This window comes from Oceanobacillus alkalisoli, from assembly GCF_021556485.1.
Lineage (GTDB): Bacteria > Bacillota > Bacilli > Bacillales > Amphibacillaceae > Oceanobacillus > Oceanobacillus alkalisoli.
Window position 1 is genome coordinate 57,672 of the sequence record NZ_JAKGBW010000008.1, and the last position, 57,671, is coordinate 115,342.

Below are 57,671 nucleotides of genomic sequence, written 5' to 3' on the forward strand. Positions count from 1 at the left end.
CGATGACCTTGAACTCGTATTTATCCAGGAAATGGACTTCGAAAAGGCGGATGATTTAGCAAAGAGGTATATCGAGGAACTGCTTCCGGAGAACGTAAAAGGATCTCGCAACCCTCAGATTTTTCGGAGACTTTTCGGTACGAATACAATGGACGGTGTTGTAAATGAAGTACCCAATCTGACTGCTCATTTGGATAGGGTTTATCATATCAAAGGCCGAGCGGGCACAGGGAAATCGACTTTCATGAAAAGAATCGTAAAGGCATGCGAGGCGCGAGGTTTAGACCTTGAGATTTATTATTGCAGTTTCGATCCTAACAGTATCGATATGGTTTTAATACCGGAACTGAATATTTGCTTATTTGATAGTACAGACCCACACGCTTTTGAACCAGAAGATGAAACAAAAGAAAAAGTGATTGATTTATACAAAGAAACCGTTACACCCGGTACAGATGAAAAGTATGCGGACGAAATTAGCAATCTGACAAAGCAATATAAAAGCTATATGAAAAAAGGATTAGCCGCTCTACAAAGGGAAGGTGCAGAAATCATTGCACAAGATGCGAAGAAACCGTTCAATCAAACCGAAATAAATGAAAGTGTCGACAACCTTCAAATGAAACTCGATTAAAATCTCCAGCCAGTGGGTAAACTAAGCAAAACAGACAGGTTGGAGGACAAAGTATATGACGGGCCATACTATTCCACAATTTCCAGAATCTTATTGGTTAACAAGCAATGACACACTCTCTGAATTCCCACCACTGGAAGAGGATATTAAAGCAGATGTTACGATTGTCGGCGCAGGAATTACCGGACTCACAGCAGCTTATCTTTTAGCAAACGAAGGACTACGCATCGCTATAGTGGATGCAGGACGATTGATGAGCGGTACAACAGGACATACGACGGCGAAGATTACAACACAGCATGGACTAATTTATGATGAATTGATATCCAATGTGGGAGCAGAAAAAGCTAAATTATATTATGAATCAAATGAAGCAGCGAAACAATATCTGAAACAGATGATCAATCAGTTGGATATCTCCTGTGATTATAAAGAACAAGATGCAATCCTTTATGCAACGACAAAGGAATATGAGGCGAAAATCGAACGGGAAGCGAAAGCCTATGAACGGCTCGGTATTCCCGGTACACTTACAACGGATATTCCACTTGATATACCTATTAAGAATGCATTGATTATGAAGGAGCAAGCACAATTTCATCCTGTGAAATTTTTACAGTATATCGTTCAAGAACTGAAGAAAAAGGATGTAAAGATTTACGAACAGACGACAGCAGTGAAAGTTGAAAAAGGTGATAATCAAAAAGTTGTCATGAGGAATGGGGCGCAAGTTTTAAGTAAACATATACTTGTTGCGAGCCACTTTCCATTTCATGAAGGGTTCGGTCTATATGCAGCCCGCATGGATGTGGAACGTTCTTATATCATCGCTGCTAAAATGAAAAAGACTTATCCAGGGGGAATGTACCTTCAAGCAGATCCCCCCGTACATTCGCTCCGAAGTGTAACGATTGATGGAGAAGAAATGGTTCTCATCGGCGGAATGACCCACAAGACAGGTAAGGAAACGGAAACACACAAGTTGTATGAGTCGCTGCGGGCTTTTGGTGATGAATTATTTGAAATAGAAGATATTCCATACCATTGGTCGGCACAGGATTTAATTACCTTGGATAAAGTGCCTTATATTGGAGAATTGACTCCGAATCATCCATATGTAACGGTTGCGACTGGATTCAGGAAATGGGGGATGACAAATAGTGTTGTTGCAGCTAAGCTTTTTTATGACCGAGTACTTAGGCAGAAAAATAAATACGAAGAGCTGTACACCCCGTCTCGTTTCCATGCGAAAGCAAGCATTCCTTCACTTGTCGAGGTTAATAAAAAGGTCGTTACGAGCCTTGTAAAAGGAAAACTTGAAAGACCGGACCGATCTCCGGAATCCCTGGCAAACGATGAAGGTGCAATCGTTACGCTGAATGGTCAAAGAAAAGGTGCTTATAAAGATGAACAAGGACAGCTTCATATCGTTGACACGACTTGCACGCATGCTGGGTGTGAGGTGAATTGGAATGACGGAGAGCGGACATGGGACTGTCCTTGTCATGGTTCACGATTCGATTATACGGGTGAAGTAATCGAAGGACCTGCAGAAAAGCCATTAAAAAAATAAAGTATAGACCCGAATGGAGAGCGGGTCTGTACTTTATTTTTTTATGAATAAACCAAGAATACCCCCGACTTCAGTCATAAGAAGTTCAAACAAAAGGAGTATTTTGATTATTTTAGTAAATCACCCTTGTGTTTTTTGTTGAAATCGGTTACAATTAATTAACTGAAAATTAGGATAGGACATTAAAAAAGGGTGGTGAAGTTATGGTAACGTTGAAAATGTTGAAACCTTACTACATTAAGAATGAAAAGAACTTTGTCCGAATCATTTTAGCGTATCAATATTTTTCCGTCATTATTAAAAACAAAGTCTATCAGTTCATCCCTGTAGAATCCAATGAAATTCGCGTTAACCGCCGCACGGAGAAAATTGAGAACATCGATGCGGTCTTTGCTTTTCAGAATGGCAAAGAAATTGTTAATGTCCCAATGGTGAAGCTCATTACCTTACCTGAGTTTTTGGAACAGATTCATGATATTGCAAGACCATATTACTTCAGTGCCCAAAAACAGGTAGAAACAGAAACGCGCGAAGATTATACAGCGGTTATTACCGAACTGGAACGCCAAAACGTATTACGACTTATCGATAAAGCACTAGACGAACGAGATGAAGATACATTTAAAGCATTGGCAACAATCTTAGTGGATATGGAGCAGGAGCAGCAATGAAAAAAGAAAAAGCTGGCAGAGAAATTTCTCTGCCAGCTTTTTAATCATCCTGACTTTCTTGTTCGCCTGGATAAATTTGATTCATCACGTCAACGAATTGTCCGACTGTATAGCCATTCGGTTTATCTTCCGTTTTTTCCATCATCATTGCAATTAAAATATCTCGCGATTCATGCGGATAACCGACAAACCAACTATTAATGGATCCGCCTGTTTCGGCAGTCAATTTTAATTCTACTGTTCCTGTTTTACCAGCGAGCGGGACATTCGCATCTTCCGCTTGCTGTGCTGTACCATCTGTAACAACAGCCCGAAGAATGTCATCTATTCGTTGGGCTTCTTCTTTTGCAACGAGACCTTCTTTCCAGATTTGTCCTGTTTCTTCATCAAGAAGCAGGGTAGGCTGCAACATATTTCCCTCGTTTAAAAATGTCGTATACGAAGTGGCTAAATGTAGTGCAGTCATTTCAAGTTCTCCTTGACCGTAACTAGAGTTCGCGAGCAAGACCTCATCAGCTAACCCACCGTTGTTTGAAATCGTTGACGTTGCGATTGGATATTCGTAAGGGAATTCTTCTTCAAATCCGAACCGTTTAAATTCCTCAATAAACGCATCACTGCCCATGTCTACTGCTTGCATGGCGAAGTAAATATTGTCGGAGCGGAGGAGGGCGTCTTTTAAATCGACGGGACCATTCGATAAAGAAACTCGTGTCACTTTGTAGTCGCCCCATTCTTCACCCTTACTCCATTGTAATCCATCAATCTCAAACGTTTCCTCTGGATCAAGTGTACCTGCATGGATACCAGCAGCTGCTGTGACAGGCTTGATGACGGACCCAGGTGCAAAACTTGCTGCGAACCGATTGACGAGAGGTTGTTTCGGATCCTTCTCTAAATCGTCCCATACGTTATTGGTGCCATAAAGAATTTCATTCGGATCAAATGATGGGGCACTCACAAGTGCAAGCGTCTCTCCTGTTTGTGGGTCAATTGCTGCAGCAGTACCGGCATCGTCTTTATAAACGTTAAAAATTTTCTCTTGAGTATTTATATCAATTGTAAGTTGGATCGTTTTGCCATTTTCAACCGGCTTTTCTGCAATGGTAACTTCACTGCCGTCTTCTTTACGAATGAACACGGTGACTCCTCGTTTACCTTTCAGTTGCTCTTCATATAGTTGTTCCAAACCACGCCGGCCAACTTTGTCATTCGGCCCGTATTCATCGCTGTCTGTACTTTCCAGGAATTCTGCTGTAATGTCACCGATATAACCGACTAAATGAGCAGTTGCCTCACCGCCGGGATAGATGCGGCCTGTCATATCCTTTTTTTGCACACCGGATATTGCCATTAATTGATCATAGATATCTTTGTCCGTCGGGAGGATTGTCGTAATCGGAACAAATAGATGATCCTCCACCCAATCAGCATCCAGTGCTTCATTAATTTTTTCTTCATTCATATTTAAAATGCCGGCCATTTCCGCGATTGATTGTTCCTTGTTCTCTAACTCTCCAGGCTTAATGCCGATTTGGTAAACATAATCATTTATTGCTAGCGGCATCTGATTCCGGTCGAGAATCTCACCACGCACTGGCTGTACAGGTTGAATGCCGATTTCTCCGCCATTCTGAAGTTCCGGATGAATAAAACCAGCATCCCAATTAACAAACCAGCTTAATTCGGCATCATCTTCCTCACTGACTGGTTCTTGAACAAGTGTTGCTTCATAATTAAAAACAATTGGTCCGGCAAAGGATTCCAGCTCAACAGAGAAGGGAAGGGTGACGCTCGGATTCTCTTCCTCAGCTAATGCTTTTACTTCTTCCTCAGAAAGTTCATCAAAGGTAATCTCGATATTTTCCACATCTAAATCTTCATAGATTTTTGCGTATCGTTCGACTGATTGTTCGGGTGTTATGTTCGATTTTGTCTCCTTGCTGAACATATCATAGACCTCTTCAAATTCCTGCTCACTCCAATGAGAAGTAAAAGTGGAAAATCGTTCATTTGGTGAAACTTGTTCTTCCTTGGAGCATGCTACTAATGCTAAAGCAACAAATATCAATAGAAAAGCACGTTTCATTTTATTTATTCCGCCCCCTGATTCGTCATATATACCTAGTATATCATCATGTAAGTATTGTTTATAGGAAAAATCTGTGAAAAATGTTTCAATTATAACTGGGTAAAATGAATGTGATTAGAGAAAAACGCCGAGGGACAATAACTCCCTTGGCGTTTTTCTTTAACCTTCCATATGACTTCTAATTTCAGAATTAATTCTGTTGAATTCTGAGTCCGGCACCACATAGTACCAAATACCATTAATGGTTGAACCAGAACCTTCAATCTCAAGCGTTTCAATATTATGTCTTGTTCCAAGATATCCAGTGAAAAGGGTTTGGATCTTTTGCATATCCAAGTCGGTCTGAACGTTGCCGCCAAGGATATCAAGAATCTCACCGAATTTCGTAATATTGGAGAAACTTGCACCTTTGTTCATTGCAGCAGTAATAACCGCCCGTTGTCTATCATTCCGTCCCATATCACCACGTGGATCTTGTTTTCGCATCCGGATGTAATCAAGTGCTTGTTCTCCATTTAAGTGAATCGCCCCTTCAGCAAAATTAGAACCACCTTGGGAGAAGTTTTGCGTATTATTCACGGTTACTCCGCCAATTGCATCAATTCCCTGTTTAAATCCTTCCATATTTACGCGTGAATACACATGAACCGGGATATCGAATGCCTCTTCAACCGTTTGGACGGCTAATTCCACTCCGCCGAAAGCGTAGGCGTGGTTAATTTTATCCATTCCACGCGTCGGAATATTAACATATGTATCCCGTGGAATGCTTAACATAATCATCGAGTCTGTCCTCGGATTCAAAGACATTAGAATCATCGTATCAGATCTTCCTTGATCCCCGGGCCGTTCGTCGACTCCAAGCAATAACATATTTACAGAAGCTTTTTCATCAAATATTTCTTTGATTACCTTTTGCCGCTCCGGGTCTTCATCTCTTGCAAGCGGAGTGTGCATTGTATCTACAGCACTGCCAAGTTGACTATATACGTAAAAAGCAAGTCCTCCAATTGTAATAATGAACAGTAATAAAATTCCACCAACCCAATATGGCCATTTACGTCTCTTTTTTCCACTACTTCTTTGCATTCTCGCTACCACTTGTAAATTCTCCTCTTATGTATAATGTTCCCCATGAACAGGGAAAGCGTTTTTTTAAAAAAACAGGCCCTATAGACCTTAAACAATTGTCAGTTACTTTTACTGTATAAAATTATAGCCGAATTAGTTCATTTCGTCTATAAGAACTTGCATGAATTTGGTAAAATATGTGGAAGTATGTCGCTTATCAAGGAAAAATAAAAGCCCGAGATGACTTTATTCATCTTGAGCTTTTACAGGGAAAGCGTACATGATATATCGGTCTGGCGCATAGCCGACAAAATTGAAGGGATAGCACGTAGTAAGGGTAAGTACTTCCTCACCGTGCGGAACAATTATCGTTCTGTCATCTGCATCGACGATTTTCGTTTCTTTGATTTCATAAATGAAATCACCGTAATCCATCTTAAGAACCAACTGATCTCCTATTTCAAGTTCGCCCATACGACGAAAGACCGTGTCCCGGTGCCCCGAAAGAACAATTTGCTCATTTTGCAGAGGGTAAGCCGTTCCCCGGTAATGACCAACACCACGAGCGAGCTCGTCTTCATGAGTTCCTTCAATAATTGGTAAATCAGCTTCAAGCGCAGGAATATGCAGGATCCCAGCGGTTTCACCTATATCTGGATCATACCCTTCTGCGACCTCCTGTGCATTAAAATCTTCTGCCTTGTTGGCAGTATCCCGTTCTTTGAGCATTGCCTGGGCTTCTGCTGTTGCTTCATTTTGTGCTGTCGTAGTTGCATACCACTGATAACCACTAAAAGCTAATACAACAATACCCGCAATCATAAGCAAGTAAGAGAGAAGTTTCATCTGTTCCACCTCATTATAAGCGTTAACTTTAGTATAGCGTGATGAATCAAAATTTAAAAGCTCCTTGTACGGACTATCCATTATTAGAAAAATAATTCCAACTATAGTATATATCAAGTTTCAGGCGGGAAGGACAGAAATAGAAAAAACTATTTAAAACAAAGTAAATGGAAGGTATTTCAAGTAAAGTGTTCTTTATATAGTACGAAAGGCTGTTTTTAAGGTTTTCTTATTTTGAGAAAACAAATTATACTCTAGTTGTGTTGTTCTTTAAAAAGAACAAATTATAATTATTAAGAACGACATTACATAGAGCAAAAGGAGGGTCATGTGGAAAAAAGCGGACGGTCAATAAAGGAAGGTAAACAGTATAAGGGGATGTAGAAATCTACAAAACAAAAAACAGGAGGAACAAAACATGAACTTAAAGAAAAAATTAACATCAGGTATTGCAACAGCATTGTTAGGGATGGCGCTAATTGGTGGGGGGACTTTTGCTTATTTCAGTGATACTACAGAGCAAACGAATACATTTGCTTCGGGTACACTCTCACTAGAATCTGTTCCGGAAGTTGTTGTAAATTTAGACAATCTAAAACCCGGGGATACTATACAAGAAGAATTTGGACTACTTAATGACGGAAGCTTAGATATTGGGAGTGTGACCTTAAAAACAGATTATACTGTAAAAAACGCATCAAATAATATGCCGGTAGATGCAAGTGTAGCTGAGGCATATGGTGATGCTATGATGGTTCAATTTTTAAGAAATACTGGTGGCGATAAGCCTTATGAGGTGATTTTCGAACTTACCGTCAATCAGCTTGTGAATATGACTGAAGATGATATTGAAGAGTTGTTAACAGAAATCGATATTGAAACAATTAGACAATGGATTCCCCTATTACCTTGGCCTTTCGATTGGATAGGATATTGGGAGAAAAATGACATTCCAACCGAAAATATAAAAACTTTAGAGCCGGGAGAAACTGCTCCATTTGATGTAAGGTTTGAGTTCGTTGACTCAGGAGAATCACAAAATGAGCTTCAAAATCTTAAGTTGGATTTAAAGTGGACATTTGAAGGATTCCAAACAGAAGGTGAAGAAAGATAAGTTTTCATATAAGAAGAGAAGAGGCCCCACCCTCTTCTCTTTCTACATAATGAACACTTCAATGTCAAGATTTTACATCACTCAATTTAGGGGGGATTTCTTGGATATAAAGAAGAATCTCATCATAGGGATCATGACCGGTTTAATTGGAATGGCACTGATAAGCGGGGGAACCATCGCATATTTCAGTGATGCAACCGATACGGAAAATCAAATACTATCCGGCTATATGGATTTGGACATTGGCAACGTAAATAATGAGGGTGTTTTATTTGAATTTAAGAATAAAAAACCGGGAGATACATTCAGTCACAGTTTCAGCATGAAAAATAACGGGACACTTGATATGAGGGATATTAGCCTTCACTCCAAACATACAACCTACAATCGTGAAGGAAATAAGAAAAATAATGGCTTTGCTAACCAAATCATCTTGAAAAAAATTGAAGTGGACAATAAAAATATTCTTAAGAAACCAATGTCTTTAGAAAAATTAAGTAAAACCCCAGTAATCTTAAAGGAAAATATAGCTGTCAATTCCTCGACAGTCCAAGTTTATGTTGAATTCGAATTTAAAAAAACAAAGGAAAAGCAGAATGAATTCCAAGGTAATAAAATAGATCTGCTTTGGACTTTTGAAGCGATCCAGACTGATGATTAAAGAAATCCAATAAAAGGTGGAGAAGGAAGTGAGATTGACCCGCTTAAGAAAATTCAGAGATACCTATCGCCTATTTTTCTTTATTAGTAAGCTCATTCTAATCTCATATTTACTGTTATTCACTTTAACTTATATGAATGCGCCAACCGGTGCTGTTTTCACAGAGAATCATAAAGTCATCAGTAGCATCCATGCAGAAAACGAAGAAATCGATGCGGAAGCCGATGAAGAAAAAAATATGGAAGAAGAGCAGCAAACTGAGAAAGTAACAGAGGAACCTCCAAATGAAGAGACAGATAACCCAATAGAAGAAACGGAGTCTGATGAGGGAGAGAAAGAGGAGGAACAAGAAGAAACAATAGAAGATAAAGAGCAACATTCTGAAGAAGAAGTGAAAAACGAAGAGTCCGTTACCCCAGAAGAAACTGAAGAAGAGGAGGAAGGAGCAAGTGAAAATGAAGACAGTATTTAAATGGTTAAATCACGTCGTTTCCACGATACTCATCGTATTATTAGTATCCGTAGCTGGATTAGTCATGATGACGAAAATGCAGGGCGGTGCGCCAGAGGTTGCCGGATACCAGCTGAAAACAGTGCTATCTGGTTCCATGGAGCCGGAAATTCAAACTGGTTCTGTTATTGTTGTTAAGACACTTCGAGACCAAGAGAAAAACAATCTTAAGGTCGGTGATGTTATTACTTTTTTGGAAACGAACGATAAACGTATTACGCACCGCATCATCGACGTGAAGCAATCTGCAGATGGCGCGCTGTATATAACAAAAGGAGATAATAATAACGGTCAGGACCGAGACCCGGTTCTTGCTGCCAATGTTATCGCAAGCTACGAAGGGTTCACCATTCCCTATATTGGCTATATCGCTTCCTTTGCCCAGTCTCCAAATGGTGCGCTAGCATTTTTAATTCTTCCTGGCATCTTAATGGTTGGGTATTCATTTATTACGATTACACTGGTAATCCGGAGATTAGATATGAAGAAAGAGAATGAACAAGCGGAAGTAAAATAAACGGCAAATGTTTCGGAAGGTAGGAAGAAGTTTATGAAGCGACGACTTTTTATTCATGTTCCTGTCGTTTTCCTGCTGACTTTATGTTTTTGGATCTTTGAGGTAAATCCGGTTAGTGGGAATACGGCTACGAAAGAAGTATCCATTGAACGATACCCAGATGAAGTATTGTTTCAACTGGAAAATATGAAACCAGGGGATGCCGCTTACCGAACACTTGCCATCAAAAATATTCATAACCAAGACATCACCTATACGATGGAACTGCATAATGCTGGTGATCCAACTTTATATGATGCATTATTATTGCGAGTAATGTATTTGGATGAAGTTATCTTTTATGGGAAACTAAAAGATTACGAAGGAATAGTCGAGCGGCCGTTGAAATCCCATACAGAAGAAACCATTGAATTCGGTTTAGAGTTTCCCCAAGAGCTTGGAAACGAATATCAAGGTTTGAACGCAGCATTCCATCTGGAGTTTACTGCAAAGGCGATTATAGAGGAAAGTGTGGGTGCTGCTACCCTGAAAGGGGAAGGTAAGCCACAATTCAGTAATGGTAAAGGAGTCGGATTCCCTTTACCACGAACCGCAACTCACTTATTTACCTACCTGTTAATTGGTTTATTTCTGCTTTTTATTGGAGGCATTATTGGTTACTCGAACAAAAGAAAAAAACGGTTGCAACGATGAAACAAGTTGCAACATTTTTCCACTGCCTTTCCGTATCACAAATAAGGAAAGTCGACAAAGGAAGTCAATTTATTCAATCAATGTTGTAGTATAATAGACTTAGTAAATGGTCAAGCGTTTACAGTTCATCTGTCCTAGTTACCGGGTAAGCGATGGAGCATTTAAAAAAGGGATGGATTTATACAGGGGGCGGCAAAGTGGAAAAAACGGAAAGAGCGGTAGAGGTGGATATGGAGTGGGTCTTATTAATTTTACAGGCAAAAGGAATAGGGTTGAAGACGGAAGAGGTGCGTTTTTTCCTTGAAGAGCAAAAGAAATTATTAAAACAATAAACAAAGGATAGAAGCCTCACCTATTATATGATATAATTCGATTGAAAGTAGGTGAGTGGGTTTGCTTGGTGAACGTATTAAAACATTCAGAACAGAACAAAAGATGTCTATATCAGAATTAGCAGAAAAAGCAGGGGTAGCCAAATCATATTTGAGCTCGATTGAGCGAAACAAGCAAACAAACCCATCCATTCAATTTATTGAGAAAGTTAGTGAAGCTTTAGGTGTTTCGATAAATGAACTTCTCTATGATGGTGATGAAGTTGATATTGAGGATCTGGACAGGGAATGGCTTGAGATTGTGTTAGAAGCAATGGAGTCAGGAGTATCCAAAAAACAATTTAAGGAATATCTTGAATTTAATAAATGGAGAAAAGAACAAGAGTTGGATTAGAGATTTTATCTTGTTCTACGTTCTTAATGGACAACCTGCAAACCATGGTATCAACTTATACTATGGTTTTTTTACTGCATATGAAAATATAAACGAATAATGAAGGGATCGGAGCGTTTCCAGATTGGATAAAAAATATTTGTATTGGTTGTTTCCCATTTTATGGATGGGGATTATTTTCTATTCTTCTGCTACACCGTACGAACAGCAAGACATGAAGCCATTTCTAGGCGAATCTGTTAACTTGGAGTTTTTGGAGCCTTTGGCAGATGAGGTGCGCTTTACATATAACGAATCCATTGTAAGTATCGAAACCCACGGTGTGGAAGGGATTGTTGAGTTCTTTATTCGAAAAGGTGCGCATGTATTCGTCTTTTTCATCCTTACACTTCTGTTCAAGCTCGCTTTCGACAAGACAACAGAGATGCGCTTTCAAAACCAAGTATTACTTTCCTTTTTGCTGACAGCTGCATATGCTATTATGGATGAAATTCATCAAGGCTTTACCCCAAATCGTACCGCATACATGGGGGATGTTTTCCTTGATAGTATGGGTAGTTTAATTGCTGTAGTTCTCTTGATTATTATTCGTAAAATCAACTGGTCCAAATAGTATTATATAAGAGGTTGTTCAAAAAGTTCGGTAAAAATGACACTTCGTGAATGGGAGGTTCTACTAAGTCCGTCCACGTCCTGTGGACAACGTAGAACTCACCACTTCCTGTGGAAGCTCGTTGGCTCGCTTTTCCGCTTCTCATGTACCTACTAACGTACATTCCGGTGCCGTGAGCTTCGCCGCCTCGAATTTCGACGCACAGGATGTGCTAGTGTCGGCGTTGCAACAGGACGTTGCTTATTTAGCCGACCTCGGTCCTTTTTATCCTCCTTTTTGAACACACACTATAAGCTTTCCCTAAAAATCCTTAAAAATTTTCGCGAAAAAAGATGAAACTCTATGAATTTAGTTGTATAATGTCCTATATGAAAAGATAGAAAAAATATGAAGTTCGTAACGTAAGCTATAACATTGATTCACTGACCTCTAGAGAAAGCTTACACTGACAATGCATCACGAGGCTGAACTTCAAAAATACTAGAATCAATTGCAATGAAAAGGCGGGAATAGAGTTATGGGTGAGCAAGAACGATACAAGAACATGTTAAGAAAAGTGATCGATGCAACTGAAAATGAAAAAATTCAAACGTCCGAAGAATTAATCCGCACATTAATAAATGAACTCACAACGAATATTGGTGTGAAATCACAACACACTTTAGTCAAGTAAAAAAGCTGCATTCTAATGAAGAATGCAGCTTTTTTTGTGAATATTTAATCGGTCGTGTTTTCTACTTCGATTTCTAGATATTTTTGATCGGTAAGGTGGATAGCAGCCTGGTCGCTCGTTAAATCAACCATCCAATCTATGAAATTATCTTTTTCCCCAACTTCAACATAAACGATAAATTCTACATTTTCCAGATAATTAATCGTCTCCAGTATATGGTCAGATTGTCTTAGAACGTTTTCCAGTTTACCAAGCATGCCATACTCGACTGTGACGGAAACACCTTGCATCAGAACACGTTTTACAATCCCGGTCGTTTTAATCGCCTGGCTTGTCGTATTTCCGTACGCACGAATCAGACCTCCTGCACCTAACTTAATCCCGCCAAAGTAACGGGTCACTACTACTGCAGTATCCTTCAGATTTTGCTTTTTCAATACTTCCAGCATGGGTACTCCGGCAGTCCCACTCGGCTCGCCATCATCATTTGCTTTCTGAATTTCATTATTTTCGCCAATCATATAACATGAACAGTTATGGGTGGCATCATAATGTTTCTTCTTTATTTCCTGTATGAAGCTTTGGGCTGCTTCTTCTGATTCGACACGCCGGACGTAACCGATAAAACGGGATTTCTGTATGATTATTTCGTCCTGTCCTTCTTGTTTTACGGTATAATAATGTGATAGCATTGAATCACTCCTTACAATCATACTTGGGTCACGAGTATCCCTGTATGGTGTACTACATAACGGTAGATAATAATAGGTAAAAGGTTCCGAAAACAGGGAACTAGGGAATAGACCCCATGAAAATAGAAATGCATCGCGTATATTATAACACATAGGGTGGTGGTAACGATGTCGATCAATATCGGTGAAAAAGCAATTGATCAGGTCATCGATGAAATGATTCGTGTAGTTAAGAGTAGCAAGAATGAAATTTTCAACATAAGTGAACAAGCTCGTCACGAATATGATACCCTAAAAACAGAACTGGAGGAAACAAAAAGACTTGTAATAACGTACATAGAAGAGGGGGACCGCTTGGAATTAAACGTGCGGGCCTCGCGTAGACGATTAGCGGAGGTAAGTAAAGATTTCGTACGTTTTACAGAAGAAGATATCCATCAAGCATATGAAGAAACCCACTGGTTACAAGCTCAGATGACGCTGTACAGGGACAAAGAAGCAGATCTAAGAAAAAAACGCGACGATATCGAGCGCAGACTCCTTAATCTATATGATACAATTAATAAAGCAGAAGGAATTACAAGCAAAATCTCAGTTGTTGAACAGTATCTTGAACAAGATCTCTACCAGGTTAATGAGATGATTGAAACGGCCAAGGAAAAGCAGGCATTTGGTCTGAAAATCATTGAAGCCCAGGAAGAAGAACGTAGAAGATTATCACGTGAGATACATGACGGACCAGCTCAGATGCTTGCAAATATCCTCCTCCGTTCTGAGATTATTGAGCGGGTATTGAATGAAGGTTCCGCTCAAGCAGCGGTAAATGAGCTTCAAAGTGTACGAAAAATGATCCGTTCATCACTCTATGAAGTAAGAAAAATAATTTATGATCTACGGCCGATGGCACTTGATGATTTAGGACTAATTCCAACAATCCGGAAATATATTGCAAATCTCATTGATTTTCATCAAATCGATATTGACTTTGTCTTGATTGGGGAAGAAAAGCGGTTAAATGATAAATATGAGGTGGCTTTATTCCGGTTAATGCAAGAATCGGTTCAAAATGCAATTAAACATGCCAAGCCGACACTTATTCAAGTGAAATTACAAATTCAGAAAAAAAGTATCATCATGATTATTAAAGATAATGGAAAAGGATTCGATATAAATATAAAAAAAGAGAATTCTTTTGGTCTTATCGGCATGAAGGAAAGAGTGGAGATGTTGAGCGGTGAAATTGACATCAGTTCAGAACCAAATGCAGGCACGACGGTCATCATTCGCGTTCCTGATGCAGCTGAATAAGACAACCGAACTTTACACAAATAGAAACAAATCGATAATTAAATGATTTTTGGGAGGAAGTCCAGATGACAAATGACAAAGTAATTAAAATTGTACTAATCGATGACCATAAGTTATTTCGCGAAGGTGTGAAGCGGATTCTAGATTTTGAATCATCCTTTGAAGTCGTTGCCGAGGGCGATGACGGGACTGAAGCAGCAAAGCTTGTTAAGGAAAATAATCCAGATGTTGTCTTGATGGACATCAACATGCCCAATATTAATGGAATTGAAGCTACAGGCGATTTAGTTCGCTACTTCCCGGAAACGAAAGTCATCATCTTATCGATCCATGATAATGAAGCTTATGTTACCCATGCTTTAAAAACTGGTGCCGCGGGGTATCTTTTAAAGGAAATGGATTCCGATTCTTTAATCGAAGCAATCCGTGTCGTCAGTGAAGGCGGATCTTACCTCCACCCTAAAGTTACCCATAATCTAGTGAAAGAGTACCGCCGTCTTGCTACGGAAAGCGTTGCATCAGATGCAGGTGAAAGGGTCGTTGAGTATCATAAACCACTCCATTTGCTTACGAAGCGTGAATGTCAGGTGCTCCAGCTGCTTGCAGACGGTAAAAGCAACCGCGCAGTAGCAGAAACCTTGTATATAAGTGAGAAGACAGTAAAGAACCATGTGAGTAATATTTTACAAAAAATGAATGTTAACGACCGAACCCAAGCCGTCGTAACCGCGATTAAAAAAGGTTGGGTAGAAGTATTGTAAGCTTAAAGAGCCCCAGGTAAAACGGGGGCTCTTTGTTTGGTTAAACAATAGTTGATGAATAATGAATTTTTTCCGGTTTTCATGTAGAATATAGGTCATACATACGGGAATATAGTAAATAAGCTTTTTTTAAAATGAACAGAATCTGTAATTGCTTTCGGTTATTTTTTAGATGGAGTTATAGAAGAGGGAATAGCCACCCGCTTCAGATTGCAGAAATTGAATAATAAATGGAATAAGGAGAAGGTTACGATGAAAATTGCTGTCATGACGGATAGTACAGCTTATATACCGGAAAAAATCCGTGAAGAGCTAAACATTCATATGGTGCCATTAAGCGTCGTGTTTGATGATACATCATACCGTGAGGAAATTGATATTACAACCGAAGAATTTTATGAGAAATTGAAGAATTATAAAGAACTGCCAACTACATCCCAGCCATCTATTGGGTACGCCACAGAGAAACTAGAGCAACTTGCCGAAGATTTCGATGCAGTAATTTCCGTCCATTTATCCAGTGGGATCAGTGGGACATTTCAAACTGTTTTAAGTGCAGGTGAGATGGTGGAAGGTATAGATGTATATGCTTATGATTCAGAAGCGAGTTGCTTTGTCCAAGCCTTCTATGTCTATGAAGCTGTGAAGCTTAGTAAGGAAAATAAAACACCCGAAGAAATTATTGCACGCCTGGATGAGATGAAGCAATCGATGCGTGCATATTTTATGGTGGATGATTTAACGAATTTAACTCGGGGTGGAAGACTATCAAACGCCCAGGCAATCATTGGAAGCTTACTGCAAGTAAAACCGGTGCTCCATTTTGTCGATAAACTAATCGTTCCATTTGAAAAAATCCGCACACGGAAAAAAGCAATTAACCGCATTATTGGAATGCTTGAAAGTGAAGCAGAAAAAGGGAAGGATTTGAAGGTTTGCTTCATCCATGCGAATGACGAAGAATCTGCACGAGCCCTGGAAAGAGATTTCAATCAAAAGTTTCCAAATATCGAAACTTCCATCTCCTATTTCGGACCGGTTATCGGCACCCACCTCGGCGAAAAAGCCGTTGGAGTTGGCTGGTACGAGAAATAAGCAACTTGTCATGAAACAGTCTATTATCTTTAGGGATTAGGCTGTTTTTTGTTGTTTTTTAAAAAGAGATATTATATACTGAAATTTAATATTATTTAGAAAGGAAGATTCTTTTGATTCAAGAAAAATTAAAACGTGATCTCGCCGAATTAGCCTCTACTTTAGATGGTAAACTGCTCCGACTTGAAGAACTCCCTATTGATCGCAAGCTGACTCGCTTCCTCCTCTCTCGAAATCTTCTAAAAACAAAGCCCGCTCTTACCAAATCATTTCTTCGTACCCGGTGTATGCGTTGTGGCAATGAGACTCCCCGGAAATTCGCTGAGATTCCCTGTCAAAAATGTAATAAAGCCCATTTTTATTGCAGAAACTGTATGGATATGGGAAGGCTGATGGAATGTGATGTCTTATATTATTGGAATGGCCCGTCAGCAGTTTGGTCAAAACAAAAAAATCCTTGCTCGTGGGAAGGAACACTAACCCGAGCCCAGGAAAAAGCAGCGCTAAGAATAAAAGAAGCAATTACAAATAGAGAGAAAGAAATCCTGACTTGGGCAGTTTGCGGAGCAGGAAAAACAGAAATGCTTTTCCCTGGAATCTCCAAAGCTCTTGAAGAGGGAATGCGCATTTGTTTGGCTACTCCCAGGGCAGACGTGGTGCGGGAACTAAAGCCCCGGCTGGAAAAAGCGTTCCGGCATATTCCAATCCAAGCATTGTACGGCGGCAGTAAAGATAAGCATAAACAAGCACAGCTTATCATCGCGACAACACATCAACTTCTCCGATATGAAAAAGCTTTTGACGTCATGATAATCGATGAAGTCGATGCTTTTCCTTTTCATGCTGATCCAGCATTGCCCTTTGCCCAGAAACGATCTGCCAAACGAAATTGTACAACAATTTACCTAACTGCGACTCCTAGAGAAGACTTGAAAGCTGAGATCCGCCGTGGTAAATTAACACATGTTTTTGTACCTGTTCGCTATCACGGTCATCCCCTGCCCGTTCCTAAATTAAAAATGTGGCATTCCCTAAACAAAGAACTCCCGAAATTGCAATCTTCTAATCCGCTCCTTTACTGGCTTCTTAACCGACAAAATCCCAAAAGGCAGCTCCTAGTCTTCGTTCCGACAGTAGAACGGGCTGGTCAATTAAAAACTCCATTAACGAATTTAATGCTCAAGCACAAGCTGATTCATCATCCTAATCAACTCGGTTCCGTCCATGCCTCAGACCCTGACAGGGAAAGGAAAGTCGTGTCTTTTCGCGAAAAAACATTAAAAGTTATCTTAACGACGACAATCCTTGAACGGGGAGTAACTTTTCCGTCTGTTGATGTTGCAATCCTCGATGCTGGACATGATGTGTTTGATGAAGCAGCTCTCGTTCAAATTGCTGGCCGGGCAGGAAGAAATTCGAATGATCCGACAGGGGAAGTCCTATTTTTTCATGACGGAAAAACAGAGGCGATGCTTGCTGCAATTTATGCAATCAAGCAAATGAATAAGCGGGGAGGCTTTTAATATGAATTGTTTATGGTGTGAGGAGGAACGTAGCAGACATATCGGTTGGAAAAATTTCTTAAACTTAATGAACCCTTATGAACTATGTGATTCCTGTGTTTCCAATCTGATTTTTCTTTATGAAACCCCAAGCCGTTGTACAAAATGCAGCAGAGAGTCAGAAGAGAAGATTTGTTTTGATTGCATCCGCTGGGAGAAACAGATGCAAGATGATCCGTTACTATTTAATTATTCTATCTTTCCATACAACCTATTCATGCAGGAAATCATTGCAAAATGGAAGTATCGTGGTGATTACGTTTTGGGGGAATTATTCCGCCCGTATATACGGGCAGCTTTCAGTAAGAAGTTCGGAAAGAAAAAGAAGGAATTAATTGCCGTTCCGATTCCTTTAAGTGAAAAGAGAATGGATGAGCGGGGATTTAATCAAGCGGAAATGCTTGCTCATTTTTTGCCGCTCGAAACAAAGACAGCTTTTATCCGAATAGACAGTGAAAAGCAGTCGAAGAGAAACCGAAGAGAACGAATCACGGCAAAAAATCCATTTTCTCTTATCGAAAAGATTAACACTCCCGTTCTATTAGTCGATGATATATATACAACCGGAACAACATTACGGCATGCTGCTGGGCGATTAAAGGAACATGGCTGCCCAAGTGTTTATGCCTTAACACTAATTCGCGGGTAGAAATTTTGTTATAATAAAAGAAGAATAAAGGAAGAGGAGAATTTTCCATGGGAGAATTAGCAAACTGTTCCCACTGTGGTACAGTATATGTAAAAACGATTCGTGATATTTGTCAGGATTGTTTTAAAAAAGAGGAAGAAGCATTCCAAACAGTTTCTCAATTTCTTCGTGAAAAGAAGAATAGGGAAGCAACGATTCTAGAAATTGTGGAAGAAACGGGCGTAGAAGAAGAATTGATTATTAAATTTGTGAAAGAAAGACGGTTGCAGCCAACAGATTTCCCCAACCTTGCTTATCCTTGTGAGAGGTGTGGTAATGGTATAACGGCTGGTAAGCTTTGTGAGAATTGCCAAAAGGAGTTGAAGAATGATTTGGCTGTACTGGAAGAAGAGGAACGAATGAAACAGGAAAGAGAAGAAAGAGAACGAGAGAACATTTATTTTTCCTTTAATCAAGATTAGAAAACTTGGTTGTCACCAAGCTTGTGGGTGACAACCTTAGTTGCACTTATGCAGTAAGAAAGGAATTATACTTTGTGACTGCTAAAAAGTAAATAATCCTTCATAATTTTAATGATATGCCGATATTAAGTATAGGATTAGTTAAAAACGACTGTTCGTTATAGATAGATGAATAGATGGGAGGAGGCATAGGAATGAAAATCAATCGATTCAATCAACTGAATTTCAATCCTTATAAACAGCAGCTCCAAAAACAGACAGAAATGAAAAAGGCTGCAAAGCGTTCGGATGAACTGCAAATTTCCAAAGAAGCTCTAAAACTTCAAGAAAAAGATCAGCCGAACAATAAGCGCGCGGAGAAGGTTCAGGAGATTAAGAAACAGATAGAAAATGGAGAATACAAAATGAATCATGAAGTTACCGCACAAAAAATGCTCGATTTTTGGACGAAGTAAGTTTAACTGGGAGTAACCCCATTCAAAGGAGGACCATGTAGTCCATGAATGAATTGAGACTAGCATTAACGGAATTAACAAATTTGCATCGGGAGCTTTTAGATATATCCGTAGAAAAAACGGAATGGATTAAAGCTGGAAATATCGATAACCTGCAACAAACCCTAGTCAATGAACGACAGCTTGTACGAAAGATTGAAAAGGTGGAGAAAATCCGTACTCGACTTGTAAATAACTGGGTTGAAGCAGAAGGGATGACCGAACCAAACCCGACAATTACGTTCATATTGGAACAAATGATAAATGAAACGGACAAACGTGAGCTGGAAGAAGTAGCGATTGGACTAACGAAAGTTATTACGGAACTGAAAGCCCAAGAAAAACTGAATCTCGCGCTAATTAATCAATCCATGCAATTTGTGCATATGTCGCTTGATTTAATGAGTCCGTCCCTTAAAAATATGAATTACTCGAATACGGATAAGCCAAGTACGGAACAGCCAAATCGATCCATATTCGACTCAAAGGCATAATTTAAATTAAAGGAGTAACAGCAAATGAGTACATTTCACGGATTGGAAATGGCAAAACAAGCATTATTTGCCCAGCAATCTGCTTTATATACAACTGGTCATAATATTGCAAACGCAAATACAGAAGGTTATTCGAGGCAACGAGTGAATTTTGAAGCTGACCAGGCAATGCCGAGCGCTTCAAGAAATAGATCTGGCATGCCCGGTCAAATTGGAACAGGTGTGAAAGCTGGTTCGATTCAGCGGATACGTGACCACTTTATTGATCATCAGTTCCGCGGTGAGAATAGTTTAGCAGGCTATTGGGAAAAACGCGCAGAAGCACTTGGCCGCATGGAGAATGTGCTGAATGACTTGGATGATACAGGATTGTCTGAAGCGATGGACCAGTTTTGGAGTGGGCTCCAAGATCTCGCGGTAAATCCGACGAATGGGGGCGCCCGTTCTGTTGTTGTCCATCGTGGAATTGCGCTTAGCGACACGTTTAATTATCTTAACCAGTCCTTAACACAGATTCGGAATGATTTAAAAACGGAAATGAATCATTCTGTCGAAAATGTAAATCGTATTTCAGAGCAGGTTAATGAATTGAATACAGAGATTAAAGCACTTGAAATAGCGGGCTATATTCCAAACGATTTATATGATCAACGCGACTTGCTTATTGACGAGTTATCACGGATCATCCCGATTGATGTAAGCTATGAGAAGTCAGGTGACCATGTTGGTGACGCTGCACAAGGGTTAGCTGTAATTGAAGTGAAGACAGAAGAATATACCGATGCAGACGGAAATACAAAGAACGGTTACAAGCTTGTTGACGGAGAGAATTTAACGTATCAGTCAATTTCACTTGCCGAATCAGTTCGTGAAGGGTTTTCTTATATTAGTGGAATCCAGCTTGATCTTGACGGATCCCCGCTTAGCTTGGAGACTGGCAGAGAAGGAACATTAAAATCCCTTATCGATGCTTACGGTAGTGGGGAAAATAAAGGGGATTTCCTGAAAGGTCTTAAAGACTTAACAGATTTGCGAAATAATTTCATTGAAGCTTTTAATGTGGTTCATCATGAAGGAGTTCCCCTTGACGAAACAGTGGAGCCGGTTGATTTCTTTGTCATCGATGATAACGGGAATATGGTGGTGAATCAGGAGATAATTGATAACCCGGAATGGATTACTGCCGCGCTTGAAGGTGAAGGCGACGGGAAGAATGCTTTGGAGCTTGCGAAAGTTTTTGATGAGGCGGGAATTAAAGAAGCATACGCGCAATTAACTGGATCTTTAGCCGTTCAAGTCGAGGATGCTGAAAGAATGCAGCGTAATACAACTGTGTTACTTAGCCAGTTGGAAGGCAGTCGTCAATCCATCCGTTCTGTTTCGCTGGATGAGGAAATGACGAATATGATCAAGTTCCAGCATGCGTACAATGCAGCCGCAAGGTCGATGACTGCGACAGACGAATTATTGGACCGCATTATTAATAATATGGGGCTTGTAGGAAGGTAGGTCATATACATGCGCGTCACACAAAGTATGATTTCAAATAATCTATTGACAAATTTAAATAAAAGTTATGCTGAGGTGGATAAGTATTTCAACCAATTGAATACAGGCAAGAAGTTCAGCCGTCCATCGGAAGACCCGGTAGCAGCAATGAAAGGAATCGGCTACCGTACGGAATTGCACCGAATCGAACAATACCAGCGGAATACCGGCGAGGTGCAGAACTGGTATGACAATACAGATGCCGCCTTGGATCAGACAAATAGCGGTCTGCAGCGTCTGCGTTATCTTGCTGTCCAGGCAAGCAATGGCACATATGGTGAAGCAGAGCTGAAAAATATCGCAGAAGAAGCCGAACAAATTAAACTTGACCTAATAGATGTAGCGAATACAAAAGTAAATGACAAATATATTTTCAATGGTACGCGAACAAATGAAGCTCCTGTTGAGATGGTAGACGGTGAAGTGATATCCGACTTTAATGAGAGCTCAGTCGAAATTGAAGTCGCAGCAGGTGTGACTTTAGCTGCAAATGTCGACGGGAATAAGGCATTTACAGACGGAGAAACAGATATGTTTGCGGTAATCGACTCGTTCATTACAAGCTTGAATACAGGGAATGCGGACGGGGAAATCGACCAAAGCATTGCTGCTATCGACGGAATTATTGATAATGTAATCAATGCTAGGGCTGATCTTGGTGCGCGAGTGAACCGGTTAGATTTGGTAGAGAACCGCTTGGAACAGCAAGAAATCATCGCAACTGGATCTTTATCTGCTAATGAAGATGTGAACTATGCGGAGGCAATTACCAATTTGATGACGCAAGAGAGCATCCACCGTGCAGCACTCTCCAGTGGTTCGCGAATGATTCAACCAAGCCTGCTCGATTTTCTTAGATAAGTGAAATTTACCTTAGCGGGAGGTCTTTTATCTTCGACTGAAGGTTAGTTGAACGAATCGGGTCGTTATCGGCTGTTGGATCTCCCGCTCAGAAATAAGAAGTATCTTTTATTTCTTGAAGTGGGAGTCGCGCGTCCGGTTACACTGCGATATAAAAACAGAGAGCCCTTAGCCCTTTTAAAGGACTTAGGGTTTTTTTCGTAAAATAAATCCTGTAAATTTATTAGTCAATAAAAACTGTAAAAAGAGAGGTATTATGACGATGAAACTTCATACTAAATATTTAGGCAATGTGGAAATCGACGAAAAGAAGCTGATTCGATTTCCAAATGGTCTGCCTGGTTTTCCTGAAGAAACAGAATTCATCATCTTGGAATTGCCGAATAATACAGCATTTCAATTGTTACAATCAACAAAAACTAGCAGTCTCGCTTTCGTAATCACCAATCCATATTTATTTTACCAAGCCTATGAACTGAAGCTGGAACAAGATTTTCTCGAGGTATTACAAATTACGGATAAAGAAGATGTCGCGGTTTATTCAATTGTGACGTTAAATAAACCATTCACCCAAAGCACGATGAATCTGCGTGCCCCTGTAATTATCAATACGAAGCGATTAATCGGTAAACAGTATATTTTGAACGAACACAAGTATACTTCCCGCGCGCCGATTGCCCCAGACGAAAAGAGGGACGCGTCATGTTAGTGTTAACGAGGAAGAAAAATGAAGCCATCCAAATTGGAGACGATATTGAAATCAAAGTGCTTGGGGTGGAAGGAGATCAAGTGAAGTTGGGGATAGCAGCTCCGAAATCCGTGGATATTCACCGTAAAGAAATTTATTTGGATATTAAAGAACAAAATAATGCGGCAGCTAATCTATCACTCGATTTACTTGATTTGATGAACGATAATACATTAGATAAGTAATTTGATAATTTCCCTTCAAACTATCCGGAATATGCCGATACTATTAGTAGGTAACGATGAGGGGGATGAGTGGGGATGACGATAAAAGTGGTCGGATCTCAGACAATCATTCAGAGCAATATGCAACTTCAACAAGATATAAAAGTTGATCGATCCGCTACAAAAGAACACCAACAAAAAAACACTACAAATGTAAAAATTGAAAAATACGGGAAAGCACAGCGTGAAGCGGTAGAAGAAGCGGTTGATAATCTGAATCAGTTTCTTGAGCCTTCTCGCCGCAATTTGAAATTCGAATTACATGATAAGCTCGATAAATATTATGTGAGTGTTATTGACCAAGCGACAGATGAGGTAATCAAGGAAATCCCACCAAAGAAAATTCTTGATATGTATGCCGCAATGGCAGAATTCATGGGATTACTAGTCGATGAAAAAATATAAGGAAGTGAAAATATGCGTATAGGTGGCTTGGCCAGTGGAATAGATACAGATTCCATGATAAGAGACTTAATGAACGCAGAACGGATTCCATTGGATAAACTCGAACAGCAACGGACGAAAATGGAATGGCAGCGTGATGCTTTCCGTGATATTAATAAACAGATATCAGAGCTGGAGCGACTGATCACAGATATGCGGTTAAACAGTAATACGATTAATCCGAAGAAGGTTACATCCTCTATGGAAGGCGCAGTGACAGCGACTGGATCTGCCGCAGCGGGAAATGGTACTTTTAAGATTGCTGTGGAGAAGCTTGCTACTAATGCGATTAATACGGGCAAGGCCTCAAAAGAAAAAATTGAGAATTTCATTTCCAATAATAATGGTGAAACAGTAAGTTTTTACACCTATGGAGAAGCTGATCCTGATAAAGGGTTGGAAGCAGGGATGCAAAAACGTTCATTTGAAATTGAACAGGGCGATACAATCGATTCAGTTATAAAAAAGATCCAAGCTGCAGATAAAAACATTCGTGCTTTTTATGATGAAGCTGAGGGGCAGTTTGTCATGGAGACGAAACGTACTGGTGAATATAACACGACCGGTGAATTTGACGGAGCCGAAATAGGATTCAAAAGTGGTGAAAGCAGTTTTTTTACTGAGACTTTTGGTATGAAACATAATCAAGAACAAGGCGGAGAAAATGCAATATTTCATTATAATGATGCTGTTCAATTAGAGTCAAAAGACAACCGCTACACCTTAAACGGGATGACATTCACGTTCCACGATGTTACTGGAAAAGATGAAAGTGGCGGGCTAATCAACGCAACACTTACAGTTACGAATGATGTTGATAAAGCAGTGGAAAATATCACCGAATTCGTCGATAAATATAATGAACTGATTATGACATTAAACGGTACCCAGCAAGAACCGATTTATCGTGACTTCCCACCGTTAACAGAACAACAAATGGAAGAAATGTCTGATAAACAAATTGAACTTTGGGAAGAAAAAGCGAGAAGTGGACTATTGCGCAGAGAATCCATTATCCCTTCTGCATTAACGAGTCTTCGTTCGACCTGGTCAACCACGGTTGATAATGACGGGGCATTTCGGTTGATGGCCGAGATTGGAATTACGACTACGGAAGATTATTTGGATGGCGGAATGCTCGAAATCGATGAAGTTCAATTACGTGAGAAGCTGGAGGAAGATGTAAGTTCTGTCCAAAATTTGCTATTCAATAGTTCGGAAGGTTCAGACCGTGGGCTATTAAATCGATTGGAAGATTCGCTTGAGACGACAATTGGCCGAATTGAGCAACGAGCAGGAAAAGGTTCCTTCACGAATCAGATGTATACAATGGGACGCGAACTAGAAGCGATGGAAAAACGAATTAAAGCATTTGAAGATCGCTTAGTGCAAGTAGAGGATAGATACTGGCGCCAGTTCACAGCAATGGAGCGGGCAATTTCCATGATGAACAACCAATCAGCCATGTTAATGAATTTCGGCGGTAATATGCCTCAATAAGGAGTATGAAACATGAATAAAGCCTATCAAACTTATCAAAATAATTCAGTGAACACCGCATCTGGCGGCGAATTGACACTTATGCTTTATAATGGCTGCATCAAATTTGTAAAGCAGGCAATGAAAGATGTGGATGCAAAGGACTTTGAAGCAAAGAATAAAAATATCCAAAAAGCACAGAATATCGTCCGTGAATTATTAATTACGTTAGACTCGAAAGTGGAGATTTCTAAGCAATTTCAGCCACTTTATGAATTTATGCTTACGGAACTAACAGCTGCAAATATTGATAATAGTCGTGAAAAGTTGGAAGGTGTCCTTGAACTTGTAACTGAATTCAGGGATACTTGGAAACAAGTCCTTCTTCAGCACCGGAAACGGCAGTATTCAGAGAGACCAACTGTCTAATGGAGGCACTGGAAAAAGTCTATGAACTGACTAAAAAATTGATAATGTTACTTGAACAACCGGTAACATCAAAGAATCGGGATGACGTTATCCAACAGCTAAATGGACTGATTGAAGAACGGGGGAAATGCATGGAACAACTATCTCCACCATATTCAGAGGATGAAATGAAACTTGGTAATGAGATTGCTCAATTGAACCCGAAAATCCAAATGAAAATGGAAATGCTCTTTACAGATTTGAAAACAGAAATGAAGCAAATGAAGCAGCAAAAAAAATCACAGCAATCTTACACAAATCCGTATAAAAATTTTTCCACCTCGGACGGTACTTTTTTAGACCGTAAAAATTAAGGAATAGAAAGTGCCATAACTTCAACCTGTATTCGGAAAAGTTATGGCACTTTTTGTCGTTATCCAATATTGTTGTAAATTGACTGAATTTCATAATTACCAAAGTCGGCTTTTCCATCACCATATGTAGTTGGGAACGAACCAACTCAACTACATATGGTGATGGTGAAGCATTAAATACGTATTATGAAATTCATTAAATTATTAACTAAAAGCAGAATCTAGCAAAATATGAATTTAAAGTGAAGAAATTGTAAAAATTAATAAAAAAATGTTGCTAGCTTAAACGCTGCTGCATCAACCTTTATTGGCGCACTCCGCTGAAAGCCTTTACAGAAGATTAACGTTTGAGAGGAAATATAGCGGGAAACATAGTATACTATATATATAAAGAATTAAAGGAGGACACTTTTATGAAATTTAACATTCGTGGGGAAAATATTGAGGTTACAGATGCTATCAGAGAATATGTGGAAAAGAAAATCAGCAAGCTCGAGCGCTATTTCGATTCTACTCCAACAAGTGATGTTCATGTAAATTTAAGTGTCTATAATGATGAGCAGCGCATCGAAGTAACAATTCCAATGACCAACCTCCTATTGCGTGGGGAAGTACGACATGATGATTTATACGCAGCGACCGATTTAGTAGTAGACAAACTAGAGAGACAGGTTCGCAAATATAAAACAAAAATTAATCGTAAATCCCGTCAAAATGGTTCACCTAAACATGTATTTGCGGAAATGGAAAAAGAAATTGCGAATAATCAAGAAGATACATCTGATGATTTTGAAATCGTGCGTACAAAGCGATTTGACTTGAAACCGATGGATTCTGAGGAAGCTATTCTTCAGATGGACATGCTTGGCCACACCTTCTTTGTATTTAACAATGTGGAGTCAGGTGAGACAAGCGTGGTGTATCGCCGAAAAGACGGTAAATACGGTCTAATTGAACCAACTATTTAAGAAATAGGATATTAGCAAGGACGATTCTTCCCAGAAGAATCGTCCTTTTAATTTGCCAATCCTTTTAGTGTCTTTACTAGGTTGTTTCGCCTTTGTTTGTTGTCAGGCTTTGACATATAGTGTTATGATTATAGTGATATGGTATTGATTATATTGAGGAGCGTATAATATATGGCAGGATTGTTGACAAAGATTTTTGGCGATGGAAACAAGCGCCAAGTTAAACGAATTGAAAAGAGAACAGATGAAATAGATGCTTTAGAACCAGAGATGGAAAAACTTTCAGACAATGAACTAAAAAATAAAACAGAAGAATTCAAAGGACGATTGGAAAACGGTGAAATATTAGACGATCTATTGGAGGAAGCTTATGCGGTAGTTCGGGAAGCATCGAGACGAGTGCTCGGCATGCGCCCATTCAGGTCTCAGATTATGGGAGCAATCGCCCTGCATGGCGGAAATATTGCAGAGATGAAAACAGGTGAAGGGAAAACATTAGCTTCCACCATGCCGGCATATTTAAATGCGCTGACAGGAAACGGCATTCATATTATTACCGTTAACGAGTATTTAGCGGAACGTGATGCGAAGGAAATGGGAGAGCTGTATGATTTCCTTGGTCTTACAGTCGGGCTTAACTTAAACAGTCTGACGAAAGAACAAAAGCGTGAAGCTTACCAATGTGATATTACGTATGGAACGAACAACGAGTTCGGTTTCGATTACTTACGGGATAATATGGTGCTTTATAAAAATCAGATGGTACAGAGACCACTTAACTACGCTATTATTGATGAGGTCGACTCGATATTGATTGATGAAGCAAGAACCCCATTAATTATCTCAGGAGCAGCTAAAAAGTCTGCATCACTTTACACACAGGCGAACAGTTTTGTAACGACCTTGAATAGAGAAACAGACTATACTTATGATGAAAAAACGAAGGGTGTCCAGCTTACAGAAGAAGGAATTAATAAAGCAGAACGATTTTTCAATATCGAAAACTTGTTTGACTTGGACAATGTTTCTTTAACTCATCATATTAACCAAGCAATGAAAGCTCATGTAGCAATGCATCGTGATGATGATTATATGGTTGAAGAAGGACAGGTCGTCATCATCGACCAATTTACCGGTCGTAAAATGAAAGGCCGTCGCTATAGTGATGGACTGCATCAAGCGATTGAAGCGAAAGAAGGTTTGCAAATTCAAAATGAAAGTATGACCCTTGCATCCATCACCTTCCAAAACTATTTCCGGATGTACAACAAGCTATCCGGGATGACAGGTACTGCAAAGACGGAAGAGGAAGAGTTCCGTAATATTTATAATATGGATGTCATCGTTATACCGACGAATAAGCCGATTATTCGGGATGATCGCTCCGATTTGATTTATAAATCAATGGAAGCAAAATTCCGTGCGGTCGTTGAAGAAATCAAAGAACGAAATCAAGCAGGTCAGCCTGTCCTTGTTGGTACAGTAGCTGTTGAAACATCAGAATTAATTTCAAAAATGCTTAAAAAAGCAGGAGTTCGTCATGAAGTACTAAACGCGAAGAACCACTACCGGGAAGCGGAAATTATTGAAACCGCAGGAGAAAAAGGATCTGTCACGATTGCAACGAACATGGCAGGGCGTGGTACAGATATCAAGCTTGGAGAAGGTGTTCTTGAGCTTGGTGGTCTAGCTGTTATTGGGACAGAGCGTCATGAATCCAGACGGATCGACAACCAGCTTCGAGGGCGTTCTGGACGTCAGGGTGACCCAGGTGTAACGCAATTTTATCTTTCCATGGAAGATGAGCTAATGCGCCGTTTCGGTTCAGACAATCTCCGTGCGATGATGGACCGATTTGGAATGGATGAGGATCAGCCGCTTGAAAGTAAAATGGTATCTCGTGCGGTAGAATCTGCACAGAAAAGGGTAGAAGGAAATAACTTCGACGCACGTAAAACAATTCTTTCCTATGATGACGTTCTTCGTGAACAACGAGAAATCATTTATAAACAGCGCTTTGAAGTAATTGACGCGGAAGACGGCTTAACGGAAATCATCATGAACATGATCCGCTCTTCGGTCGATAGGGTCATCGACTCTCACACTCAAGATGAAGATGAGGATTTATGGAATATCGATGCGATCATTGAGCATCTCCATGCGAATGTATTAAGTCCTGATGCGATTAAGGCAGATGACTTAAAAGGTAAAGAACCGGAAGAAATGAAAGAACTCATCTTAGAAAAAATTGAGCAAGCTTATGATGCGAAACGGGAAGAATTGGAACCGGACCAGTTCCAAGAGTTTGAGAAAGTCATTGTGCTTCGTGCGGTTGATTCGAAATGGATGGATCACATTGACCAAATGGATCAGCTCCGTCAAGGAATTCACCTGCGTGCATACGGGCAGACAGATCCGCTCCGGGAATACCAAATGGAAGGATTCCAGATGTTTGAGCAGATGGTTCAGTCCATTGAAGATGAAGTAGCAAGATTCATTATGAAAGCACAAATCCGTGAGAATTTACAACGGGAAGAAGTTGTGAAAAATACGACCGCAGCCAGAGGCGGACAAGACGGCAAGAAAAAGGTTCGTAAGCCAATTGTTAAAGAAAACCGTGTCGGCAGGAACGACCCATGTCCATGCGGAAGCGGCAAGAAATATAAAAACTGTCACGGTAAAAACTAAACGAATTCAGACGAGGTAGGGAACAGGGTGATTCCGACCTCGTTCTTTTCCTTTTTTATTGCATAGGAAACTGTAAAATAAAATATATTTATTATGAGGTGATGTATCATGGATTTAGCAGAAATCAGAAATGAATTGGATAAAATAACTTCACGTGTTGAAGCTTTCAGGGGGTCTCTTTGACTTAGATGACAAGCGTGCACGTATTACCGAATTAGAGCAGCAAATGACAGATCCAACATTTTGGGATGATCAAAAAGCCGCACAAAAAGTGATTGACGAAACGAATGGCTTAAAATACCGAGTGGAATCATTTGAAAAAATGGAATCGACACTGGAGGATCTCGAAGTTTCCTATGAACTGGTGAAAGAGGAAGCGGACGAGGAGTTATTTCAAGATCTGAATGAACAGTTGGAAACATATATGGAGAAGATTAATGACTTTGAACTGGAAATGTTATTAAGTGAACCATATGACTCGAAAAATGCAATCCTTGAACTGCATCCTGGTGCAGGAGGAACCGAGTCTCAAGACTGGGCGAGCTTGCTATTAAGGCTGTACCAACGCTGGGCTGAAAATAAAGGTTTTACAGTCGAAACCCTCGATTATCTCCCGGGAGATGAAGCAGGTGTGAAAAGCGTCACGTTGCTCATAAAAGGGCATAATGCCTACGGGTATTTGAAAACGGAAAAAGGAGTTCACCGCTTAGTGCGGATCTCACCTTTCGATTCTTCTGGTCGGCGCCATACATCCTTTGTTTCCTGCGACGTGACGCCGGAAATGGATGATGATGTCGAGATTGAAGTGCGGGATGAGGATATCAAAGTTGACACGTACCGGGCAAGTGGTGCAGGTGGGCAGCACGTTAATAAAACGGACTCAGCTGTTCGTCTTACCCACCTACCAACAAATATTGTTGTAACTTGTCAAAATCAGCGTTCTCAGATTAAAAACAGGGAGTCAGCGATGAAAATGTTGAAATCCAAGTTATACCAGCTTGAGGTAGAGAAGCAAGAGCAAGAACTTGCTGCACTTCGCGGTGAACAGAAAGAAATCGGTTGGGGAAGTCAGATCCGCTCTTATGTTTTCCATCCTTATTCGATGGTAAAAGACCACCGGACAAATGTGGAGGTAGGAAATACACAAGCAGTAATGGATGGAGAAATTGATTTGTTTATCGATGCGTATTTACGTTCTCAAATACAATGAACGGAAAATTATTCTAAAATAAGCGAAACTGCCTCCAAATGGTGGTAAGACTAGGAAAATGTTGGCTTTTGTTCACAGACTCTCTTCTAAATAGGTTTTAAAAAATAATCAATAGGATATAATAGTATTGATGTACTTATTACACAATTCGAATGGGGGATTTATGCATGAAGAAATGGTTACTAGCGGTTCTATTTGGAGCAGTCTTAGTTCTTGGAGCTTGTGGCGGCGGAGATGATACAAGTACAGAAGAGCCAGCAGACAACGGCGACACAGACACAGAAGAACCAGCTGACAATGGAGATGCTGTTGACACTGCGAGTGGTGAAGAGATTTACCAAAACAACTGTGCAATGTGTCACGGGGCAGATCTCTCCGGTGGAGCAGGCCCTGCATTAACAGACGTAGGAAGTAAATTCTCCAGCGATGAAATTGCAGATATTGTTCAGAATGGGACAGGTTCTATGCCTCCACAAGATGTTTCTGGTGACGACCTTGACGCATTAGTGACTTGGTTGGAAGAACAATAATAACGAACGAAATGAAAAAAGTTCGACTTGCATTTTGTGAGTCGAACTTTTATTTTGTCTAATCCTATTATTACGCCTCCGTAACATCACTCAATCTCAGGTGGCATGCCGCTTGTTCGACAAAACATCCTAAATATCCCTCTAACATTACATGAACGGTATTCTTGAAACATAAATGTAATAATTTTATGTCTAAAAAGTGCGCTTAATGATGTTATAATAGCTAAGGAATCTAGTAAATGGTTAAGTCTGATAAATAAACAAAAATAATTTGAAATAAATAAAAGGTGATACATATATGATTTTAATGGAAGATGTGCATAAAACGTATCCGAATGGAGTCACAGCTCTAAACGGAATTAATGTTGATATTAAACAAGGTGAATTTGTATATATTGTAGGCCACAGTGGAGCTGGGAAATCCACTTTTATTAAACTTATATACCGGGAAGAGAAGCCGACAAAAGGGAATATTGTTATCAATGATATCGAGTTAAGCAAGATGAAAGAAAGAAAAGTCCCATATTTAAGAAGAGAAATTGGCGTTGTTTTCCAAGACTTCAAGCTTTTGCCAAGATTAACAGTCTATGAAAATGTTGCATATGCGCTTGAAGTAATTGAAGAAACACCAAAAGGGATACGAACGAGAGTTATGGAAGTATTAGAAGAAGTCGGTTTAAAGAATAAAGCCCGTTTTCTTCCTGCAGAGCTTTCCGGCGGAGAGCAGCAACGTGTGTCAATTGCACGCGCCATAGTCAACCGCCCGCGTATTGTCATTGCGGATGAACCAACTGGAAATCTGGACCCTGAGACGTCTTGGGGGATAATGAAGACATTTGAAGAAATTAATGATAAAGGAACTACTATAATTATGGCTACCCACAGTAAGGAAATTGTAAACACGATTAAAAACCGAGTCATCGCGATTGAAGACGGGGTAATTGTGAGAGATGAACAACGAGGTGAATACGGCTATGAAGTTTAGAACATTTACACGCCATCTGAGAGAGGGAACGAAGAACATTTTCCGGAATGGTTGGATGACTATTGCTTCCATAGGAGCCGTAACGACAACATTGATCCTCGTCGGTGTATTCCTCGCAATCGTCCTTAACCTTAATGAATTTGCGAAAAATATTGAATCAGATGTTGAAATTAAAGTGCTTGTTGATTTAACAACAGAAGAAGATGATGTTATTGCCTTGGGAGACCAACTTAGACAGATAGAAGGTGTCGAAAACGTCTACTTTTCTTCTAATGACGAAGAACTAGAAAGTTTGACTAATAGTTTAGGAGAAGAAGGAAGGGCTTGGGAGTTATTTGAACAAGATAATCCGTTAAACCATGCTTACGTCGTCAAAGCGGAAACCCCGCAGGAGACAGAAAGAATTGCCGAAGAAATAATGGAATTTGATCATATCTATAACGTAACGTTTGGTCAGGATATTGTAGATAAATTGTTTGAGTTTAATAACTACGCAAGAATCATCGGGCTTGTGTTGATTGCCGCATTGGTACTCACCGCAGTATTCCTCATTTCCAATACGATTAAAATCACCATCATAGCGAGAAGCACGGAAATCTCCATTCAAAAGCTTGTTGGTGCTACCAATGGGTTCATTCGTTGGCCATTTTTTGTGGAAGGATTATTGCTTGGTGTACTAGGTTCGATTATTCCAATTGCAGTTGTGTTATTCGGATATCATTACATAGCCGAAAACCTTGCAAGTCAAATTAATATTAGTTTCGTAGAGATATTGGAATTTAATCCATTTGCTTGGTACTTATCGCTAGGTATTCTGCTAATTGGAGCAGCGATCGGTGTTTGGGGAAGTGTCATGAGCGTACGTAAGTTCCTGAAAGTTTAAGAGACAACTAGAAGATAAGAACGCATTATGATGAAGGGAGAATACGAATTGAAGAAATCGATCCTATCGAGTATAGCCGCTACACTCTTACTAGCAACTGCAGTTCCAGCAGGAACTCCGGTTTCTGCAGAGTCAATCGATGACTTGAAAGAACAGATCAACCAACATGAAGAAGAAAAATCTAAAATATCCGAGGATAAGAATAACCTGAGTAAGGATAAACAGGACACAGAATCGAAAATCAATGAAAATTTAAGTGAACAGGAAACAGTAGAAAATGAGATTTTGGGTATAGAAGATGAACTTGCGACAACACAGAATGAAATTGCTACTAAAGAGAACGAGATAAAAACTACGAATGATGAGATCGATGATTTAACCGAGCAGATTGGAACACTTACGAACGAGATTGAGGTTTTAGAAGATAAGATTGAAAAACGTGACGAATTATTAAAAGAACGTCTTCGTGCTATTCAACAGAACGGTGGACAAATCAAGCTGATTCAGGTCATCTTCGGTTCTAAAAACTTTGTAGATCTTATTAGCCGCACGTCAGCGGTAAATACAATCATGGATCAAGATAAGCAGATTATGGAAGAACAAGCTGCTGATAAACAACTGCTTGCAGAGCACAAACAAGAAGTGGAAGAAAAGAAAGAAACAGTCGTAGCGAAGAAAGAAGAACTGGAAAGTCAAAAGACAGAACTTCTCGCTTTAAAAGATCAACTGGATAATCAAAAAGCCGAAAGAGAAACGCTTATGGCTAAGCTTGAAGAAGAACATGAACATTTGGAAGAGATTAAGTTAACGATTGAAGAAGAACAGACGATTCTTGCTGCTGAGGAAAAAGCAAAATCTCAAGCAATTGCTCTTGCTGAGCAGAAGGTAGGAGAATTAGAGCAATTGGCAAGAGAAGAGGCGGAAAGAAAACGCCAAGAAGCTGAGCGTCGTAAAATGGAACAGGAAAGACAAGAGCGGGAATCAAACAATAATAACAACAATAATAACAACAATAATAATGATAACCGAGATAAAGTCGCTTCTGCACCAGAGACGAAAATTGATTCCGGAAATACCGGAGGGGGAATTTTCATCCACCCTGCAAATGGACGTCTCACTTCAGGGTTCGGTATGAGAAACCATCCTATCTTTAATATTCCTCGCTTGCATGCTGGAGTTGACTTTGGAGTTGGAACTGGGACATCACTTCTTGCTCCAGCGGACGGAGTAGTAAGTACGGCAGGTGCCATGGGCGGTTTTGGAAATGTCATCATGATTTCTCACTACATAAATGGTAAAAACTATACAACCGTCATGGCGCACTTAAGCAGAATGGATGTTTCAGCTGGACAGGCTGTAAGTCAGGGGCAAGTGATTGGAGCAACAGGTAACACAGGTAATTCGACTGGTCCACACCTCCATTTCGAAGTTCACCTTGGCGGATACGGTAACCCAGTAGACCCAATGCCATATTTAAGATAATATAAAGAAGAAAAAGGTATCGTGATTTTTTACGATACCTTTTTCCATAGTGATAATCATAACTTAATTTTTACCCAATAAATCATCGCTTTCATTCAGCGTAAGTGTGCCAAACTCGGAAACTTTCTACTGGAGGTCCGCAGTCCAGACACCTCTCGCACCTGCTGAGCGGCTGATGAGCCTCCTCAGGCTGAGCATTAAGGGGTCTCATCAAGCCTATCCTCCCGCAGGAGTCTCGAGGTGTCTGGACTGCTACCAGGAAATGCCATATTGGGATCACTGTTTATTATTCCAAAGATATAATTTAATCGTGACATGGCACTGAAATAAATGCTATTAATAATCGTCCCAACCAGTTCAGTTGCCCGGTGGACGGTGACTCCTGCGGGAACAGCACGAGCCTGGAGACCCCGCAGGGCGGCAGCCCGAGGAGCTCTAGCAGTGCCTAAGGATGCGCATCCGTCCACCGGGCAACTGAACGGTGATTAAAGCTTTGAATATGTTAATGAGCCAAAACACTTACGCTGAATGAAAGCAATTAGTAGTTTATGTTAAAATTTGCTTTATGTAAAGGTGAGAAAGGTAGGGCATTATATTTCAGAATGACCTTGTAAAGAATTTCATCAATGTTAGGTCTTGTGCATAGTCATGAAAGAAATATAATGGTATGCTTTTCTATAATGGACGGAAGAAATTTGAGGTGGAATGATGAAATTAAACAGATTACAAATAGTTTTTTTATTAGCTGCTGCATTAGTACTCGGTTTTCTTGGAGCGTATGCAGGCATTTCATTAGCCGGAGATAATGATAGTGGACAGCAAACAGCAAGCCGGGAAAACCTGAAAGAAAAGTTACCCGGTGATGAGCCGGAAACACTCACAGGTGATTTGCAAAAGATTGAGGAAGCTTATGCTCTCATTCAAGAAAATTATGTTGAAGAAGTCGAAGGTAATGAATTGGTCGAAGGTGCAATTGAGGGTATGCTTGCCACACTGGAAGATCCGCATTCATCCTATTTGAACCTTGAATCGATGGATGAATTTAATCAGCAGATTGAATCTTCCTTTGAGGGAATCGGAGCAGAAGTTAGTATGGTGAACGGCGTTGTAACGATTGTTTCGCCAATCAAGGATTCGCCTGCAGAGAAAGCTGGTTTACGGCCGAATGATCAAGTTCTTACGGTTGATGGCGAAGATCTTGAAGGACTGAATTTAAATGAAGCTGTCGCTAAAATTCGTGGAGAAAAAGGAACAGAAGTAACACTTGAAATTATTCGGGCAGCAAGTGATCCTTTTGATGTAGTCATAGTCCGGGATACCATTCCGGTAGAAACTGTTTATAGTGAAACAGAAACAATAGATGGAAATACAACTGGTATTATTGAAATTACGAACTTCTCCGAGAATACAGCAACAGAGTTCATGGAACATTTAAATGAGCTGGAGGAAAGCGGATTGGACGGATTAGTCATTGATGTTCGCGGAAATCCAGGTGGATTACTGAATGTCGTTGAAGATATGCTGGCATTATTTGTACCCGAGGATCTTCCATTCATTCAAATAGAAGATGCGGAGGGAAATGTTGAAGCAATTCATTCTGACCTGAAGGAAACTAAAGAATATCCAATCAGTGTGTTGATTGATGAAGGTAGTGCATCTGCATCTGAAATTCTTGCCGTAGCATTAAAAGAGCTCGATAATGATATAGTCGGTCAGACAAGTTACGGAAAAGGCACTGTTCAGACTGCTGTTCCATTAGGTGACGGAAGTTCGATTAAATTAACGACATTCAAATGGCTATCCCCTAGTGGCGAGTGGATTAATGAAGTAGGGGTTGAGCCGACCATTCCTGTAGATCAGCCGGATTATTATTATGCTAACCCGATTACGATTGAAGAGCCGTTTGGTTTGGATGATACGGACGAAGGTATTGCCAATATTCAGCTCATGCTGGATGGAATCGGTTATGATCCTGGACGAATGGATGGCTACTTTAGTGAAGAGACGGAAGAAGCTGTAAAACAATTCCAGGAAGATAATGATCTATCGGCAACTGGTGAAGTCGATGAAGAAACAGCCGGATTAATTGATACGAGAGTGATCGAGCAGATTCGTTCTGGTGAAGATGATGTCCAATTGGAAAAAGCATTGGAAGAACTATATAAGTAAGACAGGAGAGGCTGGGGAAACCCAGTCTTTTTTTGGCAGAAAGATAAGTATCAATCCTTTCTTACTGCATAAGTGCGGGCTTGGTTGTCACCGTAAGGAATGATGACAACCAAAATTTCTAATTTTTTGGGACAAATGCTCTGACCCCATGTCCCACTTTTCGTGGTATACTGTATAGAAGAATCCATACGTAAAGGGTGGTTTGCTTGGTTGAATTATGGCTTCAAGAATTGGGGATAGGGATATTAAAATTATTTCTTAATCCATTATTTTATTGGATATTTCTATTAATCTTTTTAGTTGGTTACCGGCGGATTAAGATGGAAAGGGAACAGTTCGGAGTGAAAGTCTTTGACTTATTCAGTGAATGGAGACGGACATTGCTTCCTGCTGTTATCACTGGAATACTTGTATCGCTCATTTTGATCGGAGGAGGGGTTGTATTTTCATATGGTTCGTTAATCACCCTGAGCTTCGTGATGATTCTCTTATCCTTGAATTTACGTTTTACATTGCTATCAGCAAGTTATACGATTGGACTTACATATATCGTATTACTTTTGTTGCCAACGCTGCTGGAGAATCAGGATGTTATTCCTACTGCATATTTTGCAGAGAATAATTTCGTCGGTTTAACATTTTTACTTGGTATCATGTTAGTTGCAGAAGCAATTTATGTTCGTCGGGTAAAACGCAATGAGACATTCCCGCGCTTAGTAAAGAGTGAGCGTGGTATCTGGGTCGGTGAACATCATTTGCGAAAAATGTCGATGATTCCATTGTTTTTCCTTGTACCAGGGGGGGTGCTCGAGAGTTTTGCTCCTTATTGGCCATTAATTTCACTTGGCGAGGAATCATATGGTATCGTACTATTTCCTTTTCTACTCGGATTTTCCCACCGGATAAGGGCGAGTATTGCACCTGTTAGAGGCAAGCAGTTAAGTAAACAAATCTTTTGGTTGGGGATGTTCGTCATCGCTATTTCTGTCACTGGCTATTTTTTCGAAGGATTGTCTCCAATTGCTTTGATACTTGCTATTTTCGGCAGGGAATTCATTACGTATCGATTACGTACACAGGAGAAGAAGCAAAATGCCTTTTTCAAACCGGAACAACAGGGTCTACGTGTTCTGGGAATTATTCCTGGCACACCTGCTGAACGGTTGGATATTCAAGCGGGTGAAGTAATTACGAAAATAAATGATCGAAGAGTTAACAACTCAGATGAATTTTATAAGGGACTTCAGGCTGCAGGTGCTTATTTTAAGTTAGAAATACTGGATGACCAAGAGGAAATGCGCTTCGTGCAAAGTGCATTTTATGAAAGTGATCATTACAGATTGGGACTACTTTTTATTGAAGCACCACACCATCATCAAGATGTTCTTGAAGAAGGTTCGTAAATAGATTATTGTTTCGTATTCAGTAGAAGGGAGGCATTCGTAGTTAAAACATGCGAATGCCTCTTCTAATAGGGAAAATTAGAACGGGAGGAAACGAGATGAAGTTTTTTCATACTGCAGATTGGCATCTGGGCAAACTTGTCCAAGGTGTCTATATGACGGAAGACCAAGAATTTATACTAGAGCAATTCGTTCAGGCTGTTGAAGAGGAAAAGCCGGATGCAGTGATTATAGCGGGAGATCTTTATGACCGAGCTGTTCCGCCGACTGATGCGGTACAGCTGCTGGATGACGTTCTGCACAAAATTGTTCTTGATTTGCATGTGCCGGTTATTGCAATTGCAGGGAACCATGATAGCCCAAGCAGATTGGACTTCGGGAGTCGGTTCATGCAGCAGAATGGGTTTCATGTGATCGGCAGATTGCAGAAGGATTATCAACCTGTTGTATTAAATGATGAATTTGGTGAAGTTTATTTCCATCCAATCCCTTACGCTGATCCGAGTATGATTCGTAATCTGTATGAAGATGATTCGATACGCAATCATAATATGGCACAGCGAAAGATTGTTGAGAAAATACAAGCATCCATTTTGCCGAATACGCGAAATGTTGCGATTGCTCACGCTTTTGTCACACCATTTGGGGAGGAGGCAGAGAACACGAGTGAATCCGAACGGCCGTTATCTATCGGCGGGTCTGAATATGTGGATGCCACAATTTATGATGCATTTGATTATACGGCACTTGGGCACCTGCACCAGGCTCATTATGTTGCAAACGAAACGATTCGCTATGCTGGTTCGCCATTGAAATATTCGATTTCAGAAGAACATCATAACAAAGGATATTATGTTGTAACGATGGACGAAGAAGGCAAAGTCGAATTGGAAAAACGATTGTTCACTCCTAGGCGAGACATGTACACAGTAGAAGGGTTTATGGAAGATATTTTAGAGGAAGCGGTATGTGAAGATTATGTATTTGTCCAGTTGTTGGATGAAACTCCTGTACTTTCTCCAATGGAAAAAATCCGCTCGGTTTACCCGAATGCGATGCATGTTGAACGCAAAATTTACTCAGCCCTCCATCTAACTGATGATTCAGAAGCAATCAAAGAACGAAGAAAAATGACAGAACTGGAACTGTTTCGTGCCTTTTATGAAGAAGTAAAAGGAGAAGCGCCAGGAAATGCGGCAGAGGATATTTTTAAAGAAGCGCTTGAAGCGATTATGAATGAAGATAAATAACGGAAATAAAGGGGGAAATAGAATTGCGGCCATTAAAATTAACGATGACAGCATTTGGACCTTATAAAAACACGGAAATTGTTGATTTCTCCGAACTGAGAGATAACGATATATTTGTCATCTCTGGAAATACGGGAGCTGGTAAAACGACGATATTTGACGGAATTTGTTTTGCCCTTTATGGTACGGCGAGTGGACAAGACCGTGGGGAGTCAAGAATGCTCCGCAGTGATTTTGCTGATGATGATGTCCATACTGCGGTTGAATTAGAGTTTGAACTAAAAGGAAAGCACTATCGCATCCGGAGGCAGCTCGGTCATGTGAAACATGGAAATAAGTCAAAAACGGGTGATGATATTTTCTTTTTCATCCAGAGAGACGGGGAAGAAGTACCGTGTGTCGACAGGCAGATCGTTTCGGAAGTGAATGAACGCGTCGAGCAATTAATCGGGTTAACCCAAGACCAATTTAAACAAATTGTCATGCTACCGCAAGGAGAGTTCCGCAAACTTCTCACTTCAGATACGGAAAATAAAGAAGCAATTTTACGCAGACTCTTCAAAACGGAAAACTATCAATCAATTAATTCCGTCTTAAAAGAGAAACGCGACCAAGCCAAAATAGATTATGATCGGCAATTGCAAATTAGAAATGATTATATTCATGGAATCTCTTCTTATCTTCCGTTACGGGCGGACACGGCAATGAGTGAGTTGCTCGAGGCAGAATACCCCAATATTAATCAAGTTGCTGCTGCGCTAGAGGAAGAAACAGACTTTTATGAGGAACAAATCAGTTCTAGCGAAGAGAAGTATAAGCAAGCTTATGAGTTAAGAAATAAACGACAAAAACAATTTCACGAAGCCGAGCATCTGAATGAACGTTTCCGTGAGTTAGCAGTTAAAGAGCAACAGTTAAAAGAATGGACGGAAAGGGAGGCTGAATTCGCTGCGAAAGAAGCAAGTTTAGAAGCTGCAGAAAGAGCGAATGGTTTACTGCTTTATGAAAGCCAACAGGAACAAGCGATGGAGGATGAACAAACGACTCGTGGAAATCTTAAACAAGCGAAAATTCAATTAGAGCAAGCGAAAAAGGAATTGCAGGAAGCTGAAACGACTTTTGAGGCAGAAAAAAATAGGAAAACAGAAAGAGATGAAGTCGCGAATCAATTGAATGAGCTCGAGAAGTTTTTACCTATCGTACAAGGCATTGAGGAAACGAAACAAAAGATAAACGAAATGAAGAGCCGTGGTTTAAAGACGAAACAAAAGCTTGAAGAAACGGAAAAACAGCTTGAGTCAACAGAAAAAACGTACGAGGCGTACCGGCGTGAAATCACTCTCCTTGATGATCGAATCGAGAAGTTGAGTGATAAGCCGGCAGAGTACTTGAAGCTAAAGGATCAGGTGCGAATTTTTGAGCAGTATAGGAATATTACTGCAGAGATTAGTGAAATCGAAAAAAAGGTAACTTCGATTACAGCATCCTACACGAAAGCAAAGGAAAGCTATCAAGAAAAAGAAAATTCCTGGCTCAGCAATCAAGCGCTTGTACTAGCCGGTCATCTTCACGAAGGAGAAGCTTGTCCGGTCTGTGGGAGCTTCGAGCATCCCGAGGTTGCAACAAGCTCTGATAGAAGCGTGACTAGGGAAGAACTTCAGCTTGCAAAAGCCAGCTTGGAAGAGATGGAAAATGCGTATCGGCAAATAAGCATTCAACTTGAGGCAAAGCGTACCCAGCAGAAAGAGATTGTAGAAGAGGTAACTGTGATAACGGCAGGAGAAGAAATCAAACCTTTCTATGAACAGCTTGTTGTCACTGGCAAAAAGGTTCGTGCCGAGGTAGAGGAATATGATGCTGCTAGAAAAAAACGAAAAACAAAAAAGGTAGAAGAAGAGAAATATGCAGGCATCAAGCGAAAGTTAGAACCACACTTTAATCAACTGAAAGACCAGTATTATACATTGCGCGAAGAATATAAGATGGAAACAGCACTCCTTGAAGAAAGATTGCGGGTTATCCCTCAGTCATTAAGGGATTTAAAGGAATTAAAAATCCAGATTAAATGGACGCAAGATAAAAAAGAACAACTTGAAAAAGCATGGGAATCGGCTGAAAAGCTGCTTGAGGCGAAAAAAGAAGCATACACAAAGAGTGAAGCACATACATTGCATACAGAAAAACAACTAAAAGAGATTACATTAAAAGTAGAAGGTGCAAAAAAAGATTTCCGCGATAAATTAATGGAAGCGAATTTTGATACGGAAGAAGCATATTTAAAAGCAAAGCTACAAATTGATGAACAGAAACGATTAAAACAGGAATTGACGGAATTCAAGCAACAGCTTGCGATACTAACCAAGCAAACGAAAGAGCTGGCGGCAAGCTTAACAGGAAAAGAACCAAAAGATTTAGTTGCACTAAAACAGGAATTGGATGAGCTTGAAATCCAATATGAAGAAACATTCAAGCAGCTTAATGAAGCACGTGACTTCCGGAAACGTGCAATGAAGCGGAAGGAAGAGATTCTGGAAGCGGAAGAGGAATTAGGGAAGAAAGAACAGCTTGTTTCCGCAGTTTCCGATGTACATGACATGCTGCGCGGACAAAACAGTAAGAAAATATCGTTTGAGCGTTTTTTACAGATGGAGTATTTGGAGCAAATTATTCAATCAGCTAATAGCAGGCTACAGAAGCTCTCGAATAACCAGTATTATTTAACGAGAAGCGACAGACAAGAATCCCATGGTAAACAAAGTGGACTCGCGCTTGATGTGTACGATAACCACACTGGATTAACGAGAGATGTAAAAACATTGTCCGGCGGGGAGAAATTCAATGCGGCACTATCTCTCGCTTTAGGAATGTCTGATGTGATTCAGAGTTTCCAGGGCAGTATAGCGATCGATACGATGTTTATCGATGAAGGATTCGGCTCCCTTGATGAAGATGCCCTGGCTAAAGCTGTTGACACTCTTGTCGATCTCATGGAATCAGGGCGCATGATCGGCGTGATCTCCCACGTCAAAGAGCTGAAAGAAATCTTCCCAGCCATCCTGGAGGTCAAAAAAACCCGACAGGGGCACAGTGAAACAGCATTTGTACTAAAATGATATCCCACCGTCCTTACCAACCCTAAGAGCAACCAATCACTTTCAGCCAGCGTAAGTGTTCTGCACGTTCTCATGGTTCGCTCTCTAATCGCCGTTCAGTTGCCCGGAGGACGGATGCGCATCCACGGGCACAGCCTCAGCCTCGCCCCAAAGGACGTGCCAATGCAGACGTTGCCACAGGACGTGGCGTTCTTAGTCTGCCTCGGAAGAAGGGCACTTCCTGCTCAGGTCTGGGCACGTGCTTTTCCCGTAGGAGTCACCGTCCTCCGGGCAACTGAACTGGTAGGGATGATTAATATTAAAAGCATTATTCCAGTGCCATATCTCGATAAAAATAATATTTTTGGAATAATAAACAGTGATCTAAATTCGGCCTTTGCTTAGGAGCAGTCCAGACACCTCGAGACTCCTGCGGGAGGATAGGCCTGGCGAGGAGACTTGCCGGCCGCTCAGCAGGTGCGAGAGGTTCTGGACTGCGGACCTCCAGGATGAGAGTTTGGAACACTTACGCTGGATGAAGGTGACTGTGATTAGTAAGCTTTGTCTAGGTACCTGAAAAGCAAGTTTCTTTTACGGTTGAGTAGTAAATGTAGTTGCGGAAGTGGTGGGAAGAATTTATAATAAGATGGTATATGTTGATGCAATTATAATTGCAATAAATATAGAGGTGTAGAAATGGATTTTAATATAGGTCCGAGGATGTTGAAGACAGGAATCGCAGTGATATTAACCCTTGTCATTACAAACACATTGCAAATGGAACTCGAATTAGTGGCCGCTATAGCCGCCGTCTTAGCAATGCAGCCATCGATCATGCGATCCTTTACTTATTTTAAAGAAGTCGTGATAGGGAACTCAGTGGCCGTTGTTTTTTCCTTAATCGGGATTTTTCTACTTGGTAACCATCCGCTATCCGTTGGTGCGGTAGTAATCATATCGATTGCGATTAACGTTCGCCTCGGCTTAAGTAAAACCGTCAATTTAACCGTATTAACGATTATCGCAATCATGCTCCAAAGTGCTGATGGGATCAATGTACCTTTTATCATTAATCGGGTTTCCCTTGTAGTGATTGGAGTCGTATCGGCATTTATTGTAAATGCATTTGTCTTCCCGCCGAATCATCAGAAGATGCTCTTTAACCAGATTGAGGATGCGATTAATCAGACACTCTTTTTACTGCGTGTTATTCCAAATAAGACGATGAGTGTGCCTACACTTAAAACGGAAGATCGAGAGATTGAAAAAAAAATAACAAAAATCAAGGATTACTTCGATATTATTGTTGAAGAACGCAGCCGATTATTTATCCGGAATAAGATTCACTTTCTTCGTAGTATCGTCATCTATAAACATATGATTCGCGTGCTTGAGAAACAATATACACTTATTACCCAATTGGAAAAAAATATAGAAGAAATAGAAGCACTCGGCAGCGGTAAAAGTCATGTCATAAAAAAGTTAATTAATGAGATGGCAAATTACAGTGAAAACGTATTTTTACTTTATCAAAATAAAATCGTTCTAGACCGTGATCTGCAGCGAGAAACAAAAAATGCAATGCGGCTGACCATTAATAATCTAATTGAAGAACTGCAAGGTTCAGGCTATGATAAGTGGACATATGTATTCCCAGTAGCGAACAGTCTCATCGAATTATTTGCGGAACTCGATAAACTAGAGAAATTTGTGCGCAAAAAAGAAAATCAACCAATGAGAGCCTAGCTTATAGACTAATTCATACCTGGTCTGTAGGCTAGGTTTTTTCTCACGGATTAACGGTCTGTAATACCTCATCTCTAAACATGTCAAGATGGGGAGATAAAGAACCACCCACTGAATGAAGTCTCATTTTATATTCAAAAAGTGAAACATTTCGTTCTTCTTTTTCGTATAGTTAGGAAGACAGAATGAACATAGCAAGAGATGTAAAGAGCGTCTTAGCTCACTTTCTGTTATGATTAATAGTGATATAGATAAAAAAGAAAGGGAGGGTCACATTGAATAAACAACCACCTACATTAACGCCAGAGCAACTGGCAAAATTGAGGAAAATGGGAAAGATTTTCGGCTGGATATTTGGAATTTTGTTAGTGGTAGGACTTTTATTTTTACTTACATTTAATTGGATAACCGATTATATATGGCTGGATAACTTAGGGTTCGGCAGCGTATTCACAACGATTCTTGGAAGTAAAATGACATTGATCGGAGTAGGGTTCGTCCTTTTCTTTGTTGCGTCATTCATAACTTTACAGTGGATCCGCAGTTCATATTTAAATCACTTTCATGAAAGTCAGTTACCGCCATTTCTTGCGGAGAAAAAACTGAGTCGCTTAATTATCGTTGGTACATCTTTCTTCGTAGGGATTTTAGGAAGTTCGATTGTCCAAGGGCTTGGCTGGGAACCGCTGCTCAAGTTCTTGCAGCATGAAAAGTTCGGAGTAGCCGATCCACATTTTAATATGGATATTTCATTCTATATGTTTGTTTTACCATTCTTGGAGTTTATCGTCTATTTAATCTTAACATTGGCGATTTTAGCTCTGCTTGTTGTAATCGGGGCTTATTCCGTCTTTCATATGTATCGCTTAAGTAAGCGGGCACAGCTTCACATTGGAATTACAATCGGACTTGTTGGACTAATGGTGGCAGCGATTCATTTTCTGCAGCCCTATCACACCTTGCTATCAAACCAGGTGAATATCTTCCAGACGAGTGTCGTTTATGGATTAAGTTATACGGATGAGCTCATCAATATACCGAAAGCTTACATCCTAGCGGGAGTTGCAATTATCGCAGCTGTTTGGACGATTATTGTACTATACCGCGGCAGAATCAATTCGGCAATAATTCCAATTGCTGTGTATGTTGTTGTATTGATTGCCGGACAAGGTGCATCGATGATTGTGCAAAACTTCGTCGTTTCTCCAAATGAGTTTCAAAGAGAATCTCCATACTTGGAGCGTAACCTGGAGTTTACACGAGCAGCCTATGACTTGGATGGGATTACAGAAGAGGAACACCCTGGAAACCATTCACTTGATCAAGAAATGATAGAGAGGAACTCCCTCACCATTGACAACATTCGGATTAATGATTCACGGCCATTATTAGATATCTATAACCAAATTCAAACGTTCCGTACGTATTACCGTTTTAATGATATCGATATTGATCGGTACGAAATTGATGGGGATTATCAGCAAGTGTTTATCGGAGCTCGTGAATTAAGTACAGAAGACTTACCGGACCAAGCTCAGACATGGGTAAACAGAAATCTTCGTTATACACATGGATACGGGATTGCGATGAGTCATGTAAATGAAATTACTGCTCAAGGGCAACCACAATATTTACAGCGTAACATTCCTGTTGAAGGAACGATTGATATTGACCGTCCACAGATTTATTTTGGTGAAGAAGATTATAATGATGTTATTGTGAATACAAAGGTGGACGAATTTGATTATCCATCAGGGGACGAGAACGTCTCTACCCGGTATGAAGAAGAAGCAGGGATTCAGCTGAACGGTCTTAATCGTTTATTATTTGCAATCGACCAAGGGTCTTTCCGTTTCCTCGTATCTGATCAACTCGATTCGGAAAGTAGATTATTAAAGACCCGTAATATTATGGACCGGGTTCAAAAAATTGCACCGTTCTTTGAATATGACTCTGATCCATACATTTTTATTAGAGATGATGGAAGCTTAGCATGGATGATGGATGGCTATTTAATCGCTGAGAATTACCCTTATTCGGAACAGTTCAGTGACGACAGCAATTATATGCGTAACTCGGTTAAAGTTGTTGTTGATGCATATACTGGAGAGGTCGATTTTTATATCGTGGAACCGGATGAACCACTCGTCAAGACATATCAGACGATTTTCCCGGATTTATTCACGGAGGAGATTCCAGAAGATGTAGAGCGTCATTTCCGTTACCCGGAGACATTGTTTAAAGTGCAAGCGGAAATGTATGGTACGTATCATATGTCTAACCTAGAAGTATTTTATAACCGGGAAGACTTCTGGCAATTTGCAACGGAGAACTATTTCGATTCCGATGTTGTAATTGAACCGTATTATATAACGATGAAGTTACCGGAGTATGAGGAAGAAGAGTTTATTCTTATGGTTCCATATACCCCGCGGAATAGGCAGAATATGATTGCCTGGATGGGTGTACGAAATGACGGAGAGAATTATGGTGAATTATTCGTCTACACCTTCCCGAAACAACGGAATATTTATGGACCACAGCAAATCGAGAACCGAATTAACCAAGACAGTACGATTTCTCAACAGCTGAACTTATGGTCTCAAGGTGGTTCAGAAGTTATTCGCGGAAACTTGATTGCGATACCGATCGAGGACACGATTATGTATGTTGAACCGATTTACATCGAATCTGCTAATGAAACTTCTTTACCTGAAGTAAAACAGATTATTGTCGCGTATGAAGATCATATTGTGATGGAGACGACTTTTGACCGCGCAATGGACTCACTCTTTGATTTAATGGATCCAGAGAGGGAATCACCTCCAGCCACTGACGACGAACAAGAAGAGCAACCAGAAGATGAAGAATCGATGCCATCTATCCCGCTTGAGGGAGCAGATATGATTCTTGAACAATTCTCAACTTTATTTGATGATTACCAAGAAGCATTATCAAGTGGAGATTGGGAAGAGGCAGGAAGAATTATGGCTGAGATTGAAGAAATACTCGCATCGATGGAATAAAAAAATACACATCGTATAATCTAAGACGCGCAGGCAACCCCTGCCCGTCTTTTTGGATGTTTAATTTTTAATTTTTTAATAATAATGTATATTCATCAACAATCTGGACATCCTAGTCTGGTGTAAAGGTAGTGACAATCGATAAACTACCAAATTGCAAGTACCAGAGAGGTGTAAAGATGAATATTTTTTACAAAAAGCTGGGAATCATTAGTCTAGCTATTATTATTTTCCTAGTGGCAGTATCGATGTTGACACCAGAAGAAGATATCCAAACAGAGGCAGCGAAGACCCAACTTGTAAATAAAGTAATCAAACAAGAGCAAGTTGGTTTGAGAGAAATATCCTTATTCAAGAAAGAATTCAACCATAAGTCAGCACCAGTAACGTATATTTCAAGTGACAGTATTGAACCACGACAAACGTTAGAGGATGCAATTGATTTTGAAGTCTATCCAACCGAACGTGTTGTTGCGACAGGTTATACGGCAGGGTATGAATCAACAGGAAAAACAGAATCCCATCCGGAATACGGCATAACCTTTTCAGGAGTGACAGTGAAGCGGGACTTATATTCAACAATCGCAGCGGACTTAAATGTATTTCCAATCGGAACAATTCTTTATATTCCATCCTATGGCTATGGAGTTGTCGCGGATAAAGGGAGTGCAATCCGAGGCAATAAAATTGATTTGTATTATGAAACGATCGATGATGTGTTTAATGAGTGGGGGAAACAAGAACTTGATGTTTACGTCATTGAGATGGGAGACGGACAGTTAACAGAAGAAGCCCTCGCAGAGCTTAATGAAAACGAAGCCCTCCAAGTATTTCGCTCAGAGTTTACAGGTGAATAAACATACGAAAAATCCAGAAAGGAGTTTAAATTCCTTTCTGGATTTATTAGATGAACCAAGGATGGACAACGAACGCTACAATAATACCAGTAATTGCACCGAAGAAAACCTCAATCGGTTCATGCCCTAATAATTCTTTTAGATCTTCTCGTCTTTCTTTATCCTCTTTTTTATTCCAGTCTCTGACATCTTCAAATATAGTTTGTAAGTCGTTCATCAATTGATTGAGAACAACTGCATGTTTACCTGCATGACGCCGGATCCCGGAAGCATCATACATCGTAATTACACTAAATACACAGGCAACCGCAAATATCGTTGAAGTAACACCTTCCACAATACCTACTGCAGTCGTAAGCGATGTGACAGCAGCAGAATGACTGCTTGGCATCCCGCCTGTACTAAATGCAATACGAAAAGAAAGCTCTCTTGCTACGATTAATTTGATCGGAATTTTTATAAATTGCGCAAAGACAATTGCAATTAAAGCAGCCCATAACGGAAAGTTTGCAAAGATTTCCATTGCTTATTTCTTCCTTCCTGATTGTTTGCCAATGTTTTTTTAAGTTTATCATAGTGGCATAGCATCCGTAAAACAATTGCAGTATAGAAGGAAATAATAAATCAGCGGCTTCCTATCATTCAGCGTAAGTGGAACTTTCTTCTGCATGCTCAGAGGAAAAGCCAAGTTAGGAGCACTATGTCAAATTCCAGAAGTATAATCTTCCACAATTTCTATTCACAATTAGTTGCCCGGTGGACGGTGACTCCTGCGGGAAAGCGAAGACGCTTGAGCCCCCGCAGGAAGTGCTTTCCTTCCGAGGGGGCTCAAGCGCGGGACCCTGGGATGCGCATCCATCCACTGGGCAACTTAACGACGAGTAGAGAGCCAGCCAGGAAAACGTGCAAAATACTTACGCTGACACCGAAAGTAATCAGGCTCTTGCTTTAATCCAGTTTGCAGGTACACGCTTCACAAGCTGAACCATAAAGAAAGCAGCGACAAAGGAAAGGGCCGTATCCTTGATTAGAAAGGGAATCATTCCAGTCCAAGCGATGAGATAAGAAATTTCAAGATTAAGCCACGTATTCATCGCAAGATACATGTAAGAGACTCCAATGACATAATTCAAAATGAGACCGGCAAAAGCTCCTAGAGAATATCCAACCATCGATTCTTTATGAAACTTCTCACTAATCCAGCCGGCAGCATAAGCAATAAATACGAAAGAAATAATAAATCCGCCTGTAGGACTAATCAATGCAAAAGGACCACCTTGTAATCCGGCAAAAATCGGCACACCGCTCGTACCAACAAGAATATATGTAATAATAGCAAAAGCACCGAGCCGTTTACCAAGCATAAATCCAGCCAAAGTTGCAAAAAATGTTTGTAAAGAAACGGGTACACTCGTTCCGCCAATTGGTATCGCAAGAAACGGGAACCATACTGTAATATTTGCTCCTATCGTCATTAAACAAACAAACATTGCCCCAAATGTTAAATCAATTGGTTTAATTCTACTCATAAAAATTCCCCCTTTTTTATGATAATACGAGGGAAATGAGTTTTTGTCAACCTGATTTAAATGGGGGGGTGACATAAAGGAAAGAGCCTCTCGGAAGTTTGAGAGGCTTATCATCAACCAAATTATACAGTTTCTAGTGCGATTTCGATCATTTCATTGAATGTTGTTTGGCGTTCTTCTGCAGTTGTTTCTTCACCAGTTAGGATATGATCGGAAACAGTAAGAATGGATAGAGCGTGTCTGTTAAATTTCGCTGCAAGCGTATATAAAGCAGTCGTCTCCATTTCCACGGCAAGTACTTTATAGGCTGCGAGTAATTCATTTACAGCTTTCGCATTCTCGCGATAAAAGCTGTCACTTGTAAATACATTCCCTACGCGCACTGGCAAATTCTTATCCGACGCAGCATCATAAGCCCCTTTTAATAAATCGAAATCTGCAAGGGGAGCATAGAAAATATCACCGAAAACAAGCTTATTTACCTGGGAATCGGTTGTTGCTCCTTGGGCAAGAATGACATCCCTAACTTGAACATCTTCCTGAAGTGCTCCGCAGCTACCAACCCGAATTAAATTTTTCACATCATACTCATTTATTAACTCATTGACATAGATGGAAATAGAAGGCACTCCCATTCCCGTCCCTTGAACAGAAATATCTTTACCTTTGTATTTTCCAGTATAACCATACATGCCACGAACCTCATTATAGAGCTTCGCATCTTCTAAAAAAGTTTCGGCAATGTATTTTGCCCGTAATGGATCTCCAGGTAATAATATTGTTTCTGCTATTTCGCCTTTTTCTGCACCGATGTGTACACTCATGAATTATTCCTCCTTAAACGATCTTAAAGTAAAGGTATCACACTCAAAAATGAATGACAAACGACAAATAACAACATTTTTGAAAAAATGATAGCCGTTTCACTGGTTATTAGTTTAAAAGTGCCGAAGAATTGTTTATAATAGATGTAAGGGTTATATTGTAACAATAGTTACGGTAAATAGATGGAAGGGAAGCGATAAATATGCAAACAAAAAACTTTACTATAACCGCTGAATCAGGAGTACACGCACGTCCAGCCACATTATTGGTGAATAAGGCAGGACAGTACAGTTCAGATATTCAAATTACGTATAAGGATAAAAAAGTAAACTTGAAATCAATCATGGGTGTTATGTCTCTTGGTATCCCGCGTGGTGCGGAAGTAGAAGTATCTGCTGATGGTAATGACGCAGAAGAAGCTATTGAAGGAATTACTTCAGTCATTGAAGAACATCTAGGAGAGTAAACAATAAAAAGGAAGCGAGAATATCTCTAGCTTCCTTTTCCTATTTTGGCATATACTTCTTTTGCTAAGCGATCCAATGTCTGCAATGCTAGTCGGTTGTAAGCACTGTCTTCTTCGTTCAGCTTCTTTCGATAATCTGTAATTGCTTGTTCGAGTGAGGCGGCATAGTCCGGTACCTTGCCGTCAAACGGATGGACAGCGGGCTTTTTAACATTCATCTTCTCGCGAAAGGCGAGCGCTTTCCGTTCATGGAAAAAGACATTTTCCGTTTCATACATATTATGCAGATCCCCTTGGAGCGGGTGCTTGTGGACAGCAAGTACTTCAATGAGATACATGTCGCCTCGGTCTTCTTTCACCTTTCCGATATATGTTCCGGACCTGTAATGTGCTTTTGCAAGCTCCCCAATGTTTACCTTACCCATTTTACAACCCCCTCTACTTATTGTGCCAAATCCATGAACTTTTTGCGAATAATTACCACTTGTTTTCTATTGAAAGTTAATTTTGCTATAATAAACGGTAAGGATGTGATGAAAAATGGATTTCTTCTATTTTCCGGATGATAAATCTGAAATGATTCTTCCAATACTCACCCTGCTTCTTTTTATTGCTCTTGCATTTGTTGCGGTGAGATTTATGGTGCGACGCTCCAAGAAAGAAGAAGTTAAGTTTGAAGAGAAATATAAAGAACGGATTGAAGAAGTAGAAAAAGAGTTGAATAAAAATAATCATTAGTTCGTATAATCCAACGTTTAAAATATAGCTTTTTTTGGGATACTAAGATTAGTAACCTAAAGGAGAAGAGCTATGCGTTGGATTTTTTGTTTGTTTATTATATTCTTAGCGGCTTGTACATCTAATACAGATGAGGCTTTAAAAGAAGTTGCCATGTTGAATGCGGATGGTGATAAGCTTGGAACGACAACTTTAACAGAAGACGGGGAGGGAGTAAGTATTAAACTCAAGCTGGAAGGGGTGGAACCGGGCTGGCACGGGATCCATGTCCATGAATTTGCTAAATGCGAGCCACCGGACTTTGCGAGTGCCGGTAATCATTTTAACCCAGAGGATAGTGAGCATGGGTTGATGAACCCAGAAGGTCCGCATCTTGGTGATCTCCCCAATGTCGAGGCGGATGGGGACGGTAAAATAGATGTGGAACTTGAACTGCCGGAAGCTACCCTATTAGATGGTAAAAACTCGCTGATAAGAGAAGACGGGACTTCCTTAGTTCTGCATGACAGTCCAGATGATGGATATACACAGCCGAGCGGGGATTCTGGAGAACGGATTGCTTGTGGTGAAATTACTGCAAATTAATTCAATAAGAAAAGCGCCCGAATAGGCGCTTTTTTCAATTTCTCTTACCTTCTATTTTCAACTGCTTTAATGATTCGATTAACAGCTTCCTCAAGAGTAGAGCGGGGGCACCCTATGTTCAGGCGCATAAACGCACTTCCTTCCTCTCCGTAATCAATTCCTGCATTTAATCCGACTTTTGCTTCTTTTACGAAAAACTCACGAATACCTGCCGAATCAAGTCCAAGTCCACTACAGTCAATCCAGAGGAGATACGTTCCTTCTGTTTCGACTACTTTCAGTTCAGGAGCATGTTTTTCAAAGTTTTCTTTCACATATTGATAATGGCTTTCTAATAGAGCGGTCAATTCATCGACCCAAGCAGCACCGTGTGTATAGGCAGCTTGCATTGCAATTTGCCCCATTGTATTTAGCATATTATTAAAACCTTGTTTATGGCAAAACTCGTCCAACTTCGCTCTTACTTCCTGATTCGATGTTACACAATAGGATGTAGCGAGACCAGGGACGTTAAAGGTTTTCGATGGAGCCATACATGTAATTGTTTGATTGGCAACATCCTCGGACAAGGCGGCAATCGGAATATGTTTATAACCAGGATAGCTGAGATCACCATGAATCTCGTCAGAAATAATCAGCACATCATGCTTCACGCACAGCTCGGCCATTTTCTCCAGTTCTTCTTTCTTCCAAACCCGACCAACTGGATTGTGCGGTGAACAAAGAATAAATGCTTTTACTTCTTTAAGTTTAGCTTCAAAATCAGCAAAATCAATCGTATAATAATGATCCTCAAAAACGAGAGGATTTTTGACAATTGTACGGTCATGCGCTTCAATTACATTATAGAATGGTGGATAAACTGGCGTCTGAATCAAAATACCGTCTTTTGGTTCTGTAAATGCTTGGATAGCCATATGTAGGGATGTAACGACTCCGTTACTGAAGGTTAACCATTCTGGTTGAATATCCCATTGATGTCGCTGCTTATTCCAATCAACAATTGAAGCTTTTAGTTCATCATCTGCAATCGTATATCCGTATACTCCATGGCGAGCTCGTTCCATTAATGCTTCATTTACCTCTTTAGGCGCCTTAAAATCCATATCAGCAACCCACATTGGAATGACATCTGGTGATTCAAATAAAGTCTCCGCCATATCCCATTTCACAGAATTTGTATTCTTTCGGTCAATGTTTTCGTCAAAGTTTCCCATTTAATTACCTCCTAGCAATGTTATCACGCATTAACGATCTATAATACCCTACCTTTAAACATGAGGGAAGTCTAAAATCAGAAGGTGGGGATATACAGACCGTAAATCCCTGATTCTGTTCAACTAACATTTAGTGGGGGAGATAAGGCATCCCCCATTGAATGAAGTTTCACTTTATAATCAATTATAACAAAAAAAGAGCAAAGCGCTATACGCTTTGCTTACAGGGGGAATACGAGAAAGTCTTACGATAATAGTATTACCCCTAATTTTGAATTATAAACACATTAACTAAAATATTTATTAAAAAACTAATTTTAAAGTTTGAAACAATATAATATGCCTCTTTTTGTCAAGCGAACCCGTGAATTACTTTCAGTCAGCGTAAGTGATTTGCTCATCCCCTTGAAATGCTCTTTAGTCGCCGTTCAGTTGCCCGATGGACGGAGGCTTGCCGGCTGCTCAGCAGGTGCGAGGGGTGTCTGGACTGGCGGACCTCCAGAAGTGAGTTTCGGACACTTACACTGAATGAAAGCAATTGAATGAATTTCATAATACGTATTTAATGCTTCACCCTCACCATATGTAGTTGGTTCGTTCCCAACTACATATGGTGAGGGGAAAGCCAACTTTGGTAATGGAAATTCATTCAATTAGCAGTTCATTTAAAGATTTTATGTAAAGTGATAGAGAACATTAAAAACAATATTGATGATTTATTCATAACTTCACGTCAGATTATCGAACAAATAAATTCAGGTGAGCGGGAGTTGTCGGAAGGAAATGTTAGTCTCCTAATAGAGAGAATGAGCAGTATGTCAGAGTTATTTAATAGTTCTTTTAAAAATTTAAGAGTTGAACATCAATTGAACAAGACAGATCTGGAAGAAATCTATCTGAATCCGAACCATTATCAAGGTCAAGCAGAGATTGTAGAATTTATCGAGTTGCTCCGTAGGGAAGGCTTCCAAATCATCGAGTCGAGTTTTAAACATCAATCCCGTTTTCAGATCCGGCCGGATTATTATTCAGTCGTTAAAGGGGTCGATGATTGGCGGGAATTTGAAGGAGTTGCAGCATACTTTTCACTTATAGATGATAAATTTGATGTGTACTATCCAGGGATAGATAATATGCATGCTATACCGTGGTATGAATTTGATGATATTTTGCTTGAACTGGAAACAATTTATGAAACGTATCCAGAAAGCAGAAATTTAATTTTCAGGTCGATGCCTTTTAGTCGGTTATTCGCTACCAAGTGGTATTTAAATGACTATTTAGCGAGGAATGCTACAGGGAATTGTGGGAGGATATTCAAAGAAAACTAAAAGAAGAGCTTACCTCTTTTGTAAATGAACACCCTGACTCGTTGTATACACCAATTGTCACAGATGCACTGGAAACATATGAGGAAAACAATTGGCAGCCATATTCCTATACTAGTTTTAATGAACTTTATATCCTGTTTGAGTTAATGGATGAGAATATCGAATTTGACGAGCGTAGAGAGGTGAACAGATGGCCACTCTCAACGAATACACTCAAGAATTACAAACAGTATGAGGAGACAAAAGATAGAACGCTACTATCAAATGATTCGTCATTTGAATTCCTATCATTGTACATGTATGCATCAGTGAATGATAAAGCATTATATGAACAGTTGAAGAGTGACGCTGCACAATCGGATATTATCGACTGGATGGAAATTTATAGAGGTTACTGGAAAACCGTAGTAGTGTGGAAAAGGTAGAATATACATTTCTTAGCAAAGACTTTTCCGTGAATGTGATTGCAACTATTGAGTTAATTGCAGACGATGAAGGTTGGAAGGTAGCGAAGCAAGAATTGTATCATGAGAAGGAATAAAAAGAGCGTCCAATCGGGCGCTCTTTTTATAACGGTACAACCATTCATAAAACTCTGATTGAATGGAGTTTCGTTTTATAATCTTTCTTCTAATTTAGCTTTTTCATCTTCGAATCCAGGTTTCCCGAGAAGTGCGAACATGTTCTTTTTGTATGCCTCAACGCCTGGCTGGTCAAATGGGTTGACGCCGAGTAGGTAACCGCTAATGGCACAAGCTTTCTCGAAGAAATAAACGAGATAGCCGAATGTATACGCATCAAGTCTTGGTACTTCAACGATCAAGTTTGGAACATCACCGTCTGTGTGAGCGAGCATGGTTCCTTGAAATGCCTTCTCATTGATCTCGTGTAGGGTTTTTCCAGCAAGGTAATTCAATCCATCTGCATCGTTATCCGCCTCTTCAAGTGTTAATTCTTTTCTTGCCTCATGGACATGAAGAACCGTCTCGAAAATATTTCTTCTTCCTTCCTGGATGTACTGACCAAGTGAGTGAAGATCGGTTGTGAAGTTGGCAGAAGAAGGGTAAATCCCTTTCTGGTCTTTTCCTTCACTTTCGCCAAAGAGCTGTTTCCACCATTCAGCGAAATATTGTAGGCTTGGCTCATAATTGATAAGGAGCTCCGTTACTTTTCCTTTATTATATAATATATTACGGATTGCTGCGTATTGATAGCTCGGATTCTCTTTTAAATCAGGGTTTGCAAGATCATCCATCGCTTGTTTCGCGCCATCCATCATATCATCTGTATGAATGCCGCTGACTGCGATTGGTAGTAGTCCGACGGCAGTAAGTACAGAGTATCGGCCACCAACGTCATCCGGGATGACGAAAGTCTCGTAACCAGCTTCATCTGCTACGCCTTTTAGGGCACCTTTTTCTTTATCTGTCGTTGCAAAGATACGATTTTTCGCTTCTTCCATTCCATACTTTTCTTCCAAGTATTTCTTGAAAATCCGGAAGGCAACAGCAGGTTCTGTTGTTGTTCCACTCTTAGAAATGACGTTGATAGAGAAATCTTTGTCTTTTAAGAGATCAAATAATTCTGCTGTATATGTTGAGCTTAGATGATGTCCAACAAAAATAATTTGCGGTACTTTTCTTTCATCTTTGGAAAGTAAGTTTTGGAAAGAGTGATTCAGCATTTCAAGAGCTGCACGAGCTCCAAGGTAGGAACCACCAATTCCAATTACAAGCAAAATATCGGAATGTTCACGGATTTTCTCTGCTGCTTGTTTAATCCTTGCATATTCCTCTTTATCATAGTTCTCCGGCAGGTCGACCCACCCAAGGAAATCACTTCCTTGGCCTGTTTTCTCATGAACAAGCTCATGGGCTTTATCGACAAATGGCTGCATATTTTGGAGTTCTTCTTCAGAAAAGAAAGGTAATGCTTTATCATAGGTTAATGTAACTTTTGTCATATGTATTCTCCTTTTTGTACGGATTTATCACGCATTAACGGTCTGTGTAATACACCAACCACAAAATATGAGGGAAGCTCAAATTGTGAAGGTGGGGGATAACAGTCCGTAAATCCCTGATTTTGTTCAACTAACATTCAGTGGGGGAGATAAAGAATCCTCGGGTGAATGAAGTTTCACTTTATTAGTTTAACTTTACGGGATTTACTTTTAGAAATCAAGAAGGAGAGACCTTCATTTTGAATTTTCATTGTTTTGTCAAAAAAAAATGTCCCTCTAAGGATGACTTAAAGGGACTTTTTTTACTTATTTATTTTCCGATTGCTTAATCCATTCTTGTAGTTTGTCTCTTAATGTATTAAATCCTGTAGTAGAGTCATCTGTTGTTGATGGATTGTTATGGGAAGATTTTACTCGGGTTTCTTTCTTTGGTGCTTCTTCAGTAGCTCGAATGGAAAGAGATACTTTGTTCTCCGCTGCATTTACTTCGAGAATTTTCACTTTTACTTCATCGCCAACTTGAAGATGCTCGTTAATGTCATTTACAAATCCGTGCGTAATTTCTGATATATGAACCAACCCTTGTGTCTCTTCATCCAACTCGACAAAAGCACCATATGGCTGGATTCCTGTCACCTTACCTTCTACAATTTGACCGTTTTCTAAACTTTTATTCATGCAAAACAACTCCTATTATTTAATTCAACTCTATTCTTTTCGCACAATTATCC

60 protein-coding genes (1 of these 60 only partly in view) are annotated in these 57,671 nt (G+C 40.1%); 48 read left to right on the forward strand and 12 right to left on the reverse strand.

Annotated elements, in window-relative coordinates; all coding sequences use genetic code 11:
• The 3 genes from LZD48_RS09710 to LZD48_RS09720 all read left to right on the forward strand — a co-directional run.
• Nucleotides 1–634, forward strand: partial view of a hypothetical protein gene (locus tag LZD48_RS09710; protein ID WP_235762544.1) — the 3' portion only. The gene continues 314 nt to the left of window position 1, outside the view; the window shows 634 of its 948 coding nt (coding positions 315–948); the start codon falls outside the window, past its left edge; the stop codon is at nt 632–634.
• A gap of 55 nt (nt 635–689) precedes the next feature.
• Nucleotides 690–2,207, forward strand: a complete 1,518-nt coding sequence (locus LZD48_RS09715) for an FAD-dependent oxidoreductase (RefSeq protein WP_235762545.1) — start codon at nt 690–692, stop codon at nt 2,205–2,207.
• Nucleotides 2,208–2,410: 203 nt separating this feature from the next.
• A complete protein-coding gene (locus tag LZD48_RS09720) occupies nt 2,411–2,878 on the forward strand; it encodes an IDEAL domain-containing protein (protein ID WP_235762547.1) in 468 nt (155 codons plus the stop codon).
• A 40-nt stretch (nt 2,879–2,918) separates the two neighbouring features.
• Here the strand turns inward: LZD48_RS09720 and LZD48_RS09725 are convergent, their stop codons facing one another.
• From LZD48_RS09725 to srtD, 3 genes are all read right to left on the reverse strand, one after another.
• On the reverse strand, nt 2,919–4,967 hold the full coding sequence (locus LZD48_RS09725; RefSeq protein WP_235762548.1) for a penicillin-binding transpeptidase domain-containing protein: 2,049 nt from the start codon (nt 4,965–4,967) through the stop codon (nt 2,919–2,921).
• A gap of 162 nt (nt 4,968–5,129) precedes the next feature.
• On the reverse strand, nt 5,130–6,071 hold the full coding sequence (locus LZD48_RS09730; protein WP_235762549.1) for an LCP family glycopolymer transferase: 942 nt from the start codon (nt 6,069–6,071) through the stop codon (nt 5,130–5,132).
• Between the two features lie 216 nt (nt 6,072–6,287).
• The gene (srtD, locus tag LZD48_RS09735; protein WP_235762550.1) at nt 6,288–6,887 is read right to left on the reverse strand and encodes a class D sortase, LPxTATN-specific; all 600 of its coding nucleotides are present in this window, start codon (nt 6,885–6,887) and stop codon (nt 6,288–6,290) included.
• A 418-nt stretch (nt 6,888–7,305) separates the two neighbouring features.
• Between srtD and LZD48_RS09740 the strand changes: the two genes are divergently transcribed.
• The 9 genes from LZD48_RS09740 to LZD48_RS09780 all read left to right on the forward strand — a co-directional run bounded on the left by LZD48_RS09740 (nt 7,306) and on the right by LZD48_RS09780 (nt 12,395).
• A complete protein-coding gene (locus LZD48_RS09740; RefSeq protein WP_235762551.1) occupies nt 7,306–8,001 on the forward strand; it encodes a TasA family protein in 696 nt (231 codons plus the stop codon).
• Nucleotides 7,988–8,662, forward strand: coding sequence for a TasA family protein (locus LZD48_RS09745; RefSeq protein WP_235762553.1), 675 nt, complete (start codon nt 7,988–7,990; stop codon nt 8,660–8,662). The genes LZD48_RS09740 and LZD48_RS09745 overlap by 14 nt, the downstream gene beginning before the upstream one ends.
• Nucleotides 8,663–8,696: 34 nt before the next feature.
• Nucleotides 8,697–9,134 carry a hypothetical protein gene (locus tag LZD48_RS09750; protein ID WP_235762554.1) on the forward strand — a complete coding sequence of 146 codons (438 nt, stop codon included), beginning with the start codon at nt 8,697–8,699 and terminating at the stop codon, nt 9,132–9,134.
• Nucleotides 9,118–9,690 carry a signal peptidase I SipW gene (sipW, locus tag LZD48_RS09755; protein WP_235762630.1) on the forward strand — a complete coding sequence of 191 codons (573 nt, stop codon included), beginning with the start codon at nt 9,118–9,120 and terminating at the stop codon, nt 9,688–9,690. The genes LZD48_RS09750 and sipW overlap by 17 nt, the downstream gene beginning before the upstream one ends.
• Before the next feature lie 33 nt (nt 9,691–9,723).
• On the forward strand, nt 9,724–10,383 hold the full coding sequence (locus tag LZD48_RS09760) for an LPxTATN C-terminal sorting signal domain (protein ID WP_235762555.1): 660 nt from the start codon (nt 9,724–9,726) through the stop codon (nt 10,381–10,383).
• Between the two features lie 197 nt (nt 10,384–10,580).
• Nucleotides 10,581–10,715 (forward strand): DNA-binding anti-repressor SinI, encoded by a 135-nt coding sequence (gene sinI, locus LZD48_RS09765; RefSeq protein ID WP_235762556.1) that lies wholly within the window; start codon nt 10,581–10,583, stop codon nt 10,713–10,715.
• A 61-nt stretch (nt 10,716–10,776) separates the two neighbouring features.
• Nucleotides 10,777–11,109: a helix-turn-helix domain-containing protein gene (locus LZD48_RS09770; RefSeq protein ID WP_235762557.1), complete on the forward strand. Its 333-nt coding sequence runs from the start codon at nt 10,777–10,779 to the stop codon at nt 11,107–11,109.
• A 124-nt stretch (nt 11,110–11,233) separates the two neighbouring features.
• Nucleotides 11,234–11,722: a VanZ family protein gene (locus LZD48_RS09775; RefSeq protein WP_235762558.1), complete on the forward strand. Its 489-nt coding sequence runs from the start codon at nt 11,234–11,236 to the stop codon at nt 11,720–11,722.
• Between the two features lie 517 nt (nt 11,723–12,239).
• Entirely contained in the window at nt 12,240–12,395 is a 156-nt protein-coding gene (locus LZD48_RS09780; RefSeq protein ID WP_235762559.1) for a hypothetical protein, read from the forward strand.
• A gap of 44 nt (nt 12,396–12,439) precedes the next feature.
• Here LZD48_RS09780 and LZD48_RS09785 read toward each other — a convergent pair whose 3' ends face one another.
• Nucleotides 12,440–13,087 (reverse strand): YigZ family protein, encoded by a 648-nt coding sequence (locus LZD48_RS09785; protein WP_235762560.1) that lies wholly within the window; start codon nt 13,085–13,087, stop codon nt 12,440–12,442.
• Between the two features lie 168 nt (nt 13,088–13,255).
• Here LZD48_RS09785 and LZD48_RS09790 point away from each other — a divergent pair, with 168 nt between their 5' ends.
• From LZD48_RS09790 to spsC, 30 genes are all read left to right on the forward strand, one after another.
• On the forward strand, nt 13,256–14,395 hold the full coding sequence (locus LZD48_RS09790; protein ID WP_235762561.1) for a sensor histidine kinase: 1,140 nt from the start codon (nt 13,256–13,258) through the stop codon (nt 14,393–14,395).
• 65 nt (nt 14,396–14,460) lie between these two features.
• On the forward strand, nt 14,461–15,156 hold the full coding sequence (locus LZD48_RS09795) for a response regulator (RefSeq protein WP_235762562.1): 696 nt from the start codon (nt 14,461–14,463) through the stop codon (nt 15,154–15,156).
• A gap of 252 nt (nt 15,157–15,408) precedes the next feature.
• On the forward strand, nt 15,409–16,251 hold the full coding sequence (locus LZD48_RS09800) for a DegV family protein (RefSeq protein ID WP_235762563.1): 843 nt from the start codon (nt 15,409–15,411) through the stop codon (nt 16,249–16,251).
• 113 nt (nt 16,252–16,364) lie between these two features.
• Entirely contained in the window at nt 16,365–17,774 is a 1,410-nt protein-coding gene (locus LZD48_RS09805) for an ATP-dependent helicase ComFA (protein ID WP_498072165.1), read from the forward strand.
• A 1-nt stretch (nt 17,775) separates the two neighbouring features.
• Nucleotides 17,776–18,462, forward strand: a complete 687-nt coding sequence (locus tag LZD48_RS09810) for a ComF family protein (protein ID WP_235762565.1) — start codon at nt 17,776–17,778, stop codon at nt 18,460–18,462.
• A gap of 47 nt (nt 18,463–18,509) precedes the next feature.
• Nucleotides 18,510–18,923: a TIGR03826 family flagellar region protein gene (locus LZD48_RS09815; protein ID WP_235762567.1), complete on the forward strand. Its 414-nt coding sequence runs from the start codon at nt 18,510–18,512 to the stop codon at nt 18,921–18,923.
• 194 nt (nt 18,924–19,117) lie between these two features.
• On the forward strand, nt 19,118–19,378 hold the full coding sequence (gene flgM / locus LZD48_RS09820; RefSeq protein WP_235762568.1) for a flagellar biosynthesis anti-sigma factor FlgM: 261 nt from the start codon (nt 19,118–19,120) through the stop codon (nt 19,376–19,378).
• Between the two features lie 44 nt (nt 19,379–19,422).
• A complete protein-coding gene (locus LZD48_RS09825) occupies nt 19,423–19,911 on the forward strand; it encodes a flagellar protein FlgN (RefSeq protein ID WP_235762569.1) in 489 nt (162 codons plus the stop codon).
• 24 nt (nt 19,912–19,935) lie between these two features.
• Nucleotides 19,936–21,420: a flagellar hook-associated protein FlgK gene (gene flgK, locus LZD48_RS09830; RefSeq protein WP_235762570.1), complete on the forward strand. Its 1,485-nt coding sequence runs from the start codon at nt 19,936–19,938 to the stop codon at nt 21,418–21,420.
• Nucleotides 21,421–21,429: 9 nt separating this feature from the next.
• Nucleotides 21,430–22,320: a flagellar hook-associated protein FlgL gene (flgL, locus tag LZD48_RS09835; protein WP_235762571.1), complete on the forward strand. Its 891-nt coding sequence runs from the start codon at nt 21,430–21,432 to the stop codon at nt 22,318–22,320.
• 256 nt (nt 22,321–22,576) lie between these two features.
• Nucleotides 22,577–23,029 (forward strand): flagellar assembly protein FliW, encoded by a 453-nt coding sequence (gene fliW / locus LZD48_RS09840; protein WP_235762572.1) that lies wholly within the window; start codon nt 22,577–22,579, stop codon nt 23,027–23,029.
• Nucleotides 23,023–23,253, forward strand: a complete 231-nt coding sequence (gene csrA, locus LZD48_RS09845; RefSeq protein ID WP_235762573.1) for a carbon storage regulator CsrA — start codon at nt 23,023–23,025, stop codon at nt 23,251–23,253. Before fliW ends, csrA begins: the two co-directional genes overlap by 7 nt.
• A gap of 75 nt (nt 23,254–23,328) precedes the next feature.
• Nucleotides 23,329–23,697, forward strand: coding sequence for a flagellar protein FlaG (flaG, locus tag LZD48_RS09850; protein WP_235762574.1), 369 nt, complete (start codon nt 23,329–23,331; stop codon nt 23,695–23,697).
• Nucleotides 23,698–23,709: 12 nt separating this feature from the next.
• Nucleotides 23,710–25,236 (forward strand): flagellar hook-associated protein 2, encoded by a 1,527-nt coding sequence (locus LZD48_RS09855; protein ID WP_235762575.1) that lies wholly within the window; start codon nt 23,710–23,712, stop codon nt 25,234–25,236.
• A gap of 12 nt (nt 25,237–25,248) precedes the next feature.
• Nucleotides 25,249–25,644 carry a flagellar export chaperone FliS gene (fliS, locus tag LZD48_RS09860; protein ID WP_235762576.1) on the forward strand — a complete coding sequence of 132 codons (396 nt, stop codon included), beginning with the start codon at nt 25,249–25,251 and terminating at the stop codon, nt 25,642–25,644.
• Nucleotides 25,644–25,997 carry a flagellar protein FliT gene (fliT, locus tag LZD48_RS09865; protein WP_235762577.1) on the forward strand — a complete coding sequence of 118 codons (354 nt, stop codon included), beginning with the start codon at nt 25,644–25,646 and terminating at the stop codon, nt 25,995–25,997. The genes fliS and fliT overlap by 1 nt, the downstream gene beginning before the upstream one ends.
• Before the next feature lie 413 nt (nt 25,998–26,410).
• Entirely contained in the window at nt 26,411–26,965 is a 555-nt protein-coding gene (gene hpf / locus LZD48_RS09870; RefSeq protein ID WP_235762578.1) for a ribosome hibernation-promoting factor, HPF/YfiA family, read from the forward strand.
• Nucleotides 26,966–27,136: 171 nt separating this feature from the next.
• Nucleotides 27,137–29,653 (forward strand): preprotein translocase subunit SecA, encoded by a 2,517-nt coding sequence (secA, locus tag LZD48_RS09875; protein ID WP_235762579.1) that lies wholly within the window; start codon nt 27,137–27,139, stop codon nt 29,651–29,653.
• A gap of 108 nt (nt 29,654–29,761) precedes the next feature.
• A protein-coding gene (gene prfB, locus LZD48_RS09880) for a peptide chain release factor 2 (protein ID WP_235762581.1) occupies nt 29,762–30,863 on the forward strand; the annotation gives its coding sequence in 2 pieces (ribosomal slippage) (nt 29,762–29,833 and nt 29,835–30,863; 1,101 coding nt in all).
• Between the two features lie 167 nt (nt 30,864–31,030).
• The gene (cccB, locus tag LZD48_RS09885; protein WP_235762582.1) at nt 31,031–31,393 is read left to right on the forward strand and encodes a cytochrome c551; all 363 of its coding nucleotides are present in this window, start codon (nt 31,031–31,033) and stop codon (nt 31,391–31,393) included.
• A gap of 298 nt (nt 31,394–31,691) precedes the next feature.
• Nucleotides 31,692–32,378, forward strand: coding sequence for a cell division ATP-binding protein FtsE (gene ftsE / locus LZD48_RS09890; protein ID WP_235762583.1), 687 nt, complete (start codon nt 31,692–31,694; stop codon nt 32,376–32,378).
• On the forward strand, nt 32,368–33,261 hold the full coding sequence (gene ftsX, locus LZD48_RS09895) for a permease-like cell division protein FtsX (protein ID WP_235762584.1): 894 nt from the start codon (nt 32,368–32,370) through the stop codon (nt 33,259–33,261). Before ftsE ends, ftsX begins: the two co-directional genes overlap by 11 nt.
• Before the next feature lie 48 nt (nt 33,262–33,309).
• Complete coding sequence (locus LZD48_RS09900; RefSeq protein ID WP_235762585.1) at nt 33,310–34,743, forward strand: murein hydrolase activator EnvC family protein; 1,434 nt, start codon at nt 33,310–33,312, stop codon at nt 34,741–34,743.
• A gap of 708 nt (nt 34,744–35,451) precedes the next feature.
• A complete protein-coding gene (locus tag LZD48_RS09905; protein ID WP_235762631.1) occupies nt 35,452–36,912 on the forward strand; it encodes a S41 family peptidase in 1,461 nt (486 codons plus the stop codon).
• A gap of 206 nt (nt 36,913–37,118) precedes the next feature.
• On the forward strand, nt 37,119–38,315 hold the full coding sequence (locus LZD48_RS09910; protein WP_235762586.1) for a PDZ domain-containing protein: 1,197 nt from the start codon (nt 37,119–37,121) through the stop codon (nt 38,313–38,315).
• A 98-nt stretch (nt 38,316–38,413) separates the two neighbouring features.
• The gene (locus LZD48_RS09915) at nt 38,414–39,565 is read left to right on the forward strand and encodes an exonuclease SbcCD subunit D (protein WP_235762587.1); all 1,152 of its coding nucleotides are present in this window, start codon (nt 38,414–38,416) and stop codon (nt 39,563–39,565) included.
• Nucleotides 39,566–39,588: 23 nt separating this feature from the next.
• Nucleotides 39,589–42,678, forward strand: coding sequence for an AAA family ATPase (locus LZD48_RS09920; protein ID WP_235762588.1), 3,090 nt, complete (start codon nt 39,589–39,591; stop codon nt 42,676–42,678).
• Between the two features lie 675 nt (nt 42,679–43,353).
• Nucleotides 43,354–44,403, forward strand: a complete 1,050-nt coding sequence (locus tag LZD48_RS09925; protein WP_235762589.1) for an FUSC family protein — start codon at nt 43,354–43,356, stop codon at nt 44,401–44,403.
• Nucleotides 44,404–44,678: 275 nt separating this feature from the next.
• On the forward strand, nt 44,679–47,429 hold the full coding sequence (locus LZD48_RS09930) for a UPF0182 family membrane protein (RefSeq protein ID WP_235762590.1): 2,751 nt from the start codon (nt 44,679–44,681) through the stop codon (nt 47,427–47,429).
• A gap of 179 nt (nt 47,430–47,608) precedes the next feature.
• Nucleotides 47,609–48,286 carry a stationary phase survival protein SpsC gene (gene spsC / locus LZD48_RS09935; RefSeq protein WP_310739804.1) on the forward strand — a complete coding sequence of 226 codons (678 nt, stop codon included), beginning with the start codon at nt 47,609–47,611 and terminating at the stop codon, nt 48,284–48,286.
• Nucleotides 48,287–48,332: 46 nt separating this feature from the next.
• Here the strand turns inward: spsC and LZD48_RS09940 are convergent, their stop codons facing one another.
• The 3 genes from LZD48_RS09940 to deoD all read right to left on the reverse strand — a co-directional run bounded on the left by LZD48_RS09940 (nt 48,333) and on the right by deoD (nt 50,639).
• Nucleotides 48,333–48,809: a divergent PAP2 family protein gene (locus tag LZD48_RS09940; RefSeq protein ID WP_235762591.1), complete on the reverse strand. Its 477-nt coding sequence runs from the start codon at nt 48,807–48,809 to the stop codon at nt 48,333–48,335.
• 412 nt (nt 48,810–49,221) lie between these two features.
• Nucleotides 49,222–49,815 carry a biotin transporter BioY gene (locus tag LZD48_RS09945; RefSeq protein ID WP_235762592.1) on the reverse strand — a complete coding sequence of 198 codons (594 nt, stop codon included), beginning with the start codon at nt 49,813–49,815 and terminating at the stop codon, nt 49,222–49,224.
• Between the two features lie 122 nt (nt 49,816–49,937).
• On the reverse strand, nt 49,938–50,639 hold the full coding sequence (gene deoD, locus LZD48_RS09950) for a purine-nucleoside phosphorylase (RefSeq protein ID WP_235762593.1): 702 nt from the start codon (nt 50,637–50,639) through the stop codon (nt 49,938–49,940).
• A 203-nt stretch (nt 50,640–50,842) separates the two neighbouring features.
• Between deoD and LZD48_RS09955 the strand changes: the two genes are divergently transcribed.
• A complete protein-coding gene (locus tag LZD48_RS09955; protein ID WP_235762594.1) occupies nt 50,843–51,106 on the forward strand; it encodes a phosphocarrier protein HPr in 264 nt (87 codons plus the stop codon).
• A 26-nt stretch (nt 51,107–51,132) separates the two neighbouring features.
• Here the strand turns inward: LZD48_RS09955 and kapB are convergent, their stop codons facing one another.
• Entirely contained in the window at nt 51,133–51,531 is a 399-nt protein-coding gene (gene kapB, locus LZD48_RS09960) for a kinase-associated lipoprotein KapB (RefSeq protein WP_235762595.1), read from the reverse strand.
• 115 nt (nt 51,532–51,646) lie between these two features.
• On the opposite strand from kapB, the gene LZD48_RS09965 reads away from it, so the two are divergent.
• Entirely contained in the window at nt 51,647–51,844 is a 198-nt protein-coding gene (locus LZD48_RS09965; protein WP_235762596.1) for a hypothetical protein, read from the forward strand.
• Nucleotides 51,845–51,916: 72 nt separating this feature from the next.
• Nucleotides 51,917–52,429: a superoxide dismutase family protein gene (locus tag LZD48_RS09970; RefSeq protein ID WP_235762597.1), complete on the forward strand. Its 513-nt coding sequence runs from the start codon at nt 51,917–51,919 to the stop codon at nt 52,427–52,429.
• Between the two features lie 44 nt (nt 52,430–52,473).
• Here LZD48_RS09970 and LZD48_RS09975 read toward each other — a convergent pair whose 3' ends face one another.
• Nucleotides 52,474–53,646 (reverse strand): MalY/PatB family protein, encoded by a 1,173-nt coding sequence (locus LZD48_RS09975; protein ID WP_235762598.1) that lies wholly within the window; start codon nt 53,644–53,646, stop codon nt 52,474–52,476.
• A gap of 428 nt (nt 53,647–54,074) precedes the next feature.
• On the reverse strand, nt 54,075–54,299 hold the full coding sequence (locus LZD48_RS09980; protein WP_235762599.1) for a hypothetical protein: 225 nt from the start codon (nt 54,297–54,299) through the stop codon (nt 54,075–54,077).
• Nucleotides 54,300–54,329: 30 nt separating this feature from the next.
• On the opposite strand from LZD48_RS09980, the gene LZD48_RS09985 reads away from it, so the two are divergent.
• The 3 genes from LZD48_RS09985 to LZD48_RS18775 are packed head-to-tail and all read left to right on the forward strand — an operon-like array spanning nt 54,330 to nt 55,518.
• The gene (locus LZD48_RS09985) at nt 54,330–54,977 is read left to right on the forward strand and encodes a hypothetical protein (RefSeq protein WP_235762600.1); all 648 of its coding nucleotides are present in this window, start codon (nt 54,330–54,332) and stop codon (nt 54,975–54,977) included.
• Complete coding sequence (locus LZD48_RS09990) at nt 54,950–55,402, forward strand: hypothetical protein (protein WP_235762601.1); 453 nt, start codon at nt 54,950–54,952, stop codon at nt 55,400–55,402. Before LZD48_RS09985 ends, LZD48_RS09990 begins: the two co-directional genes overlap by 28 nt.
• Complete coding sequence (locus LZD48_RS18775; RefSeq protein ID WP_255770983.1) at nt 55,390–55,518, forward strand: hypothetical protein; 129 nt, start codon at nt 55,390–55,392, stop codon at nt 55,516–55,518. Before LZD48_RS09990 ends, LZD48_RS18775 begins: the two co-directional genes overlap by 13 nt.
• A gap of 75 nt (nt 55,519–55,593) precedes the next feature.
• Here LZD48_RS18775 and LZD48_RS09995 read toward each other — a convergent pair whose 3' ends face one another.
• Together LZD48_RS09995 and yugI are read right to left on the reverse strand one after the other, a co-directional pair.
• Nucleotides 55,594–56,940, reverse strand: coding sequence for a glucose-6-phosphate isomerase (locus LZD48_RS09995; protein WP_235762602.1), 1,347 nt, complete (start codon nt 56,938–56,940; stop codon nt 55,594–55,596).
• Nucleotides 56,941–57,246: 306 nt separating this feature from the next.
• On the reverse strand, nt 57,247–57,618 hold the full coding sequence (gene yugI, locus LZD48_RS10000) for a S1 domain-containing post-transcriptional regulator GSP13 (protein WP_235762603.1): 372 nt from the start codon (nt 57,616–57,618) through the stop codon (nt 57,247–57,249).
• Nucleotides 57,619–57,671 lie beyond the last annotated feature (53 nt).

Coding starts and splice junctions, on each gene's coding strand:
- LZD48_RS09715 (WP_235762545.1), top strand. CDS start 690: ATGACGGGCCATACTATTCCACAATTTCCAGAATCTTATTGGTTAACA.
- LZD48_RS09720 (WP_235762547.1), top strand. CDS start 2,411: ATGGTAACGTTGAAAATGTTGAAACCTTACTACATTAAGAATGAAAAG.
- LZD48_RS09725 (WP_235762548.1), bottom strand. CDS start 4,967: ATGAAACGTGCTTTTCTATTGATATTTGTTGCTTTAGCATTAGTAGCA.
- srtD (WP_235762550.1), bottom strand. CDS start 6,887: ATGAAACTTCTCTCTTACTTGCTTATGATTGCGGGTATTGTTGTATTA.
- LZD48_RS09740 (WP_235762551.1), top strand. CDS start 7,306: ATGAACTTAAAGAAAAAATTAACATCAGGTATTGCAACAGCATTGTTA.
- sipW (WP_235762630.1), top strand. CDS start 9,118: ATGAAGACAGTATTTAAATGGTTAAATCACGTCGTTTCCACGATACTC.
- LZD48_RS09760 (WP_235762555.1), top strand. CDS start 9,724: ATGAAGCGACGACTTTTTATTCATGTTCCTGTCGTTTTCCTGCTGACT.
- LZD48_RS09780 (WP_235762559.1), top strand. CDS start 12,240: ATGGGTGAGCAAGAACGATACAAGAACATGTTAAGAAAAGTGATCGAT.
- LZD48_RS09785 (WP_235762560.1), bottom strand. CDS start 13,087: ATGCTATCACATTATTATACCGTAAAACAAGAAGGACAGGACGAAATA.
- LZD48_RS09790 (WP_235762561.1), top strand. CDS start 13,256: ATGTCGATCAATATCGGTGAAAAAGCAATTGATCAGGTCATCGATGAA.
- LZD48_RS09795 (WP_235762562.1), top strand. CDS start 14,461: ATGACAAATGACAAAGTAATTAAAATTGTACTAATCGATGACCATAAG.
- LZD48_RS09800 (WP_235762563.1), top strand. CDS start 15,409: ATGAAAATTGCTGTCATGACGGATAGTACAGCTTATATACCGGAAAAA.
- LZD48_RS09810 (WP_235762565.1), top strand. CDS start 17,776: ATGAATTGTTTATGGTGTGAGGAGGAACGTAGCAGACATATCGGTTGG.
- LZD48_RS09815 (WP_235762567.1), top strand. CDS start 18,510: ATGGGAGAATTAGCAAACTGTTCCCACTGTGGTACAGTATATGTAAAA.
- flgM (WP_235762568.1), top strand. CDS start 19,118: ATGAAAATCAATCGATTCAATCAACTGAATTTCAATCCTTATAAACAG.
- LZD48_RS09825 (WP_235762569.1), top strand. CDS start 19,423: ATGAATGAATTGAGACTAGCATTAACGGAATTAACAAATTTGCATCGG.
- flgK (WP_235762570.1), top strand. CDS start 19,936: ATGAGTACATTTCACGGATTGGAAATGGCAAAACAAGCATTATTTGCC.
- flgL (WP_235762571.1), top strand. CDS start 21,430: ATGCGCGTCACACAAAGTATGATTTCAAATAATCTATTGACAAATTTA.
- fliW (WP_235762572.1), top strand. CDS start 22,577: ATGACGATGAAACTTCATACTAAATATTTAGGCAATGTGGAAATCGAC.
- csrA (WP_235762573.1), top strand. CDS start 23,023: ATGTTAGTGTTAACGAGGAAGAAAAATGAAGCCATCCAAATTGGAGAC.
- flaG (WP_235762574.1), top strand. CDS start 23,329: ATGACGATAAAAGTGGTCGGATCTCAGACAATCATTCAGAGCAATATG.
- LZD48_RS09855 (WP_235762575.1), top strand. CDS start 23,710: ATGCGTATAGGTGGCTTGGCCAGTGGAATAGATACAGATTCCATGATA.
- fliS (WP_235762576.1), top strand. CDS start 25,249: ATGAATAAAGCCTATCAAACTTATCAAAATAATTCAGTGAACACCGCA.
- fliT (WP_235762577.1), top strand. CDS start 25,644: ATGGAGGCACTGGAAAAAGTCTATGAACTGACTAAAAAATTGATAATG.
- hpf (WP_235762578.1), top strand. CDS start 26,411: ATGAAATTTAACATTCGTGGGGAAAATATTGAGGTTACAGATGCTATC.
- secA (WP_235762579.1), top strand. CDS start 27,137: ATGGCAGGATTGTTGACAAAGATTTTTGGCGATGGAAACAAGCGCCAA.
- cccB (WP_235762582.1), top strand. CDS start 31,031: ATGAAGAAATGGTTACTAGCGGTTCTATTTGGAGCAGTCTTAGTTCTT.
- ftsE (WP_235762583.1), top strand. CDS start 31,692: ATGATTTTAATGGAAGATGTGCATAAAACGTATCCGAATGGAGTCACA.
- ftsX (WP_235762584.1), top strand. CDS start 32,368: ATGAAGTTTAGAACATTTACACGCCATCTGAGAGAGGGAACGAAGAAC.
- LZD48_RS09905 (WP_235762631.1), top strand. CDS start 35,452: ATGAAATTAAACAGATTACAAATAGTTTTTTTATTAGCTGCTGCATTA.
- LZD48_RS09915 (WP_235762587.1), top strand. CDS start 38,414: ATGAAGTTTTTTCATACTGCAGATTGGCATCTGGGCAAACTTGTCCAA.
- LZD48_RS09925 (WP_235762589.1), top strand. CDS start 43,354: ATGGATTTTAATATAGGTCCGAGGATGTTGAAGACAGGAATCGCAGTG.
- spsC (WP_310739804.1), top strand. CDS start 47,609: ATGAATATTTTTTACAAAAAGCTGGGAATCATTAGTCTAGCTATTATT.
- LZD48_RS09940 (WP_235762591.1), bottom strand. CDS start 48,809: ATGGAAATCTTTGCAAACTTTCCGTTATGGGCTGCTTTAATTGCAATT.
- LZD48_RS09945 (WP_235762592.1), bottom strand. CDS start 49,815: ATGAGTAGAATTAAACCAATTGATTTAACATTTGGGGCAATGTTTGTT.
- deoD (WP_235762593.1), bottom strand. CDS start 50,639: ATGAGTGTACACATCGGTGCAGAAAAAGGCGAAATAGCAGAAACAATA.
- LZD48_RS09955 (WP_235762594.1), top strand. CDS start 50,843: ATGCAAACAAAAAACTTTACTATAACCGCTGAATCAGGAGTACACGCA.
- kapB (WP_235762595.1), bottom strand. CDS start 51,531: ATGGGTAAGGTAAACATTGGGGAGCTTGCAAAAGCACATTACAGGTCC.
- LZD48_RS09965 (WP_235762596.1), top strand. CDS start 51,647: ATGGATTTCTTCTATTTTCCGGATGATAAATCTGAAATGATTCTTCCA.
- LZD48_RS09970 (WP_235762597.1), top strand. CDS start 51,917: ATGCGTTGGATTTTTTGTTTGTTTATTATATTCTTAGCGGCTTGTACA.
- LZD48_RS09975 (WP_235762598.1), bottom strand. CDS start 53,646: ATGGGAAACTTTGACGAAAACATTGACCGAAAGAATACAAATTCTGTG.
- LZD48_RS09995 (WP_235762602.1), bottom strand. CDS start 56,940: ATGACAAAAGTTACATTAACCTATGATAAAGCATTACCTTTCTTTTCT.
- yugI (WP_235762603.1), bottom strand. CDS start 57,618: ATGAATAAAAGTTTAGAAAACGGTCAAATTGTAGAAGGTAAGGTGACA.